Below are 49361 nucleotides of genomic sequence, written 5' to 3' on the forward strand. Positions count from 1 at the left end.
GACGGGACTCCCCGTTCGCTCCATGACCTCGTGACCTGACGACCGGGCCCTGGGGCCCGGGCCGACGACAGTGGGGGGCGCCGGCCCCCCGCGGCCCCCCCCCGGGCCGGCCGCACGCAGCCGCGACGACCGGGACGGGCCGGGACACGGGGGCTCCCGTCCGCCCCGGCCGCCCCCGAGGGCCGGGAGGAGGCACGGGGGACCACGGTTCCGGTCCGGCACGAACACTCTCGCCACCACCGCCCCGGATCGGTCGGGCCACAGGTCGCGAACCGGCCCGCGCCCCCGATCGCCACCCGACTCCTATTTGGGGCGTCCCCGAAACGCGGATCGCCGGAGGCTCCCCGCCCACCGGCGGAACCGGACCTCGGCGCACCGCGTTCGTAGGGCGTACCAGCTGTTCCGCGCCCGCCCTCGCGGGAGCCCCCCGTGCGCGGCGCCCCGAAAGGAACCCCATGGTCTTCAAACGTCTGCTCGCGGTCTTCGGTGTCGGAGGACTCAGCATCGACACCGTCGTCGAGACCCCCCACACCCGCCCCGGGTCCGTCCTGGAGGGACGCGTCGAGCTGAGCGGCGGGGACGGGGAGGCCGAGATCGCGGAGATCCTCCTGGCCCTGGTCGTCAGTGTCGAGGACGGTGACGAACACGAGGGCGTGGAGTTCGCCCGCGTCCCGGTGGCCTCCGGAATCCGGTTGGCGGCCGGGGAGACCCTGTCCGTCCCCTTCACCTTCGGCGTCCCCTGGCAGACTCCGGTCACCGAGGCCGGCGGCGGGTCGCTGCCGGGCGTGCTGGTGGGCCTGCGCACCGAGGTGGTCGTCGACGGCGCGTCCGACAAGGGCGACCTGGACCGGCTGCACGTCCACCCGGTGCCCGTCCAGGAGCGCGTCCTGGAGGCACTGTCCCAGCTGGGGTTCGGGTTCAGGACCACCGGCCTGGAGGCCGGGTACCTGGCGGGGACCGCGCAGGAGTACCCGTTCTTCCAGGAGTTCGAGTTCCACCCCTCCGACCGGTACGCCCACGAGATCGGTGAGGTCGAGGTCGCCCTCGTCCCCGACCCCGAGGGCGTGTCCGCGGTGGTGGAGTTCGACCGCCGCGGCGGGATGTTCTCGGAGGGCGAGGAGGTGTACAGCGGGTTCCGCGTCGGGCACGCCGAAGCCGACCGCCTGGACTGGGCGGGGACGCTGAACTCCTGGATCGAGGAGTCGCTCCGGCGCCACCGCGAGCGGTTCGGCGGCCAGTACCACGGTGACGGCGAGCGGTACCACGGGGAAGAGGAGGAGCACGGCGGCGGCATGCTCGGCGCCGTCGGCGGAGCCGCCGTGGGTGTGGTGGGCGGTCTGGCCGCGGGTTACGTGGTGTCCGAGATCGTGGAGGGGGTCGGCGAGGACTCCGACGCGGACGAGGAGGAAGAGGAGTTCGACGAGGAGTGACCTCCCCTCGGCCGGCTCGGCCGCGCGGGCGGGGATCCCCGCCCGCGCGTCGCCGCGGACCTGCCCCCGCCAGGACCCGTGTGGCGCCCTGCTCCGTGAGGCGACCGCGCACCGGCCCGCCCACGTCGACGGCCCCGTCGAGCTCCGGCTCGGCGGGGCCGCCTTCTCGCGCCCGGTCGTGGTCCCCCGTGTCCCGGGGCCGGGGTCGGCGGAGGCCGGGGGCCGCCCGTCAGGGTCCGGGCGGTCCGCCCGCCGGGGTCGAATCCCCCGGCGACCGGCCGGGCCCGGCTACTCCTCCCCGTCCGTCGTGTCCGGGGCGAGGTAGTTCCCCACGTATCCGAGGACCCCGAACACCGCGGCGGCGGTGACCGTCGGCACGAACAGCCACGAGGAGCTGGCGGTGATCCAGTCCGGCCGCTGGGCCACCACACCGGCCAGCTGGCCGAGGACGAGCAGGCTGCCCAGGGTGAAGCAGGCGAGGAGCCCGAGCTTGAAGAGCGTGCGGACGACGGTGAACGCCCGAGACTTGACGGTGGTCATGTTCAGCCCCCCAGGACCGGTAGGAAGCCCCAACCGATGAGGCAGCCGATGAGGAAGATCGGGATCATGTAGTAGGCGATCAGCGGCAGGAACGTGCTCTCGGGCCGCGCGCCGGTCAGGCCGGCCGCCACGAAGATCGACCCGGAGGCCGGCGGGGACGCCCCCTCGGTGGAGGCGAACACGAGGATGGCCACGATCGCGAGGAGCGGGTCCACGCCCACGCCCACCAGGGTCAGGAAGGAGATCTGACCGACCGCGGTGAGCGTCGCCGTGGAGGAGAGCGGTCCGGCGACCAGGGTCACCACCAGGCCCACGACGACCACGAGCAGGAAGCGGTTGACCGGGAGTTCGGCGAGCAGGCCGTTGACGTCCTCGGCCAGCCCCAGGCGGCCGAGGATCTCACTGGCCGCGATCGCGAAGAACAGCAGCGCACCGATGGTGGCGAACTTGGGCATGGCGCCGTCGAGCAGGCCGGACCAGCCCCGCAGCGTCCTGGGCAGGCGGTCGCGTCCGGCGACGAGCGAGAAGCCGATGATCAGGATCGGGATCCAGGTCAGCAGGGAGATCTCGCCCAGTGCGTCACCGATCGGCGTGGACTCGATCAGGTAGTCGGCGACGGGGCCGATGGTGACGACGATGGGGATGAGGGCGCCGAGGAAGATCGCCAGGGCTCCCGCGCCCTCCCTCAGCGACCGGCGCAGGGGGACGAGGTCGTGTTCGTCCGCCTTGGGGACGCCGTCCCTGCGGACGAAGTACATGACCAGGACGATCCGCAGCAGGATCTGGTAGCCGCCGGCCGCGAGCAGCGCCATGTAGACCTGGCCCGTGGAGACCAGGCCGCCAGCGAACCCGACCATGATGACCATGGAGGCGCTGGGCGGCAGGGCCGCGCCCATACCCCCGTTGCCCGCCAGGACCGTCGCCGCGCGGGTGGGCGTCCATCCGGTGCGCACCATCCACGGGCCGGTGAAGGACCCGCTGGACGCGGTGTTGGCGGAATTGGACCCCGACAGGGAGCCGAAGACCGCCGACCCCGCCGTGTCGATGAACGCGGGACCGCCGCGGATGCGGCCGAACACCGAGTTGAGGATGGCGAGGATCTTCTGGATCAGCCCGGTGACGTCGATCAGGTGGGCCATGAACACGAAGGCCAGGGCCGCGTAGAGCACGTCGTGGGTGAGCGCGTCGGAGAGCCCGCCCAGCAGGTAGGCCGGGGCCTCCGCTCCGGCGAAAAGCGCCGTGGTGATCAGTCCGAGGAGCATCGCCTCGCCCATGTTCCTCTTGAACACGACGTTCCAGACGATGATCACGGTGATGAAGGCCGCGAGGGCTAGGAGTGCGGTGGGCATGGGGCGACCTTCAGGGGCGGTGCGGGCGGGTGCTGGTGGCGGCCGACGCCCGCGGGCTCCGCACCGGCGCGGGCCGGAGGGATCGCGGGGACGGCGGGGGCCGTGCGGGCCGAGGAGGCCGTGGTGGCTGCGGTGACCGTCGGAACCCCGGGGGCTCCGGGAGCGGTGGGGACCGGGTGAACCGCGGGGCGGGCGAGGGAGGCGGGCGGTCTGCCGGGGCGGCGTCTCACGCGCGTTCCCGGCGGATGGCGGCACGGCGGCGCGCCTCGTCCTCGACGACGCCCTGCGCGGCGAGCAGGGCCGCCTCGGCCTCCAGCCGCGGGACGACGAACACCCCGTCGCCGTCGGCGACGACGATGTCCCCGGTGGCGCAGACGGCGCCGCCCACCGCGATCGGCACGCCGACGTGCCCGGGACCGTCCTTGTAGGGTCCCGCCGGGGTGACGCCGGCCGCCCAGACGGGGAACCCGAGGTCGCGGAGTTCGTCGGCGTCGCGGACCGCGCCGTCGATGACCATGCCGCGGATACCCCGGTTGAGGGCGCGCTCGGCGATGAGCTCGCCCAGCAGGGCGCGCGAGGCGTCCCCACCGCCGTTGACCACCAGGACGTCGCCGGGCAGCGCCTGGGCGAGTGCCTGGTGCAGGGCCCAGTTGTCGCCCGGCCGGGTCAGGACGGTGAGGGCGCGCCCGGCGGCGCGGGCTCCGGCCCAGACCGGGCGGATGTGGGGGGCGACGAAGCCCAGGCGGTCGCGGCCGTCGCCGATGGCGGCGGTGGGGATGTCGGCGAACGCGTCGGCCAGGCGCCGCGTGTCGTCCTGGGCCCGGCGGGCCAGGGCGAGGTGGCGGTCGGCCGCACCGGTGCCGACCGGGGCGTCGACGCCCAGCTCCGCGAGGAGCCGGATGCTGTCCCGGAGTTCGGCGGCCCTGCGCCGCGCGTGCAGGCGGGTGCCCTTGTTGAGGCGGTCCAGGGAGGCCGTGCCGCCGGCGAGGGCGTCGGCGATCTGTTCGCGCATCCAGGCCTCCTCCCCCGCCGCGGCGCCGGCGTCCACGGCTTCGGTGATCAGGGCGCCGAGCCCCTTCATGAAGACGCTGCGCAGGAGCTTGCGCCGCGTGGCGTCACCGACCTCACCGCCGATGGGCTCGGCTTCGGAGTCCACGGCGGCCAGCAGGCGGACGGCGTCCGCGGAGGCGGCGCCGGACAGCAGCACCGTGACCCGGGCGCCGAACGCCATCACCGAACCGATGATCGCACCATCGACGACCTGCGCGGACGCCCCGATCACCTCCGCGACGCGGCGCTTGGTCTCCGGCGAGGAGGCGTTCAGGTCCACGTAGACGGCGTCGGCGCGCAGCGCCGGAAGGGCGGCCTCGGCGGCGGTGACCGCGTGCGCGGCGGTGGTGAGTCCGAGCACCAGGTCGGCGCCGGACACCGCTTCGGCGGTGGACGCGGCGCGCCCGGTTCCGGCAGGGGTGGGCGTAGCGCCCGGGTCGTAGCCCGAGACCTCCCACCCCGCGGCCGCGAAGGCCGTGGCGTAGGTGGCTCCGGCTTCGCCCAGCCCGAGGACGGCGACCTTCATCGTCACACCTTCTATCATTCAGTGATAGTTACTATTGCCAACTGAGAGGAAGTGTGACCTGCGACGCTTCGCGCTGTCAACCCGCCGGAAACCCGTCCGCTACCTTGGGTGCGCGGGACCAGCGGCCGAACCGCCGTGCTGGTGGGAACAACGGCCCTTCGCGAGGGCGCGGAAACACATTCGGAATCGCCATGGAAGGGCTGGGGACAGCGAGTATGGGAGCCCCCACCGGGAGCGGGAACCAGGGACGTACGCTCGACCGGGCCCTGGACGTCCTGGAGTGCCTGGAGCGTGCGCGCGGGCCGCTCCGGCTCAGCGAGATCGCCAGGGAGAGCGCGCTCCACCTGGCCACCACCCAGCGGACCGTCAACCAGCTCGTGCGGCGCGGCTACATCCAGCAGGACGGCCTGGGCTACTCGCTCGGGCCCGTGATCCTGTCCCTGGCCCACGCGTTCGTCGTCAACGACCGGCTCAGCACGGTCGCGTCACCGATCCTGACCGAGCTGTCGGCCTCGACCGGGCTGACCTCGTCGCTCTTCGTCCGCTCCGGCCGTGAGCGCATCCTCGTCGCACGCGTGGACGGCGTGAACCCCTTGCGCTACCAGTTCCCCATCGGCCGACGGGTCCCGCTCGACCTGGGCGGCGGCAAGGTGCTGCTCGCCTACGGGGAGGACCCGGAACTCGACGACTACCTCGCGGAGCGCCCCGACGTCCACCTCGCCGACGGCCGCGCGCAGACCGTGGAGGACCTCCGCGCGGAGCTCGCACGCATCAGGGAATCCGGCTACCACCTCGCGGAGTCCGAGCGCGAACTCGGGGCGCTCAGCCTGACCCGTCCGGTACCCGGCCACGACGGCGGTGCGGCGGCGGCCATCAACCTGGTGACGACCACGGAGAAGACCACCCCCGAGGAGCTCCTGGCGCTCCTGCCGGAGATCTCGCGTGCCGCGGGGGCCATCGGCGCCAGGATCTAAGTCGTGTTTTTTGCATCCTTCCGGGCTCGCGTCCGCCAGGCTTCCTCCCGCCGCGCCTCTGCGCTCGTGAAGCACGACCAGGCTGAACGTCGCACATCGTCTTGCGAGAGATCGCCCGGACGACCGCTCGCCGACCCGGAAGCCTCCTGAAAAACACTCCCCAGTACCGCTCGCCGGGGGCCGCCGTGCCGGCGCGGCGCGTCCTCACGGACAGGCGCGGAGGACACCGCGTGGCCTCCGTGACGGTGGCGGGGCGCGGTCCGCTCCTCCACGCGCGGAAGGGCCCCGGTCGCGATCGCGACCGGGGCCCGCCCCCGCACTTCGGACTGCCTACGGCACGTCTAACCGACCAGGGCCATCAGGGCCGGGACGGTCAGCACCGCGACGTAGAAGCCCATGAACTGCACACCCGTGTGCATGTTGAGGAACTTGTTCAGCAGCCCGCCCACGAGTCCCACCGTGAGCGTCACACCGACGGCCAGCAGACCGCCCTCGTACAGGCAGATCACCATGATCAGACCCGCGAAGGCGCCGATGATCGCCTCGTGGGAGACCTTGCGCATCACGAACGACGCGGCGCGGTGCGCGTAGGTCATCGCGAAGGGGTACGCCACGACCGACGCCAGCGCCACGCCCAGCAGCCCGTAGACCAGGAACTCGCTGCCCGAAAGCAGGTTGTGCAGGTTGTTCGTGGCCCCGGTCTCGGTGTCCACCGTGTACACCGGCGGCGCGTTGAACAGCGGCGCGGCCGGACCGGCGGCCATCGGCGAGAGGGGCAGGCCCAGCGCGATCAGCGGGATCAGCGTCTCCGCGATGTAGGTGGACTCGGTCGTGCCGTTGCGGACCGACATCACCGAGGTCAGCCGGTGGTAGCCGTTCTTGATGCGCGCACCGACGATCTCACCCATCAGCACGGTCATGGCCACCGGGGAGAAGACGAACGTCGCGCTGGAGACGCCGGCCGCCGCGGTGGTGTACCCCAGCTGCTTGCGGTCCAGCACCGCCAGCGGGTTGGGCACCCGGCCCTTCCAGGTCCGGGTGTCCGGGGCCAGGTCGAAGGTGCGCGGCGCCTCGCGGCGCAGCGACGCCCGCCCCGCCGGCGACAGCGACATGAACAGGTCCGCGATCAGCGGGCCGGTCGCGATGCCCAGGAAGAAGCTGATCGACAGCGAGGTCCCGCTGGTGTTCATGACGAACGCCTGGAGGCCCACGACCAGCAGCACGAACGGCACCAGCGCCAGCACCGAGGCCAGGCGGCCCTTGGAGGTGTAGGCGATGAGCACGGCCGCGGCCACGAAGATCCACGGTGCCGCTCTGCCGATGGAGTCGGCGAAGGGGCTCAGCAGCCAGGCGAACAGCACCGCGAGCGGCACCGACACGAACGCGGCGACCACACCGCCCGAGATGGCCTTGCGCAGGGCGATGTGCGGGACGCCGAGTTCGCGCAGCATCTGCGCGTCCCGGAGCATCGGTACCGCCATGGTGTCGCCGGGGATGCCCAAGAGGGTGGTGGGGATGGCGTGCGTGATGTGCTTGGCGACGATCCCCGCCATGAAGAAGGTGAACACCCCGGGCGCGGGGACGCCCAGGAGCACCACGAGCAGGGTCAGCGGGGCCACCGTGGCGGTCTCGTCCGTACCCGAGACCAGCCCGATCAGGGCGAAGACCATGGCGCCGACCAGGCCCATGCCCAGCGCCCAGGCGGCGTCGGTGAGCAGTTCGGGACTCATTCGGACACCGCCCCTCCGCGCCGCTCGTGCTGCGCACGCAGGTCCTCGTACAGCCCGAGCGCCCGGATCTCGTCCTGGACGGGCCGGGGCAGCTCGTCGGGGTCGCCCAGGGGCCCGTACTCGGCCTCGATGGCGTCCATCGCCGCGGCGCGTCCCTCGTGGGAGGTCTGCTGCTCGGTGACGACACGCTTGGGCGCGAAGAGGCGGGCGCCGACGAACCCGGCGATCAGACAGCCCGCCAGGCCCACGAGCAGGGCGTAGGAGCCGGAGAGGGCGTCGTCTGAGCCGCGGGAGAAGAAGTGGTCGGCGACCAGGTAGAGGGGCGTCGCGATGCCCACGCCCAGCGCGATCGCGCCGATCGTGTGCCTGGAGTCGACGGTGTCGCCCCAGATCTCCATGAGATTGGACATGGTCAGTTCCGTTCGATGAGGGTGGCGGACGCGCGCGGGGGGCACGACGGCCACGGGCGCTGCGCCGGGAGGGCGCGTGCGGGGGCGCCTGTGGCACGCCCGCACGGGGTCGGGTGCATCACCGGCTCCGGAGTTCGGCCAGGACGGCCTCGGCGCGGTCGTGCCGGAACGCCTTCTCCGCGATCAGGACCGCCACGACCCGGTCCACCTCGTCGGGGCCCGCACCGACGGCGATGGCGAGGTTCTTCGCGTGCAGGGACATGTGCCCCCTCTGGATGCCCTCGCCCGCCAGGGCGCGCACGGCGGCGATGTTCTGGGCGAGGCCGACGGCGGTGACGAGCTCGCCCAGTTCCTGGGCCGTGGTCACCTCGGTGACGGCGATGGCGGCGCGCGCGGCCGGGTGGGAGCGGGTCGCACCGCCGACCAGGCCGACCGGCATCGGCAGCTCCAGGGTCGCGACGACGTCCCCGTCCGCGTTCTTCTCGAACACGGACAGCGAGGAGTAGAGGCCGTCCGCGTTCACCGCGTGGGAGTGGGCTCCCGCCTCGACCGCGCGGGTGTCGTTGCCGGTGGCCAGGACCACGGCGGACACGCCGTTCATGATGCCCTTGTTGTGGGTGGCGGCCCGGTAGGGGTCGGCGGCGGCGAGCCGGTAGGCGTGGATCATGTCGTCCACGATCGCGGCCCCGCCGAGGGCCTCGGCGTCCAGGACGGCGCGGGCCCGGCTCAGCCGCAGGTCGGCCTTGTTGGTGAGGATGCGCAGCACGGCCCGGCCGCCGGCGATCTCGGCCAGGCGCGGGGCCACGGCCTCGGCCATGGTGTTGACCGCGTTGGCGCCCATGGCGTCGCGTACGTCCACGACCAGGTGCGCCACGACGTAGGTGGCGCCGGGCGCCTCCACGACGCGCACGGTCAGGTCCAGGACGCCTCCGCCCACCTCGGCGAGCTTGGGGTCCTGCGCGGCGGCGAGGGCGATCAGCTCGTCGCGGGCCTCCAGCACCCGCAGCCGGGCCCCGGCCGGGTCGACGACGTCCACGACCTGCACCTGGGCCTGCATCACGGGCCCTGTGCTGCTGGTGGTGAAGCCGCCGCGCACCCGCGCGATCCGGGCCGCGTTGCTCGCCGCCGCGACCACGGACGGCTCCTCGGTGGCCATCGGCACCAGGACGTCCCGGCCGTTGACGGTCACGTTGGTGGCGATGCCGACGGGGATGCCCATGACGCCCACGACGTTCTCGATCATGTGCTCGGCGGCCTCGACGCCCAGCCCGCCCGGCTCCAGGGCCTCGAACACGGCGGGCTCCACGCCGCTCTCCCTGGCCACGGCCTCCCGGCGCTCCTGGACGGTGAGCGTGCGGAAACCGGTCAACCTGCTGTTCTGAGCCACTGCGTACTTCCCCCGTGGAACGGGCACCGATGTGCGGTGCGTCACTGCTGTTCGGTCCATGTAAGCAGCGAACGTCACACGGAGGACATGTCCGGTTCAGACAACAGGGTCCGCGTTAACATGTCCGTTTCTCGCAGAACGCAGACGGTGCAGGCGCGCCGCGACCGCCACCCGGAACATCGGGTCGGGCGACCTCCAGTCCGGTCCGAGCAGCGCGGTCACGCGCTCCAGGCGCTGCTTGACGGTGTTGGGGTGCACGAACAGGCTGCGGGCGGCGCGCGAGACGCTGCCTCCGCCGTCGGCGTAGGCCGCGATCGTCGCCGCGAGCTCGGTGCGGTGGTGGAGGTCCCAGTCGACCACCGGGCCGATCATCCGGTCGACGAAGGCCAGCGCCCGCGCTCCGTCGGTACCGAACATCGCCAGGTAGGGCGCGTAGTCGTCGGCTTCGTAGGCCCCGTCGGCCACACCCAGCGCGGGCAGGAGGCCCGCGCACTCCCACGCCTCGGCCAGGGCCGCGCCGATGTCGGCCGGACCGGTGACCCGCGACGCCACCGCGAGCAGCGGCCCCTCCTCCCGCGTGCCCCGGCTGCGGTGCACCTGGCGGGCGGCGGCGCCCGGGTCGCCGCCCGGGACCAGCACGGCCACTCCCTCGCCCTGCGCCGCGACCAGCCACCTGCCGCTGGCGGAGGACAGCGCGCGCAGCAGCGGATGGCGCGCCTGGTCGGGGACGGGCACCACCACACCGGACCAGGGCTGGTCGAGGACGATGCCGCGCGCGGCGGCCCGGCGTTCCAGGGCGCCCATGTCGGTGGAGCCCGAGACCAGGTCCAGGGCCAGCTCGCCCCGGACGCGCTCCTCCGCGTCGGTCAGCGCCTCGCGCTGCATGGTCAGCAGGGCCACGATCTGGCCCGAGCGCTCGATGGTGCGCCGCTCCACGTCGGTGAGCGCGGCCGGGCCGACGCCCACGAGCAGCAGGCCCAGCAGTTCCGAACCGGCGATCGCGGCGGCGACGACGTCCAGGCCCTCGGCGCCGACCGGGGCGCAGTGGCCCGAGGCGCGGCTCCGCTCGGCGGCCCGGACGGCCGGCGCGACCAGCCGCCCCTGCCTCCACCACCGGCCGCCCCCGTCCGCGGTCGCGGCGACCGGACGCAGCTCCCGGTCGGCGATGGCCACGGGGCGCCCCAGCGACTCGGCCAGCGTGGCCGCCACCTCGCGGGGCCCGTGGCCGGACAGCACCAGGGCGGTCAGGCGCTCGTGCACGCGCGCGGAGGCGTTCATGGCCTCCAGGTGGCGCTCGGCGCGGGACTGGGCGTCCTCGGCCCGGTCCGCGGCGTCGGTCACCGCCGAGAACAGCCGCGCGGTGTGCAGGATGACCGCGGCGTGGTCGGCGAACGCCGAGAGCAGCGCGATCTCGTCGCTGGCGAAGGAGCGGGTGGACCGGTCCGCGGCGAAGAGGACGCCGAGGATCTCGCCGTTGGCGGCCATCGGCACGCCGAGGAGGGACCGCAGGCGCTCCTCCCCGACCGCGGCGTCGATCTCGGGGTCGTGGTCGAGGTCGTCCTCCGCGCCGTAGTCCGCCGTCCACTGGGGCGACCTGGTGTGCACGACCCTGCTGGCGATGCCCATCCCGGCGGGGACGCGCAACCTCTGGAAGCGCGGGGAGACCGTGCCCCGGCTCGCTCGGACGAACAGCTCGTCGGTGGTCTCGTCGTAGACGGAGAGGTAGGTGACGTCGGTGCTGACCAGGTCGTGGGCGCGGTCCACGAGTTTGCGGAGCAGGGCCTGCACGTCGCGGACGTCGACCAGGTCGCGCGTGCTGGCGATCAGCGCGGACAGCTCGCCGTCGCGGCGCCGCAGCCTGCCGAAACCGGCGGCCGCCCGCTGGGCGCGGACGACCACCCCGTCGTCCACGGGACCGAGGAGCGAACGCACGTCCTCGGCGGAGATCTGGTCGCCGGACTCCACTCGGGCCAGCAGGTCGACGACCGCGCGCTGGCCCCGGGAATCGAGTCGCGCGGGAGTGTCGTGCATCACGGAAGTATCGCATCTCCTCTGGTGGGAGGGCATACCGACCGCCTCCGCGCCGCGTTCCGCGCTGCCGGCGCGGAGGTGTCGCGCGCACGGGGCGCCGCCCCGCGACGAGGACGGGGCAGCCACCGTGAACGGACGCGGTCCGAAGGACCGGCGAACGGACCCGTCCCGGTCACCGGCGCGGGCACGCCTTCCGGGAGCAGCCGAGGAAGACGCGCCACTCGTCGGCCGGGAAGGACAGGAACCCCGCTTCCCGGTTCCGGGCGTCGCGCACGTCCGCCCCCCTCTCGTGCTCGCGGGCCTCCACGCAGTGGGACCCGCTCTCGGAGTAGGTGGACTTGTGCCAGGTGCTCACAGCATCTCCCGCAGGAACTCAACCGTGTGGTTCACAGGAAGTGCCATACTCAGCGCATCGCGGACCTTCCTCTCCAAGGTGGCCATTTCCGAGGGCGCCTGATGCACAAAGTTGCCGCCTCCGTGGTCCGAGGACGCAATACTTGATCCGTCACGCAACCGGTACACCTGGACCGGAGCAACCGATGCAAGGTACAGGGAGCCGTTCGGGAACACCTGAACCGCGGTCCGGCCGCGTGCCACCATGTGCAGGAGCGACTCGGCCTGCTCCTTCCTGACCGCTTCCGGCATCCATTCCAGCGCGAACTGGGGGAACACCGCGGTGATCAGCGGATTGTTCCTCCCGACCAATGCCTCGTACCGCCGAACCCGCAATTCGGACAAACGCTCGATCTCCTCCTCCGGCGCGGTCGGCCGCCCCGCCCGAAACACCTCACGCGCGTACGAATGGCACTGCACCAGGCCGGGAACCACGGACACCGTGACGGTGTCGATCGACACCGCCTCGTTCTCCAGGTCTCCCAGCGAACGCATGAACGACGGAATCTCGGACCCCGACATTTCCAGACGCCACTCCCGGAGCAGCACGCCATTGCCCCCGAGAAGCTCGCTCAACTCCCTCACCCGATCCTGCCGGGGACGCGCCTTGCCGCTCTCCCACCTGGACAGGGTCGAGGCGGCCACACCGGGCCCGAGCCTCTGAGCCAACTGCCGCTGCGTGTAGCCATTCAATTCACGCGCTTTGCGCAGAGATGTCCCGAAAATATTTGCACCCATGGAGAAAATTGAAGCACCGAAGTGCACATTCAACCATAGGGATACAGAGAAATTCCTATCACTGGTGCAACAGCCGTGCTTTCCACGATGCTGGGAACATGAACCGAACGAACCTGAACACGGACGTGTTCGCGAAGGCGGCCGAGGCCTTCAGGGAACAACGGGGGCTCGTCTTCACCATCGAGTGGCGGCGCTTCCCCTGGACGCGCCGGCCCGACGTCGACCGGGCCCTGGTCGGCCCCGCCTACCTGGGCAACGTCTCCATCGGCCTCAAGAACGGCTACAGCTGGGGATACCAGGACCGTGAGGGCACCTGGCGCTACGTCCTCCGCGACCGGCTCGACCTGCTGGTGGACTCCGTCGTCGAGGACCGTGCGGGCCACTCCCCGCCCCTCCCCCGCCGCAGTGGTCGCGGTCCGGTCGGGGAGCACCGGGGTTGACGCGGGCGACGGCGGCCGGCGGGGACCCCCGGGGGCGGTGACGGGGACGGGCGCCGCGATCTCTCACGGCGCCCGTCCCGAGGGTGTCGGAGGATCAGTCGGTCGACCGCGCCCAGTCCGACGGGGCGGGGGCGTCGGGGTTCCTCCAGCCGGGATTGCCGAAGTACCTCCGTGTCTCCGCGACGACGACGGGCGAGAGCAGGAGCACACCGATGAGGTTGGGCAGCACCATCAGCCCGTTCGCGATGTCGGAGAACCTCCACACGGCGGTCGCCTCCAGGGTCGCGCCGACGAAGACCACCAGGATGAACACCACCCGGTAGGGCACCACGGCGCGGCGCCCGGCGAGGTAGTCCATGCACCGTTCGCCGTAGTAGCTCCAGCCCAGGATCGTGCAGAAGGCGAAGAAGCACACGCCGATCGCGATGAGGTAGCCGCCGAAGGGTGCGAGCGCGGGCGAGATCTGGCCGTATCCGGCGGAGATCGCCTGCGCGGTGATCGGGGCGCCCTCCCCGGCCGCACCGCTGGCCACCGCCTCGTCCGTCCGCCACACACCGCTCGCGACGATCATGACGCCGGTGAGGGTCAGCATGACGACCGTGTCGATGAAGGTCTGGGTCATCGACACCAGGGCCTGGCGCACCGGCTGGTCGGTCCTGGCCGACGCCGCGGCGATGGCGCCGGTGCCGAGGCCCGACTCGTTGGAGAAGATGCCGCGCGCGAAGCCGTACTGGATGGCCAGGATGACACTCGAACCGACGAAGCCGCCGGCGGCGGCGGTGCCCGTGAACGCGTCGGTGACGATGGTGGCGATCGCGGCGGGGATCGCCTCGACGAAGACGATCAGCACCACGATGTTGGAGATGACGAACGCGATGCACATGAAGGGCACCACGACCGAGACGAAGCGGCCGATGGACCTGATGCCGCCGAGCGCGACCGCTCCGAGCAGCACCACCATGACGGCGCCGGTCGCCCACAACGGGACGTCCCACACCGAGCGGAGCTGGGTCGACACGGTGTTGGCCTGCGACATGTTGCCGATGCCGAAGGCCGCGACCGCCCCGAAGACGGCGAAGAGGAAGCCCAGCACGAGGCCCAGTCTCCCTCCGAGGCCGTGACGGAGGTAGAACATCGGGCCGCCGCTCATCTCTCCCTTGCCGTCGGGGCGGCGGTACTTCACCCCCAGCAGTGCCTCGCTGTACTTCGTGGCCATGCCCAGGACGCCGGTCACGAACATCCAGAACACGGCGCCGGGGCCGCCGAGCTGGATGCCGGTCGCCACGCCGGCGATGTTGCCGACGCCCACCGTCGCGGCGAGCGCCGTGTTCAGGGCCTGGAAGTGGGAGATGTCCCCGGCCCCTCCGCTCTCGCTTCTCCGGACGTAGGCCAGCCACAGGGCGTGGAACAGCGTGTGGAACTGGATGCCGGACAGGCGCACCGTCAGGTAGACCCCGCTGACCAGGAGCAGGGGGATGAGGACCCAGGGCCCCCAGATGATGTCGTTGACCAGGGTCAGCGTCTCTACCAGCGCTGAATCGTCCGCCATGCGAGGGCTCCTTCGTGAGGTCGGTCGCTGCGTGCGGGAGGAAGAGCGATGCACTGACCGATCGCCCGCGACCGGCCGTGGAGCCCACCACATCATTGCGTGACAGGGGCGTCACCACCGTTCAACGGGCGAATGTCCTCCCACATGGCCGCACCAAAGGCACACCACGATGCGGAGGCGCCCCGTTCCCGGGGTGGTAGGGAAGCTCGATCGCGGTGCCCCGGAGGATCCTCCCGCCGTCGGCCGGCGCACCTCCCGGGCCCGTCGGGTCCGCGCAGCCCGGAACCCGGCTCCCCCGCGCCGCCCGGGGCCGGAACGGCAAGGAGCCCCCGGGGCCGCGACCGGCGAAGACGGGTCTACGATCGATCCACACGCCCGGCTCCCCCGCACCCGGCAGGGCGCGAAACGGTACTGCGGGAACTCACCTGAGGAAGCACACATGGGTATCGGAGCACGCGAGATCCTGGTACTGCTTGTCATCGCGCTTCTGCTGTTCGGCGCGAAGCGGCTGCCCGACCTGGCCCGCTCGCTGGGGCGCAGCGCACGCATCCTGAAGGCCGAGATCAGGACCACCGCCGACACCGGCGAACAGCCCGGCGCGGGCACGGGGCCGGCCCGGGCCGCCGAGGACGCCGCCGCGTCCCGCCCCCGGCAGTCGCCGCCGGAGCAGCCCCGGCCGCAGGCGGTGGCGCACGCCGCCGCGTCGGCCGAGCCCCCGCTGGAGGGCACGGTCGTCAGCCACCGCCACGCGGACAGGTAGGGACCGCACCCCTCGGCTCGTCCAGGGAGTGTTTTTCAGGAGGCTTCCGGGTCGGCGAGCGGCCGTCCGGGCAATCTCTCGCAAGACGATGTGCGAGGTTCAGCCTGGTTGTGCTTCACGAGCGCAGAGGCGCAGCGAGAGGAAGCCCGGCGGACGCGAGCCCGGAAGGATGCAAAAAACACGACCGAACCTCCGGGCGGCGTGCGCGGGCGAAGGGTGCGCACACCGCCCGGAGGGGTCGGTGGGGGCAGGGCCGTGAGCCCTGCCGGTGTCGCGTCCCGCGCGACGTCACCCGAGGGGTTCCACCGGCGGGACGCGCGGGGTCAGCCGGGCGGCAGCCCCAGGTTCTCGCGGAGTGTGGCGCCGGTGTACTCCGCGCGCAGCGCGCCCCGCTCCTGGAGCAGGGGCACGACGCGGTCGACGAAGTCGTCCAGCCCGCCCGGGGTGATGTGCGGGACCAGCACGAAACCGTCGCTGGCGCGTTCGCGCACGTGCGTGACGATGTCCGCGGCCACCGACTCCGGGGTGCCCACGAAGGTCTGCCGCGCGGACACCTCCACGACCAGGTCGCGGATGCTCAGACGCTTGGCCTCGGCCAGCTCCCTCCACTCGCGCACCGTGGCCACCGGGTCGCGGACCAGCCTGGTGCGGCCCCTGGTGATGCCGGTGTCCTCGACCACCGGATCGAGGTCCGGCAGCGGCCCCTCGGGGTCGTGGTCGGACAGGTCCCGGCCCCAGACCGATTCCGCGAACCGGATGGCGGTCTGTCCGCTGACCTGCTGGTAGCGCACGTGCAGGGCCTTCTCGTCCGCCTCGGCCGCGGTGTCGCCGACCGTGTAGGTGACCCCGGGCATGATCAGCAGCGACTCCGGGTCGCGCCCGTGGGCCCGCACCCTGCGCTTCACGTCGGCGTAGAACGCCTTCCCCTCCTCGAACCCGCCGTGGCGGGAGAAGATGACGTCGGCGGAGGCCGCCGCGAAGTCGCGCCCCTGCGGGGAGTCCCCGGCCTGGATGACCACCGGCCGGCCCTGCGGCGCGCGCGGGAGGGTGGGCCGGGCCTCGATGTCGAAGAACCTGTCGTGGTACCGGGCTGTGCGGGCCCCGCCGTCCCCCTCCCCCGCCGCGTCCCAGAACCCGCGGACGGCGCGCACGAACGACGCGGCCCGCTCGTAGCGGTCGGCGTGGTCGAGGTAGCCGCCGCGCCGGAAGTTCTCCCCGGTGAACGCGTCGGAGGAGGTCACCGCGTTCCACGCGGCGCGTCCTCCGCTCAGGTGGTCCAGGCTCGCGAGCTGGCGGGCGAGCTCGTAGGGCTCGTTGTAGGTGGCGCTGAGGGTGCCCGCCAGCCCCAGGTGCTCGGTCACCGACGCCAGGGCGGCGAGGACCGTGAGCGTGTCCGGGCGCCCCACCACGTCGAGGTCGTGGATCTGCCCCTGGTGCTCGCGCAGGCGCAGCCCCTCGGCGAGGAAGAAGTAGTCGAACCGGCCCCGTTCGGCGGTGCGCGCCAGCTGCTCGAACGACGAGAAGTCGATCTGGCTCAGCGACGCGGGGTCGCTCCACACCGTCGTGTTGTTGACACCCGGGAAGTGCGCGACCAACCGCACCTGCCGGACCTCGGAGTCACTGCCGCCCATCGCGCTCTCCCTCGTCTGTCTCTGTCGTTACCGCCGCGGCGGGCTCCCCCGCAGGGGTTCCGTGCGCCCTCCCCCTGCACGGGTCCGCCTCGTCACGGGGGACCGGGATCGGGCTCACCCCGAGTTCCAGTCCCATCCCGTACCGGTGCACGACCGCCTCCTCGCACACACCCCCTCCCCCGCTCACGCGGGCGCGTAGCGGTTGGCGGGGCGGGGCAGGCCGAAGCGGGCCCTCAGGGTGTCCTCGGCGTACTCCTCGCGGAACGCCCCCGACTCGCGCAGCAGCGGGAGCACCCGCTCCGTGAACACGGGCAGGTCCGCGGTCACCGAGGCGGGCCTGACCGTGAACCCGTCCACGACCCGGCCCCACTCGAGGATCGTCTCGGCCAGCGCCCCCGGTGAACCCGTGTGGGTCAGCCCCGGCAGCACACGCGAGGGGCCGGGCCGGTCGGTGGCCAGGAAGAGGTTCACGTCGGCCAGCACCGCCACCCGGTCCGGGTCGCGCCCCGCCGCCGCCACCGCCTCGCGCACGCGGTCCCGGCTCGCGCGTGCCCCGCCCAGGGTGGACGGCGCGACGAGCACGACGTCGGCCACCGTCGCCGCCGCGTGCAGTGCCGGTTCGCCGTCGGCGCGCACCACGACCAGCGGATGCCCCTGGGGCGGGCGCGGGGTGATCGACGGTCCGCGCACGCTCCAGCCGGGCCCCTCGAAGTCCACGTAGTGCAGCCGTTCCCGGTCGACGAACCGCCCGGTGGCGGTGTCGCGGATCTCCGCGTCGTCCTGCCAGCTGTCCCACAGCCGGGAGGCCACGTCGGCGACCGCCTCGGCCTCCGCCCACAGCGCGGCGTCGTCGGCGACACCCCTGCGGCCGAAGGCCCTCGCGTCGGACTCCGTGCGCGAGACCTCCACCCGCCAGCCGGCCCGGCCCAGGCTGGCGTGGTCCAGGGAGGCCACCGCCTTGGACACGTGGAAGGGCTCGGTGTGGGTGGTGGTGACCGTGGGAACCAGGCCGATCCTGCTGGTCAGCGGGGCGACGGCGGCCAGGGTCAGTAGCGCGTCGGGCCGGTCCGCCCCGGTGAGGGAGTCGTCCAGCGTCACGAAGTCGAGGGCGGCCTCCTCCGCCAGTCGAGCGGCCGCGGCGTAGGCCGGGGCGGAGAACGGGTTCCCGACGCCGTCGACGGCGGCGCCGATGTGCAGGGGATAGGGCATGGTTCAGCTCCTGGGAAGACCGGTCGGGTTGATCTCGGACTCGGGGACAGCCTCGCCGTCAACGGCCCAGCGCTCCAGCGCCTGCTGGTACTCGCCGCCCTCGATGACCTCGTTGAGCGCGGCGTTCAGCGCCTCGACGAGGCCGTTGTCCTTGAGGGTCATCGCGGCGATCTCGGCCTTGATCTCGCCGCCGCCGGAGATGGTGCCGACGATCTCGGTCTCCCCGGCGACCTCCACGTGGTACGCGGCGCTGGGTGTGGGGCCCAGGTAGAGGTCGATGCGCCCGGACCGGAGCGCGAGGTAGTAGTCGCTGGTGTTCTCGTAGTACTGGAGGTCGAGCGGCTCCAGCCCCGCCTCCTGGTTCTGCTCGTCCCAGCGCAGGAGGATCTCCTCCTGGTTGGTCCCGGAGCCGACCGCGACCGACAGCCCCGCGACGTCCGCGGGCTCGGTGACCTCCTCGATGCCGCTGTCGACGCTGCTCTCGAAGGAAACGGTGTCCACCCGGTAGGTGGCGAAGTCGTAGAGGTCCTTGCGCTCCTCGGTGACGGTGACGTTGGAGACCGCCACGTCGAACCGGCCGCTCTCCACGGAGAGGAAGAGGTTCTCCCAGCCGGTCGCCTCGGGGACGTACTCCAGGTCCAGCACGTCGGCGATGAGCTGGGCGACGTCGGTCTCGACGCCGATGACGGTCTCGTCGTCGTCGGCGTAGAACGTCAGGGGCGGCGCTCCGCCGCTGGAATGGCCCACGTTCAGCTCCCCGGACGCGCGGACCTCCTCGGGGACGAGGTCGGCGATCTCGGGAACCGCCTCCGCGCGGATCCGGTCCTGCTCGGGGGTGAGGTTGAAGGGGCTGTCGCCGACGGCCTCCTCGGCCGACGCGCCCTCCTCGGGGTCGGCGCACGCGCTGAGGGCCAGGGCGAGAACGGCGCCGGCTGCGGCCAGGGCGACGGGGCCGCGCGTGGAGGGGGCGGTGGTCGGGGTCGGCATGGTGCTCCTCGGGGGAAGGGTCCCGTGTTCGGCGGGACCGGATGGGGGACGGGCGGCGGGGTGGGCGGGGCGCGAGGCCCCGTCCGGTCAGAGGACCTTGTCGAGGAAGGCCCGGGTGCGTTCGTGCCGGGGGGCGTCCAGGACCTGCGCGGGCGGCCCCGACTCCACGACCAGTCCCTCGTCCATGAACACGACGGTGTCGGCGACCTCGCGGGCGAACCCGATCTCGTGGGTGACGATGACCATCGTGGTCCCGCCCGCCGCGAGGTCCCGGATGACGTCGAGGACCTCTCCGACGAGCTCGGGGTCGAGGGCGCTGGTGGGTTCGTCGAAGAGCAGGACCTTGGGGCGCAGGGCCAGCGCGCGGGCGATCGCGACCCTCTGCTGCTGGCCGCCGGAGAGCCGCCGCGGGTGGACGTCCGCCTTGTCGGCCAGCCCCACCCGGTCCAGCAGGGCGCGTGCCTCCGCCTCCACCTCCGCGGCGGGGCGGCGGAACGCGAACCGGGGTGCCTCCACGACGTTCTCCAGCACGGTCAGGTGGGGGAACAGGTGGAAGTTCTGGAACACGAAGCCGATGGCCCGGCGCTGGCGCAGGATCTGCCGTTCCTTGAGTTCGTGGAGGACGCCGCGGCCCCGGCGGTAGCCGATCAGCTCGCCGTCGACCGCGACGTGGCCGCGGTCCGCGCGTTCGAGGTGGTTGACGCAGCGCAGCAGGGTGCTCTTGCCGGAGCCGGAGGGGCCGAGGACGGCGGTGACGTGCCCGGCCTCGACGGTCAGGTCGACCCCGCGCAGCACCTCCAGGGCGCCGAAGCTCTTGTGCACCCCCCGCACCTCCACCATGGGCGTGCTCACGTGGTTCCTCCTCGCGGCGAGCGGCGCTGCGCCCGGGACAGAACCGTGCCCGCCGTGGAGCGGAGCCGTTGCAGGGGTGTGGGCGGCAGCACCCGCACGGCCCCCTTGGAGTAGTGGCGCTCGACGTAGAACTGGACGACGGACAGCAGGGTGGTCAGGATGATGTACCAGAGCGTCGCGACCATGAGCATGGGCACCACGTCACCGGTCCGGTTGTAGATGACCTGGACCCGGTAGAAGAGTTCGCCCAGCGCCATGACGTACACGACGGAGGTGCCCTTGAAGAGGCCGATCACCTCGTTGCCCGCGGTCGGCATGATGGTGCGCATGGCCTGGGGGAGGACGATCCGGCGGACCTGGCGCCACCAGGGGAGGCCGAGCGCGGCGGCGGCCTCGCGCTGGCCCTGGTCGACGGAGAGCACGCCCGAGCGGACGATCTCCGCCGCGTAGGCGGCCTGGTGCAGGGCCAGCCCCAGGACCGCGGCGGTCATGGGGCTGATGAGCTCCATGGTGGGGTAGCTGACGAACGCCGGCCCGAACGGGATCCCGAAGGACAGCCGGTCGTAGAGGATCGCCAGGTTGTACCAGAACAGCAACTGGACGATGAGGGGGATCGACCGGAACGCCCACACGTACACCCAGGCCGCACCGGCCAGCAGCGGGCTCTGGGAGAGGCGCATGAGGGCGAGGACGACGCCGAGCGCGAAGCCGATGACGGTGCCGTAGAGCGTGAGCCGGACGGTGAGCCAGAGGGCGTTGATGATCGACTCGGCGAACATGTACTCGGCGACGACACCCCACTTCCACGCCGGGTTGGTGATCAGCATGTTGAGGAACATCGCGACCAGGACCGCGACGACGGCCCCGGCCGCCCAGCGCAGGGGGTGGAGGGCCGGCCGGACGGGGAGTCCCGCCAGGTCGGCGAGGTCGTCGCCGCTGTCCGTGGGCGGCGCCGCCTCGGTGGTGGCCGGGGCTCTCACCGCGTCCACCCCGCCCCGCCCCGGAGGAGGCCCGTGCAGGGGTCGAGGGGGTTGCCGGCGGGTGTGCCGGGGTGGCGCGGCGCCGTGCCGGGGAGGGCGGTCCCTGCCGTACCCTCCGGTGCCCGGTCCGTCCGCGCGGCCTCGGCGAGCGCGGTCCGCTGCGCGGCCGTGCCCGCGGTCCCGGGAGTCGGGTGCCGGGTCCCGCGCCCGGCCGGGGCCCGGTGGGCGGGGGCGTCCGTGGCCGGGCCCCAGGGGCGCTCCGGGAACGGGGGCAGGTCCTTGTCGAAGGCCAGGGGCCCGATGGTCTCGGGGTCGGCGGTGACGTCGAAGCCGGGCGTGTACCCGGCCGCGAGGTAGAGGCCGCGGGCCTCGGGCTGGCGCGGCCCGGTGGTGAGGTGGACGCGCCCGTACCCGGCGGTGACGGCGGCCCGTTCCAGGGCATCCAGGACCAGGCGCGCGTAGCCGCGGCGCCTGTGGGCCGATCCGGTCCACATGCGCTTGATCTCGGCGGTCCGCTCGTCGTAGCGCCGGAAGGCGCCCCCGGCGACGGGTCGCCCTCCCAGGAGCAGCAGCAGGAGCAACCCGTGCGGCGGTGCGAAGTCGGAGGCGGGGAAACGGGTCATCTCGTCCCCGGCCGAGGACCCGTAGCGTGCGGTGTACTCGCGGCGCAGTTCGTCGACCAGGGGCGCGGCAAGGGGGTCGTCGATGCGCGCGGCCCGGATGACGGGAGTCTCCGGTGGCGCGGGCTGGCGTGGACCCATGGGCGACCTCGCTCTCGCTGTCGTGCGGCCCGTGGGGGACGGGTCCGGGCCGCCCCCGAATTCTCTTTCCCACAAAACCCATATGTCAAGTAGGAAAAGTAGGCATCACGCGGACGGGCGGGCGGGACCGAGCCTCGGGGACGACGCCGTCGCCCCGGCCGCAGCCACCGCCCGCGACGACGGGGGCGGGCGGTGACGCCGGCGGGAGGACTACCTCCCGGCGGCGCCGGCCGAGATCCGGTCGAGCCATTCGCGCAGGAGAGCGGACTCCGCGCCGGTGAGCACGCCCGGGGCCTCGGGCAGCAGGGCGGCCAGGCGCAGGGCGGCGGCGCCCGCGTCCGGCCCGCCCGGTTCGGCCGCCGCCGCACCGGGGTCCTCGGTGAGCAGGTCGCGGAAGAGGGCGTCGCGCACGCGGTGGGACAGACCGGGATCGGTGTAGACGTCGGGCTGGCTGACCAGGTTCAGGGCGACGCCGACGTTGGCCGACATGACGGCCTGGGCGGCGCGGCGCGGCTCGACCCTCAGGCGCCCGACCGCCGCACAGCGGGCGAGGGCCTGCTCCAGCAGGGAGAACGCCTCCTTCGACGCGCTCGGCATCTCCGCCAGGTGAGGGGAGAACATCAGCCGGTAGACGGCCGGATGGGCGAGCGCGAATCCGGTGTGCGTGTCCCACCCGCTGCGCAGGTCGGCGACGGGGTCCTCCGAGCGCCCCGCGGAGCGCTTGGCGCCGAGGTAGCGCTCGAACCCGTAGTCCACGAGGGCGCTGAGCAGCCCGTTCTTGTCCCCGAAGAGCCGGTAGAGGACGGGGGCGCCCACGCCTGCGGCCTCGCACACCGCCCGGGTCGCGATGTCCCGGTCGGGTGACTCGTCGAGCAGGCGTTCGGCCGCCTCCAGCATCTTCGTGCGCGTGTCCACGTGCCGAGGATAGCCACTGCTCCCACCGAGACGGCGCCCACAGATAGCAAAGTTACGTTTGTCACGTATCGTCGATACGATCTTGCCGTTATCGTCGATAACAGATCTACCGGAACATCGATACGCACCAGGAGCGCCATGGACACCCGGAACACCCCCAGGATCGCCGTCGTCACCGGGGCCTCCGGCGGCATCGGACGCGCCGTCGCCGAACGCCTCGCCCGCGACGGGATGTCCGTCGTCGTGCACTACGCGGGCAACGCCGCCCGCGCCGAGGAGACCGTCGCCTCCATCGCCGCCGGGGGCGGGCGGGCCGTCGCGGCCCGGGCCGACGTCGCCGACGCCGCACAGGTGGAGGCGCTCTTCGACACGGCCGAGGAGGCCTTCGGCGGAGTGGACGTGGTCGTGCACACCGCCGGGGTTCTCCGGCTCGCCCGGGTCGCCGACCAGGACCTGGACGCCCTCGACGACCTGCTGCGCACCAACGTGCGGGGCACGTTCGCGGTCGCCCAGCAGGCCGCGCGCCGGGTCCGCGACGGAGGCGCGGTCATCACCTTCTCCACCTCGGTCGTCAAGCTCGCCTTCCCCGGCTACGCGGGGTACGCGGCGAGCAAGGCCGCCGTGGACGCGCTCACCCCGATCCTCGCCCGCGAGCTGCGCGGTCGCGACGTCACGGTCAACTCCGTCGCGCCCGGCCCCACCGCCACGCCGCTGTTCCTGGAGGGCAAGGACCAGGAGACCGTCGACCGGCTCGCCGCCCAGCCCCCGCTGGAGCGCCTGGGCCTCCCGGAGGACATCGCCGAGTCGGTCGCCTTCCTCGCCGGCCCCGGGCGCTGGATCAACGGCCAGACCGTCTACGCCAACGGCGGCATCGCCTGACCCCGCCGCGCAGGCCCCGTCGGCCCCTCCGTCGCACGGGGCCCCGGCGGGTCCCGCGGTGTGGCGGCGGCGCCGGACCGGCAGCCTCCGACGGAACAGCGCACACCACCATGCTTCCCCCAGAAGACCCGGATTTGGTGAAATCGCCTTAAACGTGCGCCAATTCGCCCGTGGGTCATTCCTCGTCGCACCCCCGGGTGTTTCGCTGACGGTGACACTTCAGCACCGTGAGCGACGAAGGGGGCTCCATGGCGGAGGCAACCGAGGACGGCCCGCGCACGGAACCGCGTGAACACCTGAGCAACTGGGTTCCGCTGGGCGTGGCCGCCGCCGCGGTCGCCGTCCTCGTCGGGGGCTGGCCGCTGGTCAACACGCTCGTGCCCGGCTCCGAGTCCGTGCCCTCCGGCGAGCCCGTACCCGTCGGAGCCGGAGGGGACTACCGGGCGTCGCTGACCTTCCCCCAGGACGGCTGGCTCCTGGACACCGGCTCCAGCCAGGCCGGACAGACCTACCGCTTCGACCGCGGCCCCGTACAGCTGACGCTCAACTCCGTCACCCCCGTGACCGAACCGCCCCCCACCCCGGAGGAGCTGTGGGAGGGCATGAGGAGGATCGCCCGCGCGGGCGAGTCGTCGGCACGGCTGAGCGACCCGGAGTCGATCTCGACCGAGGAGGGGGCCGAGGGCCTGACCGGCACCCTCAAGAGCGACTCGCAGCAGGGCGCGGCGGTGGTCTACCCCTCCCCCGACGGCCGCTTCGCCGTGGAGATGACGCTCGCCGGGCAGGACGCGACGACGGCCGACCTCGCCGCGGTCGCCGACGTCGTCCGGTCGGTCACGTTCACCAAGGAGGGAGCCGCATGAGCCCGGAATCCGACGACCCGCGCATCCCGGCCACGACCGACCGGGGAGCGGTGCCCTCCCCGCGCCCCTCCCCCCAGGACCCGCCGGGGCCGCGGCGCGTCCCCCCGCCACGGCGCGGCGGAGGACTGCGCACACGCGAACAGCGGCTTCCCGCGCTGGTCTCGCTCGTCCTCATCACGGTGCTGTGCCTGGCGGGGCTGCTGCACCTGGTGCTGCAGCTCGCGCTCCCGGCCCGGGTGTTCTTCCCCGAGGCGCTCCTGAGCGTGATCCTCGGCGCGGCGACCCTGGTCCTCGGGTTCTGGGTGCTGCGCCGCATCCGCCCCGTGCGGGAGCCCGACGCGGACGCGTCCCTGGTCGCGGTGGCCTGGGGCCTGTTCGTGGCGACCAGCGCCGGTGTCATCGCCAACGCCGGCCTGGGCTCGGTCTGGGCCAAGGGCCTGGGGCTGGACCTCGCGGGCGTCTGGGGCGCCGCCCTGACCGCCCCGCTCAACGAGGAGCTGCTCAAGCTGGCGGGGATCGTGCTCGTCGCGGTGGCCTTCCCGTCCGCCGTGCGCGGCCCCGTGGACGGGTTCGCGATCGGTTCCCTGGTCGGCCTGGGGTTCGAGGTGACGGAGAACTTCATCTACTCGATCAACATGGTGCTCATGGCCGGCGGTACCGGCGGCCTCGTGCCGGTGGTGCAGACGACCGTCCTCCGCGTGGGGCTGACCGGGCTGGGCTCGCACTGGGCCCTGTCGGCCGTCGCGGGCACCGCCGTGGGCCTGCTGGCCGCCGTGGCCTGGAGGCCCCGGGCCCGCAGGGCGGTCGGCGCCGCCCTGCTGGTGGCGCTCTCGATGGTGCTCCACTGGTTCCTGGACGCCCCCGTGTTCTCCGACCTCCTCGGCATCCTGTTCAAGGTCGCCGTGATCTTCGCGACGACGATGGCCGTGTACTTCACCGCGCGCCACGCCTACCGGCGCCGGGTGCGCAAAGCGCTGGCGGCCGAGGCGGAGGGGCTCGGCGTGCGCAGGTCGGCGGCCTCGGCCCTGGCCACGAGGCACGGTCGGCGCCGCGAACTGCGCAGGGTCGCCCTGCCGGAGCGGCCCGCCGTGGCGGCCAGGCAGGACCAGATGGTGGAGATCGCCGAGGACCGGGCGGTACGGTACGCCCTCTGACACGCGGGCGCGACGACCGCCGGACGCCCCGGCCACGGGTACCCCGCCCGCGGCCGGGACGTCCGCGCGTGCGCCGTCGCGAGGAGGGACCGGCCGCGGCCGGCGGGTTCCGGGACGCGAACCGCGTCCCGGGACTCACTCGGGCCGGGTCCGGGTGCTCCCCCTTGGAACACCCGGACCTGACTTGAACAGACTATAGCCAGACGGGGCTGTGCACGCCAGGTACGCCACCCGTCGGGCAGGCGCGTCGCGGGCGGCGGGACCGTCCCGACGGCGGCGGAAGGAGGGGCGGTCAGGCCCCCGGCCGGGTCCAGCGCTGGAGCAGGGTGCCCCCGGACTCGATCAGCACCCGGGGCACGAGCGGTCGGTCCGCCACCGCGCCCACGGCGACGCGCCGCTCCACCCCGCCGGCCAGCAGCGGCACGACCGTCAGGCACAGCTCGTCCAGGAGACCCGCGGCGGCCACGTCGGCGAGCAGGCTCGGACCCCCCTCGCACAGCACACGCGGCAGCCCGCGCCCGGCCAGGGCCCCGACTGCGGCGGGCAGGTCCACGGAGTCACCGCCCACGACCAGCACGCGGTCGGCGCCCAGGGCGTCCCGGGCCCGGTCCAGCGCCTCCTCGCCCGCCGCCGCGCAGGTCACCATCAGCACACCGCCACGGCCGCCGTCGGCGGCCCCGTCCTCCGGGGCCGCGGCGAGCAGCGGCGGCACCGCGGCCGTCCGGCTGACCACGGCCAGTTCCGGGTGGGCGGCACGACCCTCCGCGACCGCGAGCGCAGCCCGGTTCCCTGTACGCGGGCCCGGGCGCCCGTAGCCCTCGGCGCGCGCGGTTCCCGCGCCGACCAGCACGACGTCGGCCAGATCGCGCAACAGCGTGTAGACCACCAGGTCGGCAGGGGTGTTGATGGTCCCCGTCCGCCCGTCGTTCCCTGCCGCCGCCCCGTCGAGGGTCGCGACCATGTTCGCGCGCACCCAGGGACGGCCCGCCGCGTCGGGATAGGCGTAGAGCCCCTCCAGTGCGGCCTCGTCCAGGAGTTCACCGGGAGAGGCGCCCCCGGGGAGGACGTCGTTCAACAGCAGGCGCACGGCCGCACCCCCTCAGGAGCGGACCCCGCGGGCCCCCTCCTCCGCCACGTGTTCCGGGGGGCCGCCCCCGGGACGGCACAGCTCAGTCGCACGACCACACCGCCACGAAGTACATGACGCCGAACGGGTCGTCGGCGTAGAGCACCTCGGATCGCACCCGCGCCCCGCCGCGGGCGACCGCGTCGCCCATGACCCGGAACGCGGCCCGGCCCGCCACCATCAGCTCCTCCGCCAGGCCGGGGTCCAGCCGCACCAGCCCGGCCCCGTCCCCCGAGGCCAGCGACCGGCGGATCTCCTCGTCGAAACCGAAGGCGCGCTCGTCCAGGTGTCCGGGCGCCCTGAGCCCGCGCCTGGCGCTGCCGTCGCCCATGACGAGCAGGCCGACCCGCCCGGACCGCTCCGCGATCCGCGCACCCAGGGCCTCCGTCTCGGCGGCGGAGGCGTCCCAGGCCACGGTCGCCATCTCCACCGGCCCCGCGTACCCGACCGTGTCGAGCAGCCGCCGGGCCACGCCCAGGCTCAACGGGAGCGCCCGCTCCCGCAACACCGGCTCGCCGGTTCCGCCGAACTCACGGACCGGGACCGCTCCCCCGGCGCGGTCGCCAGACACGTCGTGCCCGCCGACCACCACGACCACGTCCGGCGCGAGCGCGGTCAGCGCCTCCAGCGCCTCCGTGCACGCCTTGCGCAGTTCGGCGGCCACGTCCTGGACCCCGGTGAGCTCCCGCAGCAGCAGCGGCGGGTGCGGGCAGACCACTGTTCCCACGATCACGGACGCCTCCTCACGCCAGCCCCCGCACGGTCCGCGCGGGAGGTCGGACCCCGCGGATGGCGGCGACCATGTCGAGCACCTGCCGCGTCTCCACCACCTCGTGCACCCGGTAGACCTGGGCGCCCAGCCAGGCGCACACGGCGGTCGCCGCGAGCGTCCCGGTGAGGCGCTCGCCCACCGGCAGGTCGAGGGTCTCGCCCACGAAGTCCTTGTTGGACAGCGAGACCAGCACCGGCCACCCGGTCTCCGTCATCTCGCCCAGGCGACGGGTCAGCTCCAGGGAGTGCCAGGTGTTCTTGCCGAAGTCGTGCGCCGGGTCGATGATCGCGGACGCCGGGTCCACCCCGAGGGCCACCGCGCGCTCGGCCAGGCCGACGGTGTGGTCGACCGCGTCGCGCACCACGTCCTCGAAGTGCGCCCGGTGCGGCCGGGTGCGCGGGGTGACGCCGCCCGTGTGGGTGCAGACCAGGGCCGCTCCGAACTCGGCCGCGACCTCGGCCAGCCCCGGGTCGTAGCCGCCCCAGGCGTCGTTGAGCAGGTCCGCCCCGGCCTCGCACACCGCCCGGCCCACGGACGCCCGCCAGGTGTCCACGCTGATGACCAGGTCGGGGAACTCCGCCCGGACGTCGGCCACGAAGTCCACGATCCGGCGCTTCTCCTCGTCGGCGCCGATCTCCTCACCCGGAGCCGCCTTGATGCCGCCGATGTCGACGATGTCGGCCCCCTCGGCGACGACCCTGCGCACGCGCTCGAACGCGGGCGCGTCGTCCCAGGTGGCGCCCTTGTCGTAGAAGGAGTCGGGGGTGCGGTTGACGATCGCCATGACCAGCGACGTGTCCGCGCCGTACTCCCGTCCGCGCAGCCTCAGCACCGGTTCGCCACCCCCTCCAGGCCGCCCCGGAGGCCGGCGTCTCCGGCCACGCCGCCGTGCGGGGCCGCGCCGGCGCCCGCCTCGGCCGCGGGCGGGCGTTCCACGACGCTGACAGCGGTCGCGCGGGGCCGGCCCCGCCCCTCTCCCGAACCGAACTGCTGGATCTCGACCCGGTCGGAGCCGCGGTCGAGGCCGGACCGGCGGTCGGCGACCGCGAGGAGTTCGGTGGCCATGGCCCCCAGGTCGCGCAGCGACTGGTGGCGGTGGGCCCGGCGGCCCAGGTCCACCTGGGCGACGGCGTCCACACCGCGGCGCAGGTGCGTGTCGACCAGGACGGCGAGTTCGACGCCGTAGCCGGTCGGCACCGACAGCTGGGAGAACAGGTCGCGGCGGACGGCCCACTCGCCCGACAGCGGTTGGACGACACCCGACAGCGCGGGCCAGCGCAGGGCGATGGTGGGGCGGGCGACGAGTTCGGTGACCCGGCCGCCCTCGTAGGAGGCGGCGTGCCCGGACGCGTCCCCCTCCGGCGCCCCGGGGCTCCCTGGCAGGTCCAGGACGCGGTCGTAAAAACCCTTGACCAGGGACACGCGCGGTTCGGTGAGCAGGGGGCCGAGCAGCCCCGACACGAAGTGGGTGCCCCACTCGACGAGGTCGGCGTCCAGGAAGGCGACGATGTCGCCGGAGGTCACGAACTGCGACTTCCACATCGCCTCGCCCTTGCCCCGGTGGTGGCCCAGGTCGGGCCGGACGTCGGCGACGCGGTGCACGGTCGCCCCGGCGGCGCGGGCGACGGCGGCGGTGTCGTCGACGGAGTCGGAGTCCATGACGACGATCTCGTCCAGGAGCGGCGCGTCCTCCGCCAGCTCCTCCCGGACGCGGGCGACGATGCCGCCGACGGTCGCGGACTCGTCGCGCGCCGGTATCACCAGGCTGACCGTAGTGCGCCGCCGACGTTTGAGTTCGACCAGCCGCTCGACCGTCCAGTCCGAGGACCGGTAGGTGCGACGTGCGAACCACGCGTTCTCCACAGAAGCCTCCCCAGCGGCCAACCCTAGGGCACGCTGCGTGCGGGGGGCCGGTCAGTCCGTGTTTCGGGTGTGAATTCCCGGTGCCGTGTGGCGGTCACCTCACGCGCCCCGGGGCCGGGCCGCACACTCCCCGGTCCCGGTGACCGGTGACGGCGCCCCGACCGCGACGGTCCCGGGCCCCGGCACGGGCGGCCCGCCCGCAGGGGTCAGGGGCGCGCGGCGGCGACCAGCCGGTCCAGGCCGACCCGGTCGACGAAATCGCTGTGGGTCCCCTCGCTCTGGCAGGTGAACGCCCCGGCCACGGCTCCCGCCAGCACGCACTCCTCCACCGGCGCGCCGCCGAGGTGGGCGTACAGGAACCCCGACACGAAGGCGTCGCCCGCCCCGTTGGTGTCCACGACGGGGAGCTCGGGCCGCACCGCCGGGAAGTGCCGGGGCTCCGTCTCGCCGCGCACGAGCACGTGGCAGCCCTCGGCGCCGTCGGTGGCCACGGCCAGGCGGGCGCGCCCCTTCTCCAGGATGCCGCGCAGCACCGCGCCGACCCGGTCTCGGACCGTCGCCGCGCTCATGAAGACCACGTCCGAGCGCAGGGCGTAGTGGAGGTGGTGGGGGTTCTCGCCGTCCCAGTCGTGCAGGTCGGTGGAGCTGGTGACGCCCAGCGCGTCCAGGTCCTCGTACACGTCCCGGTTGTGGTTGACGATGGACAGGTGCACGTGCGCGGCGCGCTCCACGTGGGGCAGGTAGAACTCCCGGGGCAGGCGCAGGTCGGCGGGGTGGCGGCCGTCGTAGAAGGAGAAGCGCCGCCCCTGGGGGTCCACCAGGTTGATGCCCCGCGGCGTGCCGTGCGGGGACACCACGTGGTCGAAGTCCAGGCCGAGTTCCGCGTAGCGCTCCAGGACCATCCGCCCCTGGGGGTCGTCGCCGAGGAAGTCCACGAACTTCACGGCCAGCCCCAGCGCGTGGCATCCGAGCGCCACCCCGTTCCCGGTGTGCCCCACGTAGTCGCGTGCCGGAGGGACGAACACGGAGTCTCCCCCGGGCACCTCCAGGGCGTCGACGCGGACGATCGTGTCCACGCCCGTGCCGCCCACCACCAGGATGTCGTAGCCGGGTTCGGTGGTCGTGGTCGCCATGCTGCCTCCAGGCCGTGCGGGTCGGGTGTCCGGGGTGTCGGCCGCCGAGACCGTCGGGGGGCCGGGAACACTCTGGCACAGGGGGCCGTCACCGCCCCCCGGTGGTCGCCCCCCGCGGGACGGCCACCGCCCCGGGGGCGGGCCGGCGGCGCGGGCTCAGGGGACCAGCCCCTCCACCCGGTCGGCGCCCCCCGCGTGGACGATCACCGCTCCGGGGACGGTGACCAGGTCCAGGCTCGTGTAGTCGTACTCGCGACCGTGACCGTCGCGCACGCCCACGGGGACGCTCTCCGCCCCGGCCTCGGTGACGCTGTCCCCGAGGGGCACCACCATGAGGTCGGGGACCGTTCCGCTGGAGAGGTCGGTCCAGGCGATGCGCGGGAACAGGACGGCGTCGGCCAGCGGAACCACGATCTCCTTCCCTCCGGAGCCGACGAAGTGGTCCGTGACCTCGGTCGTGACGGGACCGAGCACCGCCGCCCTGGCGACGCCCCGGTCCGTCCAGTCGTCCGCGAGGACGAGGGCGCCCCGGGTGCCCGCGCTCAGGACCTCGTCCTCCGAGGCCGTCGGCCGCTCGGTGTCGCGCGCCTGGTCGGGCAGGACGGCGACCTCCTCCCCCGTGTCCAGGTCGAGGAACTCCGGGAGGGGGTCCACGCCGGAGCCGCCGCGGTCCACCTGGACGACGGGCCCGCCGTCACCCTCCGGCGGAACCCGGAGGCCCGGGACCCGCTCGGACGGCTCGGCCTCCCACTCGTGCCGCCAGACCTCGGCGCCGTCCGCGGCGTCCAGGCCCACCACCGCGTACGTTCCCTCGACGTCTCCCGAGTCGAGGAGCTCGCGGAAGGCCACGGCGTCCAGCGGCTCCTCCGAGGCGAGGCACGCGTGGACGTGGACGGCCCGGTCCCCGCTGAGCAGTGTCCGGTCCCCGAAGCAGGTCCGACCGGGAACGGTGCCCGGGGTGTGGGTCCACAGCTCCTCGCCGCCGTCGACCGACCAACCGGACAGGGCTCCCCCGTCCCAGCGCAGCCGCAGGTCGGCGTTCCAGGTCTCGTACGAGTCCCGTTCCTCCTCCGAGAGCGCGAAACGGCCGGTGACCTCCCCGGTCCCCTCGTCCAGCAGCACGGTGACCGGGTCCGCGGGCTCGGAGCGGCCGTCCCCGGGCTCGTCCGTGTACGTGACGTACGCGGTGCCGTCGACGGCGCCGCTCACCACGTCATCCGCGTAGGGGAGCCGGTAGCTCCACAGTTCGCCGCCCGTCGCCCCGTCCAGGGCGACCATTCCGTCGTCCAGCCCAACGAGTGCACCGCGGGCGCCCCGGAACACGTCCTGGATCCGCGTCGCCGGGGGCGGGTCCCAGGTCCACCCCACCCGTGTGACCGTCGCCGGTTCCGGCGGGGAGTCGCCCGCCCCGGCCACCGTGTGCAGCACGGGCGGGAGCACGACGGTCGGGACCCATGCGCCTGCGACCACCACGGCCAGGACGCCGGCGGGGAACCCGAGCAGCAGACGGCCCCACTGCCGGTGCGAGGGCCACCCGGGGCCGGCCGCCAGCAGGAGGCCGCCCAGCGAGGTGGAACAGAGGGCGAGCCACAGGACCGTCGCGCGCTGCGAGGGTGCGTGGAGCTCGGGGGCGGCGGCGGTGGCGGGGAAGGAGTCCCGGGGGAAGGCGGCGAAGGCGAGGCACGCCAGGCCCACCGAGACGACCGCGATCGCCGCGAGGGACCACCGGCGCACGGCCAGGTCGTCCTCGCGGGGGGCACGCACCGCCATGTGGGCCGCCCAGGCCAGGACCGCGACGGCGAGGAGCGGCACCAGGAGCCAGGCGTCGGCGGGATCCTCCCGGGAGGCGGTCCTGAGCCCACCCGCGAGGCCCCACACCGCCACGCCGGCCGCGCCCGCCAGCAGCCCGAGGCCGACCCACGCGAGGACGCTCCTGACCCGCTGTCCGGGAGTCTCCGGCACCCCCGGTGTCCCCGGTCCGTCCTGTTCGGCGGACCCCATGCGCTCCCCGAGGGGTGCCGTCGACGCCCCGGCCCCCTCCGTGGCCTCCACGGGTTCCCGGGAGCCCTCGGACTCCCCCGTCCGCTCGTCGCTGTTCACGTGTGTCTCCGCCCGGTTCCCTCACGCGAGCGCGTCCGCGCTCCGCGCCATGCCGGTCGCCAACCTAACGGAACGCCCCGACGGAAGGGATTCCGGCCCCGTACGGTCAGGCCGTGGCGGCTCGGCCCCCGCCGGCCTGAGCCCGCCCCGGGGCCGAGGCCCGCGCGGTGAGCCAGTCGAACAGGCTGGGGTCGTCCCCCATCTCCGGGTGCCACTGCACGCCCAGGACGTCCTCGGTGTCGGCGTACTCGACCGCCTCCACCGTGCCGTCGTCCGCCCACGCCGTGGCGACCACGCGTTCGCCGAGGCCGGCGACGGCCTGGTGGTGGTAGGTGGGCACGTCGAGCCGGGTGCGGCCGAGGATGCGGGCCGTGCGGGAGTCAGCGGCGACGGTGACCGGGTGCGGGTCGAACACCCCCGCCCGCGGCCGGTGCCCCTCGTGACCGACCACGTCGGGCAGGTGCTGGTGGAGGGTGCCGCCGCGGGCGACGTTGAGGAGCTGCATCCCCCGGCAGACCCCCAGCACGGGCACTGCCCCGGCGAGGGCAGCCGCGAGCAGGGCGCTCTCCGCCGCGTCGCGCCGGTCCTGGACGCCCGCGGTGTCCGGCGCGGCTGGTGCGCCGTAGCGGTCCGGGGCGATGTCGCCCCCTCCCGCGAGGATCAGGCCGTCCAGGCGCCCCACCGCTCCCGCCACCCCGCTGACCGGGGGGAGCAGCACGGGGACGGCGCCGGACGCGACGACCGCGTCCGTGTAGGCCTGCGCGAGCAGGTGCACGTCCAGGTCCCAGGTCCGGCCCCACCGGGCTCGTTCGGCGTAGGCGGAGATTCCGATGACGGGCGGCACCGCGCCCCCTTTCCTCGACGCACCGGGCGGATCGGGGCACGGCGGGGGTGCCCGCACAGGCGCACCCCGGTCACCCGTGGTGAACACGGAGTCACTCTAGCGGGCGGCGGGCGGCCTCCACCCGTGGGGGGCGCGCCGGGCTGCGGCCCGCCGTGCCCGTGCGGACCACGGCGAACCGTGACCGCGCCCCCCGGCCCGGTCCGGGTGCGGCGGCCCGGCACGGGAGACGCGTGCCGGGCCGCACCGCACGTCACCCCGCCGCGGCCGGAGCAGCGTGCCAGCTCCGCAGCGTGTCCAGGCACAGTTCGTTGGCGTAGGTGAGCGGGATACGCGGCACGAACATCACCGTCGAGGGCACACGGCCCGGGTCGAGCAGGCGGCCCAGCATCTCCAGCAGGTCGCCCTCCCCCACCTGCGCCCCCGGAGCGGTGACCACGGCCGAGTGCAGGGACGTGCCGTCGTCCCCGTGCACGCCGAACGTGGCCGACTCGCGCACCCCGGGGTGCTCCTGGAGGACGGTGTCGACCTCACTGGCGAAGACGGCCCCTCCGGCGACCTCCACGGCCTCCCCCGAACGGCCCAGCAGCGTGAGGTAGCCCCGCGCGTCCAGGAACCCCACGTCTCCCGTGTCCAGCCACCCGTCCCGCAGGACGCGGGCTGTGTCGTCCGGGCGCTTCCAGTACTCGTCCATCCGGAGCGGGGTGCGCACCCAGACCCGGCCGCGCTCCCCCGGGCCCAGGACCCCGCCCCCGCCGCCGCGGACCTCGACGTCCACCCCCGGCAGGGGACGGCCGCAGCTCCGCAGGACCTCCGGGCGCGGGGACGCGTAGTCCTCCGGAAGCAGCCAGGCGATGTGCCCGGCCTCGGTCTGGCCGTAACCGGGGTACACGATCGGCCCGAAGCGCTCCACGGCGCGTTCGAGCAGCGCCGGCGCCGTGGCGGCGGTGACGGTGGTGATGCCGCGCAGGCCCGACAGGTCGGCTCCCTCCGACGCCGGATCGTCCAGGAGGAGGCGCAGTTCGTGGGGTGAGAGGAAGGCGTGGGTGATCCCCTGGCCCGTCACGACCGACACGACCTCGGCCGGATCGAACTCGGGCAGGGTGACGAACGTGCCTCCGGTGACCACCGTGGCGCTTCCCAGGGCGCGGCCCAGCCCGGTGAGGCGGCCCGTCTTGAGCACACGGGCCGCTTCCTCGGAGCGCCCCAGGAAGCGCACGAACCACGAGCTGCCGGACAGGTGTGACGGGCGGTACCGGCGCAGCACGGGTTTGGCCCGGCCCGTGGTCCCCCCGGTGAGGACGATCCTGTGCGGTTCGCCGTCCCGGGCCAGGGACGCGAAGGGTTCCGGGGACCGGTCCGCGGCGTCGCGCAGCAGGTCCTCCCCCCCGGAGCAGGGACCGAGCGTGAGCAGCCGGACTCCGGGGAGTCCGGCGACCTCCCGGACCACCGACGCGTCCACCGCGTCCGGGTCCGCCACCACGACCGCCACGTCGCACTCACGGAGCAGGGGTGCCCGGTACTCGGCGGGCAGGGAGACCGGGATCTCCGCCTGGATGCCGCCGGTGAGCTCGGCCGCCTGGGAGAGCAGGTACATCCAGGTGCTCACGGGGCCCAGCAGGGCGACCGACCGGCCGGGACCGTGTCCGTGCGCGGCCAGGGCCCGTGCGAACCGGTACACCGCGTCCAGGGCCTCTCCCGCGGTGACCTCCCCCCGCCGGTCCCGGAACACGACGCGGTCGCGGTCCGCCGCGAGGGCTTTCAGCACCGGCGTCATCGACATGTGATCTCCTCTCGTCGGGTGTGGGCGGTCCGGGTCATGGTCGGACCGTGTCCGGACCGGGAGCGCGCTCCGCGCCCTCGGCACCGGTGGGCGGCGCGGTACCCGCGTACATCGGTCCGCCCGCGCCCGTGGCGCCCGCCGGGGCGAGGTACCGGGGCTTGGCGGTGAACGACCGCCGGGTCAGTTCCTCCAGAGGCACCAGGGTCCCGACGGGCACCACCTCGACCTCGGGGCGGACCCCCACGGCCTCCTCGACCTCCCGGACCAGCGCGGTGGAGACCTCGCCGGCGGCCGCGTCCACGGCCTCCACGCGCACGCGGAGCACCCCCTCGTCCTCGACAGCCCTCCAGAAGAGCACGCCCAGTTCGGACGGGAGGGAGAACACGGCGTTCTCCACCTCGGAGGCGAACACCCGGTCCCGGCGTCCGCGCAGGGAGACGCCGTGGTCCCAGCGGCCGACCACCCGCACGCGCGGCAGCGGCCAGCCGCAGGGGCAGCCGCCGTAGGTCACCTCCGCGTAGTCGCCGGTGTCGTAGCGCACCAGGGGCATCGCCTCGCGGTGGAGCGTGGTGAGGACCAGCCGCCCTCGTCCCTCGAACGAGACCAGGCCGGTCTCCGGGTCGAGGACCTCGGGGAGGTAGCGGTCGGCCCACAGGTGGAGGTTGCGCTCCGGGCACTCCCCTCCCAGGTTGGCTCCGCACTCGGAGTTGCCGTAGCTGAGGTGGACCTCGCAGCCCCACAGCTCCTCGATCCGGCGGCGGCGGGCCGGGCTGAGGGGCTCCCCCGCGCTCAACAGGGCACGCAGGTCGGGGGCGTGCGAGCGGGGCGACTCCCCCGCCAACCGCGCGCACGCGGCCCACAGGAGGGGTTCGGTGGGCAGGGCGGCGGCCACGGTCACGCGCAGGTCGCGCATCAGCCGCAGGACGCGCGGCAGGGGCATGGCCGTGGAGCGCGCGTCGGCCGGGACGACCAGGGATCCGGCCGCCCTGGCCGCCGCGTGCACCTGGTGGGCGATGGTGACCATCGCGTACGGCACGCGGACGAGCACCGTGTCGGTGTCGGCCAGCCCCACCCTGTTCCGGCCGAAGCGGTCGAGCATCTCGGCCCAGTCCGCCTCGGTGTGGAAGGAGGCGGTGGGCGCCCCCTCGGACGTCCCGCTCGACTCGTGGTAGGAGACCAGCTCGCGGCGCGGGACCGCGACCATGCCGAAGGGGTAGCTCGCGCGCAGGTCGTCCTTGGTCGTGAGCGGCAGGCCCTCCAGGTCGGCCAGCCCCCCGGGGAGGTCGTCCCCGAGGCGCCCCCGGTAGAAGTCGCTCCGCCCGGCCCTGCGGAGGACCTCGGGCAGCCGTTTCTCCCACATTCCTTTCAAGCCGTCAAAATCGGACCATTCTCCGATACTCGGAAAATCACCAGTGTTCATGCGTTTTCTTTCCCTAAACGAAGGACGGGGACCCGACCAATACCAGCGGACACCAGAAAATTTCCGAAGTCATGATTCCCGCGGGTGATTACAGGGAAACTAGCACCCTGCCCCCTCCGGACACTCCCCCGAAGGAAGACAAGTGCTCATTTCCCGCAACCTACGCCAAATCTGACCTGCGCCTGGACCCACCGGCCCTTCGCTGGCCGCCCGCTTTGTCCGCGCACCGTCAAGGCGTTCTCGAAATGTCCTTTTGCACCACCGCCGGAAGGTTTCCATGGGGTTCACCCTGCACTACGAAGCACTGATGAGAGATTCGTCCTCGATCCGCCGGGGATGCGGATTCTCACTGGCGTGCGTGGTCTGCGGACGCTGGAAGGAGGACGGCCCGGCGAACCGCTGCCACGAATGCGGCGGCGCGATCGACGCCATTCACGACCTCGGTTCCGTAGCCCTGGAAACCGGACGCGACCCGCTCCGGTCCTACTTCGACCTGCTCCCCCTGCGTTCGCGGAGCAGCCTCTCCTGGGTCGGCGAGGGGAACACCCCCTGCCTGCCCGCCGAGGAGTTCGGCCGCCGCGTCGGGCTCTCCCGCCTCGTCCTGAAGGACGAGAGCGCCAACCCCACGCGCAGCACGAAGGACCGCATCGCCTCCGTGGGCCTGTCCCGCCTCACCGAGCTCGGCGTGAAGCGGTTCGTGATGGCCTCCACCGGCAACAGCTCGACCTCCTACGCCCGCGCGGTCCAGCTCCTCGGCGGGATCGAGCTGGCGCTGTTCTGCGGACGGCGCTTCCACCACCGCCTCAACTACCCGGACCACGACGCGGTCTCGACGTACCTGGTCGAGGGCGACTTCGTCTCCGCCGGCGCCGCCGCCCGGCGCTTCGCCGAGCGCACCGGGGCCTTCTTCGAGGGCGGGTTCTTCAACCTCGCGCGCCGGGAGGGCCTGAAGCTGGCCTACCTGGAGGCCTTCGACCAGATGTCCGAGCCACCCGAGTACGTGTTCCAGGCGGTCAGCAGCGGCATGGGCCTCCTGGGCGCCTACAAGGGCGCGCTGGAGTACCGGTACCTGGGCAGGCTTCCCGCACTCCCCAGGTTCGTGGCGGTGCAGCAGGAGACCTGCGCACCCATGGCCCACGCCTACCGGGAGGGGGCGTCCTCCATCTCCGAGCGGCACGTCGTCAGCGAGCCGCACGGCATCGCGGAGGCCATCCTGCGCGGCGACCCCACCCAGACCTACCCCTACATCCGGCACGTCTGCGGGACCACCGGTGGCCGGATCCTCGCGGTGGACGACACCGAGATCCGCGCGGTCCGCGACCTGCTGGAGGAGACCGAGGGGGTGAGCGTCTGCTACGCCAGCGCGACCGCCCTGGCCGGGGTGGTGCGGATGCGGCGCGAGGGCGCACTCCCCCCGGACGCGTCGGTCCTGGTCAACCTCACCGGCGGCGACCGCACCGGGTGGGCGTCGCCCTCCCGGTACCGCGTCGTGGACGCACGCTGGCCCGAGGGGCCCGTGGGCTGGGACGGGGACCTGCCGGCCGCCGACGTCGCCCGCACGACACCGGAGGAGAGCGACGCATGCGTGAGGTGACCGTCATCGGCGGGGGGATCATCGGCGCCGCCACCGCGTGGAGGCTCACCCTCGCGGGAGCACGCGTGACCGTCCTGGAGCGGGAGCCCGCCCCGGCCAGGGGCACCAGCGCCGCCTCGTTCTCCCGCGCCACCGCGTTCGGCAAGGCGCCGCGGACCTACTTCGAGCTCAACCGCGCCGGGGTGCGGGAGCTCCACCGGCTGCACGACGAGGGCGTTCCCGGGTTCCGGCCGTGCCCGAGCCTGGTCTGGGGAGACGGCTCCCCGAAGCTGGCGGAGGCCGTCGCCGCGGCGGCGCGCACCGGCTACGAGGCCCACTGCGCGGCCCCGGAGGACGCGGGGCTCCCCGAGGGGGCCGACCGGGCCGCGCTGCCGGCCCTGGTCGGCCGCCTCCCCGCAGAGGGGTGGGTCGACCTTCCGGCCATGGCGGTCTGGATGCTCGACCGGGCCCGCGACCACGGCGCCGAGGTCCGCTTCGGCGCGGAGGCCGCCGGGGTGCGCACCGGGGCGGACGGCGCCGTGCTCGGCGTCGGCCTCTCCGACGGCGGCCTGGTGGAGGCCGACGTGGTGGTCAACGCCGCCGGAGCACGCGGCCAGGAGGTCGCCGCCCTCGTCGGCGGACCACTCGCCCTGGACCCCACCCTCGGCCTCCTGGCCGACCTCCCGCTGCCCGGCGGAGCGGACACCATGCTGCTCGGCCCGGACGTCAGTATCCGCCCGGCGGGCCCGGACTCCGTGCTGGTGCGCTCGGACACCGTCGACGCCCGCCTCGGCGCCGACCACCCCTCCGACGCCCGACTCGACGACCTCGTCACGGAGCTGGTCGGGTGCGCCGCAGCCGTCCTTCCCCGCCTCTCCGGCGCCCGCCCGGAGGCGGTGCGCCTGGGGACGCGCGCCTACCCGGCCGACGGGCACGCCAGCGTCGGGTTCCTGAGCACCGCGCCCGGCTACTACGAGGCCGTGACCCACAGCGGGGCGACGCTCGGTCCGCTCCTCGGCAGGCTCGCCGCCGCGGAGATCCTGTCGGGCCGCCGCGACCCGCTGCTCACCCCCTTCACACCAGACCGGTTCCTCCGGAAACGCCCGGCCGAGGCCGGGGCCCACCACGCGACCGCGACCCAGTAGGAGAAAGACACCGATGACGGACACCATCACGAACGTGACGGCACCGCCCTCCAACAAGGCGGCCTACGACCATATCCACGAGGTCGTCGCCGGCGGGGTCAGCAGCAACATGCGGGCCAGGGGCGTCGTGAGGCCCCTCGTCGTCGAGTCGGCGTCCGGATGCCGCATCCGCGACGTCGAGGGCAACGAGCTGATCGACGTCAACATGGGGTACGGCCCCCACATCTTCGGCTACGCGGACCGCGAGGTCACCGACCAGATCGCCGACCAGTTCGGCCGGGGTCACCTCACGGGGCTGCCGCACCGCCTGGACCGCGCCGCGGCGGGCCTGGTGGCCGAACTGGTCCCCGGCATCGAGCAGCTCCGGTTCGCCAACTCCGGCACCGAGGCGCTGATGTCGGCGGTGAGGCTGGCTCGCGCGACCTCGGGACGGCCCCTGCTCCTCACCTTCGAGGGGCACTACCACGGCTGGAGCGAGACCCTCCTGCGCCGCCCGGCGCCCGAGGGGGACCGCCCGCTGCCGGGCGCGGCGGGGATGATCCCCGAGGCGGCGCACCACACGATCCAGGTGCCCTGGAACGACACGGCCGCGGTGGAGCGGGTGTTCGCCGAGCACGGCGCGGAGCTGGGCGCGGTCATCTGCGAGCCGGTCCTCGGCAACGTCGGGGTGGTGCCCCCGGCACCCGGCTTCCTGGAGCTGCTGCGGCTCCGCACCCGGGAGAGGGGCGCGGTGCTGATCTTCGACGAGGTGATCACCGGGTTCCGCGTGGCACGCGGAGGCGCCCAGGAACGGTACGGGGTCGTCCCCGACCTGACCGTGCTGTCCAAGGTGATGGGCGGGGGCTTCCCCGTCGCGGCCTTCGGCGGCTCCCGCGAGGTCATGGAACCGCTCACCACCTACGAGGCGTTCCACGCGGGCGTCTACGCGGGCAACCACGCCGCGCTGCGCGCCGTCACCGCCACGCTGACCAAGATCCGGTCCGCGCCGGACCTGTACGGCGACCTGGAGGCGCTCGGGGCGTACGCCGAGGCCCGCGTCCGCGAGGCCGCCACCGCCGCCGGGCGGAACGTGCTGGTCGAGCGGGTCGGATCCGTCCTGTCGATGGCCCTGCTGGACGACGCGTCGGCGGTGGACAGGGCGGGGCACCGCGCCGTCCAGACGGCCTGCCAGCAGCGGGGGGTGTACTTCCACCCCGTCCCGGACGAGCCCTGGTTCCTGAGCACGGCGCACACCACGCAGGACATCGACACGGTCGCCGGCGTGCTGAAGGAGTCGTTGGCACAGGCCCCGGCCGCGGAGGGCGTCCGTTGACCGCGGCCCCGGGGGTGAACGCCACCGTGTACGACAGGTGCGCGCACGGCTACGACCCCCACATCGCGTTCTTCCGGACGTTCGGCAGGCGCCTGGTGGACCTCGCCGGTCCGGCTCCCGGCGAGCGCGTGCTCGACGTCGCCACCGGGCGGGGAGCGTGCCTGTTCCCGGCCGCGGAACGCGTCGGTCCCGCGGGCAGGGTCGACGGGGTGGACCTCTCCGTGACGATGGTCGAACTGCTCACCTCCGACATCGGGGCGTGCGGCACCGCCAACGCCTCCGTGACGAGGATGGACGCCCAGGCACTGACCGTGCCCGAGGCCTCCTACGACGTGGTGCTGTGCGCCTTCGCCCTGTTCGTCATGCCTGATCCGCGGGCCGCGGTGGCCGGTTTCCGCCGGGCGCTCAGGCCGGGCGGGCGCTGCGCGGTGTCGGTCCCGACCGCCACACTGGTGCCGGGCGACGTCGAGGAGGTCAGGGAGGTCTTCCACTCCTACGCCGCACGCGCGGGCCATGCGGCCGGGCAGCGCGGAATCTACTCCACGGACCCTGCGGCACTGCTGGAGGAGGCGGGTTTCACCGACGTCCGCGCCTCCGAGGAGGTCGCGCGGTTCGTCTTCCGCGACGTCACCGCGTGGTGGGAGTGGACCTGGACGACCGGGATCCGGTCCTTCTACGAGAGCCTCCCGGCGGACCTGCTGGAGGGGCTGCGGCGGGAGGTCTTCGCCCTGCTCGAACCGACGGCGACCCCTGACGGGCTCCCGCCGGGGACGGACCGCCCGCGCTTCGCGACGGCGCGGCGGCCGGAGTCGGACGGCTGACTCCCCGCCGGTGCCGCGGACGGCGCCACCGGCGGGGCCACGGGGTGGGAACGCGGTGCGTCCGCGTGCCCACCCCCTTGTCTGGAACTCGGTTACGGGTTACCTTGGCATTGATGTCAGAACCACTACACACCACCGTCCCGGACGATCTCGTGAACGCCGCGGTCCGCGCCTCCGAGACCCTGGGGAAGGACGTGGCCGACGTGCCCCTGGTAGCGATCGCGGAAGAGGCGGGCGTCTCCCGCAGCACCCTGCTGCGGCGCGTCGGGGGCTCCCGCAGGACGCTGGACGAGGCGGTACGGGCCTCCGGCGTCGACCCGGGCGGGAGGCCGCCGGTCCGGGAGCGCGCGATCGGGGCCGCGGCGCGGCTGATCAGCGACCAGGGCCTCGCCTCCGCCACCCTGGACGCGGTCGCCTCCTCCGCCGGGTGCTCGGTACACAGTCTCTACGCGGCCTTCGGCGGCCGGGACGAACTCCTCCTCGCCGTGTTCGAGCGGTACAGCCCCATCCTCGACCTGGAGGCCGCGCTCGCCCGGACAGGAGAGGACCTCGGCGCACGCGTCCACGGGATCTACCGCCTCATCGGCGCCGGGCTCAGCCGGGAGCCGCGCGTGGCGCCCGCCATGCTGGCCGACGTGTTCGCCCGTCCCGACGGGCCCGCCGCGGGGATCCTCGCCCGCCACGTCTTCCCCCGCATGCTCGCGGGGTTGGGAGGCTGGCTCGCCGAGGAGGTCTCCGCCGGACGCATCCGCGACCTGCCGGTACCGCTGCTCATGCAGCAGCTGATCGGCCCGATCGCCGTCCACGCGATGCTGCGCCCCGCCCTGCGCAGCGTGCCGGGTGCGGCGTTCCCCGACCCGGAGGAGACGTGCGCGGTGTTCGCGGACGCGTTCCTCAGGGCCGCCGCGACCCCGCCGGAGTCGCGCGTACAGGAGTGAGTGATCCGAGGAGCCGACCATGGACAGCCCGCCCACCGCCGCAGCCGCCGACACGACCGCCGCCCCGCCGGGGACCCGCTCGCCGGCCCGCGAGCACGGCGCGCGGCGTCGCCGTCCGGACGCACCGACGACACCCCGGGAGTCCCGATGACAGACCGTACGACGTGCGCGATCATCGGCGGCGGCCCCGCCGGGATGGTCCTGGGCCTGCTGCTGGCCCGTGCCGGTGTCGAGGTGACGGTGCTGGAGAAGCACGCCGACTTCCTGCGGGACTTCCGCGGGGACACCGTGCACCCCTCCACGCTGGACCTGTTGGACGAACTCGGCCTGGGCGAGCGGTTCGCGGCGCTCCCCCAGAGCAGGGTGAGCGAGATCGGGTTCCCCGTCGGCGGCGGACGCCTGGTCACCATCGCGGACTTCCGCCTCCTGAGGGCGCGCCACCCCTACGTGGCGATGGTCCCGCAGTGGGACCTGTTGAACCTGCTCGCCGAGGCCGGGCGGGAGGAACCCCGCTTCACGCTCCGCATGAACACCGAGGTCACCGGCCTGGTGCGCGAGTCCGGACGGGTCGTCGGCGTGAGCTGCCGGGCCCGCGCCGGGGCCGGGGAGGACGGAGGCGCGGAGGGGACCGGGGAGCTCAGGGCCGACCTGACGGTGGCCTGCGACGGCCGTTGGTCGCTCGCGCGCCGCGAGGCGGGCCTGCCCACCCGGGAGTTCCCGGTGGGGATCGACGCCTGGTGGTTCCGACTGCCCGGCGGACCCCGGGACAGCGTCGCCCTGACCCCCCGCGCGGGCCGGGGGCGGTTCGTCGTGGTCATCCCGCGCGAGGGCTACCTCCAACTCGCGTACATCGGGCGCAAGGGCTCCGACGCGGAGCTTCGCGCGCGGGGCATCGGGGCCTTCCGCGAGAACCTGGACGAGCTGATGCCGGAACTGGCCGGCCGCATAGGGTCCCTGACGTCCATGGACGAGATCAAGCACCTGGACGTGCGGGTCGACCGGCTACGGCGCTGGCACGTCGACGGGCTGCTGTGCATCGGCGACGCGGCGCACGCGATGTCCCCGATCGGGGGCGTGGGGATCAACCTCGCCGTGCAGGACGCCGTGGCCGCCGCCACCCTGCTGGCCCGGCCCCTGCTCGACCGCACGGTCACCGTCCGTGCCCTGGCCGCGGTCCGCAGGCGCCGCCTCCTGCCGACCGTGGGCGTCCAGCTCCTGCAACGGCTGATGCACCGCGGGATGGTCGAGCCGATCATCCGGGGCAGGAGGCAGGGTCCGCCGGCTCCCCTGATCGCGCTCCTGACCCGCGTGCCCCGGATGGCGTACGTGCCCGCGCGCCTCATCGGGGTGGGTCTGCGCCCCGAGCACGCACCGGACTTCGCCCGGCGGCCCGCCCGCACGACCTGACCCGGGGGGCTCGCCCGGGGTCGAGGATCCGGGTGAGCCGGGGCCGGGTCAGGCCCCCGGGACGGGAGCCGGGTGGCCCCCGCCCTGTTCGCGCTCCGGCTCCGCCGTTCCGGAGGCGGGTGCGTCCTCCCCGGGCGCCGACACCGTCACCGGGTCGGGGACCGGTGCCGCACCGCGCCCCGCGGCGCGCCCCCCGAGCGACGCCAGAGCGACACCGCCGACCAGGAGCACGGCAGCCACCAGGCTCAGCGGGGTGATCCGCTCACCGAGCAGCAGGGCCGCCGAGGACATGCCGAACACCGGCACCAGCAGCGAGAAGGGGGCGACGGTGGACGCGTCGTAGTGGCGGAGCAGGAACCCCCACACCCCGAAGGCGAAGATCGTGGAGATCCAGGCGACGTAGACGATCGCGCCCACCCCGGTCCAGTCCAGCCCCCTCAGCGCGGCCATGCCCGCGTCGGGCCCCTCCACCAGCAGTGACAGGGCGAACAGCGGCAGCGGCGGCACCAGACTGACCCAGACCATCCAGCTCAGGGCGTCGGGGGGCGCGGCCTTGCGGGTCAGCACGTTGGACAGCCCCCAGAACGCCGCGGCGGCCACGACCAGCACGAAACCGAGCACCGGCCCCGTGGCGCCCTGGTCGTAGGCGGCGACGCCGATCCCTCCCAGGGCGACCGCCATCCCCGCGTACCGGACCGGTCCCGGCCGCTCTCCGAGGAAGACCGCGGCGAGGACCGCCGTGAACACCGCCTGGACCTGGAGGACGAGGGACGACAGGCCCGCGGGCATGCCCAAATCCATGCCGAGGAAGACCAGGCCGAACTTGGCCACGCCCAGGACCAGGCCCACCAGCAGGACCCAGCCCAGGGCCACGCGGGGGCGGCGGACCAGGAAGACCGCGGGCACGGCCGCCACCAGGAAGCGCAGGGCGGAGAACAGGAGCGGCGGGAAGTGGTCGAGGCCCACCTCGATGACGACGAAGTTGACTCCCCACACCAGGGCGACGAGGACGGCGAGGAACGTGTGAACGGGACGCATGGATCCGATGATGGGGGGACCCTGGATTAAGCACCAGCGAAAGGTCCTACATACTTCAATTCAGCAACGCTGAACAGTCGCCGGGGATCCTCCCGCCCGGCCCGACGAAGGACAGGCCCGTGCTCGACCTCTCCCGGCTCCGCGCCCTGCACGCGGTACACGTCCACGGTTCCGTCAGCTCCGCCGCCAAGGCGCTCGGCTACACGCCGTCGGCCGTCTCGCAACAGGTCGCCAAGCTCGAACGTGAGACCCGGACCACACTCCTGGAACGGCGGGGGCGCGGGGTCGTGCTCACCGACGCCGCCGGAAAACTCGTCGACACCGCGTCCCGGGTGCTCTCCCTCGTGGAGGAGGCCGAGGTGACCCTGGAGGAGCAGCGCGGCAGGCCCAGCGGGCGCCTGACCGTGGCCGCCTTCTCAACCGCAGCGCGGGGCCTGCTCCCCGGGGTGCTGGCCGAACTGGTGGCGACCCACCCCTCCCTCGACCTGCGCCTGTTCGAGGAGGACCCCCACGCCACCCCGCACATGGTCGCCCAGGGCACGGTCGACCTGGCCGTGGTCCACGACTGGGACATCGCGCCGATGACCGTCCCCGAGGGCGTGTCCCGGGCGGTCGTCGGAGAGGACCGGTGCGACGTCCTCCTGCCCCGCGACCACCCCCTCGCCGGAAGGGCCGTCCTCTACCGGGAGGACGTGGCGGACGCGCACTGGATCTGCCAGCCGCCCGGGACCGTCTGCCACGACTGGCTGACGCGCACGCTGCGCTCCGTGGGGGCCGAGCCCGACTTCGCCCACCACGTGGCCGAGTACCAGACCCAGATCGCCCTGGTCGGGGCCGGCCTGGGGATCGCCATGGTCCCCCGCCTGGGCCGGGGGGACATCCCCGACACGGTCGTGGTCAAGCCGCTGGACCCCGCCCCGGTGCGCGGGGTGTCCGTGCTCTGGCGCGAGGGGACCTCGCGCCGCCCCGCCGTCGCCGAGGCCGTCCGGATCCTGCGCGAGCACGCACGCGCCCTGTGACGTCCGCCCCTCCCACGGCGCTCCACGAACACGCCGGCGCCCACCGGCGCCCGGTGGCCGGCGGCTCCGCGGCCCGTCTCCCGGCGACGGGCCGCGCCGCCGAGAGCGGCCACGTGTGGGCACGCGTGGCCGCCGCCGGCCCGGGCACGGCTGCGGCCCACCCGGACGGCGCTAGGACCAGTGGGCGCGGACCCGGAAGCCCAGACCCGCCAGGCGCTCCGTCAGCGCGTCCCCCATGGCTTCGGCCGTGGTCACCTGTCCCGCCACGGGCGGGAGGTCGTCGAAGGCCAGGCACAGCGCGGACTCCGCGAGCATCCTCGCGGTCTCCCCGTAGCCCGGATCCCCGCCGGACACCTCCGTGACCACGCGCTCCCCGCCACCCTCGCCGAGGAACACCACCCTGAACCACGACCGCTCCCGCCGTTCCCGGGACGGCCCGTCCCCCGGGCCCCTGCGCCCCAGCAACCACTCGCGCGCGGGCGGCACCTGGGAGAGAGCCACCAGGGCCAGCGCACCCCCGGCGATCCCGAGCGCGCTCGGCAACCTCTCGACGGCGGCGTAGTGGCCGTAGGAGAAGTCGGGCCCGTAGCGTTCCAGCGCACGGGCGGACCGCAGGACGACCTGGGGGTCGACGGTCGGCAGGGGCAGGGCCCAGACGCCGAGCCTGCCCTCCCTGCGCGGAACGGCGGGCAGCCCCCGCACCCTGCGTCCGCCGTCACCGCTCCCGGCCCCGTGTCCCTCCCGGCGTTCCCGCTCCCGGCGCCGCCTCGCGGTCATCGCGCTGGGCCCCAGGCGCGAGAACGCCGTCACCGCCGAGTGGAACGTGCCCCCGGAGACGGTGGCCGAGGCGCTGACGAACCCCTCCACCCGGAGGGGCACCCCCTCGGGGAGCAGGCCGACCGTGAAGTGCACGCCGAGGTCGTGCGGGACGGAGTCGAAACCGCAGCTGTGCACGATCCGCGCCCCGGCAGCCTTGGCGACGGCGTGCCAGCGCAGGTAGGTCCGGTCGACGAACTCGGGTTCGCCGCACAGGTCGACGTAGTCCGTTCCGGCCCGCGCGCACGCGGCCACGAGTCCGTCGCCGTGGCGGAGGTAGGGCCCGACCGTCGTCGCGACCACCCGCGACGCCTCGGCCACCGCCCGCAGGGAGCCCGGGTCGTTCGCGTCCGCGGTGAGCAGGTCCAGCCCGGCCAGCGCGGGGTCGATCCGCACCAGTTCCGCACGAACGGCGGCGAGCCGGTCCGGGTCGCGTCCCGCGAGCGCCCACCGGGTTCCGGCGGGCGCGTTCCGGGCCAGGTACTCGGCGGTGAGCCCGCCGGTGAACCCCGTCGCCCCGAACAGGACCAGGTCGTAGCCGCGCCGGCGGGGACCGCTCGCGGACCCGGCCGCTGGTGTCCGGGCGCCGGTCATGCGGGCTCCCCCGCGAGGACCGGGCGCGGCGCGGTCGCCGCGCCGCAGGGGCTCCCGCCGAGCACCCCGCGGCGGCGGTCGGCGACCCGCACCCTGTGCACGCCCCCTACGGCGACCCTCTCCGGACCCGTGTGCGGCCGCGTGACGACGCCCCTGCGCACCGCCGGGCGGCCCCCGCCGACGACCGGCCGGGGGCGCCCGGGTGCGGCCGTGCCGCCGCGACGGCCGTCCGCGGTGCCCCGGCCGGCTGACGCCGACGGTTCCCGCTCGATCCCCTCGGTGGGAATCCGGTTCGCCCTCATCCCCGCCTCCCTCCTGACGCGCTGTCCAGATCGGAGCCGCATCGTATCCGCCCGCGCCGCGGGGAACACACCTGTGTCCGGCCCGGGCGGGCGCGCCCCCGCGCACCTCCCGCGCCCGCGTCGTTCGGGGCTCGGAGGCCACCACTTATGCCTTGACAGGCATATAACCAGTAAGGCATATTAACTGCATGCCCGACCTCTTCTCCGTTCTGGCCGAGCCCAGCCGTCGCCTCATCCTGGACGCGCTGCGCGAGAGCGAGGGGTTGTTGGTCAAGGACCTGGTCGCCCTGCTCGGCCTGTCCCAGCCGAACGTCTCCAAGCACCTGCGCGTCCTGCGCACCGCCGGGCTCGTCACCGAGAGCCCCGAGCGCCAGGGGCGCCGCTACCGCCTGCGGGCGGAGGGACTGCGCGACGTGGACGCGTGGCTGGACCCGTACCGCACGTTCTGGACGGCCAGGCTCCACGACCTGGGCGACCACCTCGACTCCACCCGTCCACAGGAAGGTCCACGGCAATGACCACGCACGTCCGCGTCGACGCGAGCACTCCGGGCGCACACGTCCTGCACTTCACGCACCGCTACCCGCACCCCAGGACGGCCGTCTGGACCGCCCTGACGACGGGCGAGGCGCTCAGCCGCTGGTTCCCCTGCGCCGTGGAGATCGACGCGCGCGAGGGCGGGGCACTCACGCTGACCTTCCCCGGGGAGGCGCCGGAGACGGCCGCCATCACCGAGTTCGACCCGCCGAGCACCCTTGCGTTCCACTGGGCCGGCGAGGACCTGCGCTGGACCCTGGAAGAGGACGGGGACGGATGTGTGCTGCGCCTGTCCAACACCGTCGTCGACCCGGAGTGGACCGCGAACACGGCCGCCGGTTGGGACGTGTGCCTCGAAGGCCTCTCGGCGGCCCTCGACGGGCGCCCGCCCCCCCAGGGGGCAGGCCCGAACGAGGCACTGATCGCGCACTACAGGAACCTGCTCGGCACCGGATGAGCCGGGGCGGCCCCACCACTCGCAGGGCGCCGACCGGGCAGGGGCCCAGCACCGCCTCCGGCGACGGGCGGCCCCCCGCGGCTAGGCTCCGGTCATGACAGCAACAACGTTCGACCCCCGCGCCCTGCTCGCGGAGAGCCGGCTCGGCGTCCTCGCGACCATCAAGGCGGACGGGCGCCCCCAACTCTCACCCGTGATGCCCTTCTACGACCGGGAGGCCGGAGTCATCCACGTCTCGATCACGGAGGGGCGCGCCAAGACGGCGAACCTCCGGCGGGACCCCCGGGCCACGCTGGAGGTCACCAGCGCCGACGGCCGCGCGTGGGCCACGGCCGAGGGCATCGCGTCCCTGACCGGACCGGGCACGTCCCCCGACGGCCCCGAGGTCGAGGCACTGGTCGGCTACTACCGCCTCGCCGCCGGCGAGCACCCGGACTGGGACGAGTACCGGGCGGTGATGGTCTCCGACCGCCGGGTCCTCATGACGATGACGGTGGACCACGTGTACGGCGCCAGCCTGCGCTGAAGGCGCCCGGACGCCGTCCCGCCGCGGACACGGGCGGAGGGAGGGGCCGCCGGACGGTGGACCCCTCCCCGCCTCCACGGCGTCCGGCCGGGCCCCCGCGCACCCGCTGCGCACCCTCGGACAGCGGGGCTCCGGGGCCCGCCCACCCCCTGCGTGCCGTCCCCTGCTCTCCCGGCCGCAAGCTCCGCGCACCCCGAGCCCCGCAGCACCCCGAGCCCCGCGCACCACCGCATTCCCCTGCACTCCTGGGGACGTTCCACGCCCCTCCCATCCCTTGCGTCTCTTGACCCCCCGAGCCCC

46 protein-coding genes are annotated in these 49361 nt (G+C 73.9%); 17 read left to right on the forward strand and 29 right to left on the reverse strand.

What is annotated here, in order from left to right:
• The first annotated feature begins 455 nt into the window (after positions 1-455).
• Positions 456-1430: a sporulation protein gene (locus tag Q8791_RS28085; protein ID WP_330094849.1), complete on the forward strand. Its 975-nt coding sequence runs from the start codon at positions 456-458 to the stop codon at positions 1428-1430.
• Positions 1431-1718: 288 nt separating this feature from the next.
• On the opposite strand, the gene Q8791_RS28090 is transcribed toward Q8791_RS28085, so the two are convergent.
• The 3 genes from Q8791_RS28090 to Q8791_RS28100 form a co-directional block, all read right to left on the reverse strand.
• On the reverse strand, positions 1719-1970 hold the full coding sequence (locus Q8791_RS28090) for a hypothetical protein (protein WP_330094850.1): 252 nt from the start codon (positions 1968-1970) through the stop codon (positions 1719-1721).
• Between the two features lie 2 nt (positions 1971-1972).
• The gene (locus Q8791_RS28095; protein WP_330094851.1) at positions 1973-3319 is read right to left on the reverse strand and encodes a TRAP transporter large permease subunit; all 1347 of its coding nucleotides are present in this window, start codon (positions 3317-3319) and stop codon (positions 1973-1975) included.
• Positions 3320-3545: 226 nt separating this feature from the next.
• Entirely contained in the window at positions 3546-4913 is a 1368-nt protein-coding gene (locus tag Q8791_RS28100) for an RraA family protein (RefSeq protein ID WP_330094852.1), read from the reverse strand.
• 197 nt (positions 4914-5110) lie between these two features.
• On the opposite strand from Q8791_RS28100, the gene Q8791_RS28105 reads away from it, so the two are divergent.
• Complete coding sequence (locus Q8791_RS28105) at positions 5111-5869, forward strand: IclR family transcriptional regulator (protein ID WP_330094853.1); 759 nt, start codon at positions 5111-5113, stop codon at positions 5867-5869.
• A gap of 341 nt (positions 5870-6210) precedes the next feature.
• On the opposite strand, the gene Q8791_RS28110 is transcribed toward Q8791_RS28105, so the two are convergent.
• The 6 genes from Q8791_RS28110 to Q8791_RS28135 all read right to left on the reverse strand — a co-directional run bounded on the left by Q8791_RS28110 (position 6211) and on the right by Q8791_RS28135 (position 12585).
• Positions 6211-7599, reverse strand: a complete 1389-nt coding sequence (locus Q8791_RS28110; RefSeq protein ID WP_330094854.1) for a tripartite tricarboxylate transporter permease — start codon at positions 7597-7599, stop codon at positions 6211-6213.
• Positions 7596-8009, reverse strand: a complete 414-nt coding sequence (locus Q8791_RS28115; protein WP_330094855.1) for a hypothetical protein — start codon at positions 8007-8009, stop codon at positions 7596-7598. Before Q8791_RS28115 ends, Q8791_RS28110 begins: the two co-directional genes overlap by 4 nt.
• Before the next feature lie 118 nt (positions 8010-8127).
• Positions 8128-9396: a hydroxymethylglutaryl-CoA reductase, degradative gene (locus tag Q8791_RS28120; RefSeq protein WP_330094856.1), complete on the reverse strand. Its 1269-nt coding sequence runs from the start codon at positions 9394-9396 to the stop codon at positions 8128-8130.
• A 96-nt stretch (positions 9397-9492) separates the two neighbouring features.
• Positions 9493-11427 carry a helix-turn-helix domain-containing protein gene (locus tag Q8791_RS28125; protein WP_330094857.1) on the reverse strand — a complete coding sequence of 645 codons (1935 nt, stop codon included), beginning with the start codon at positions 11425-11427 and terminating at the stop codon, positions 9493-9495.
• 172 nt (positions 11428-11599) lie between these two features.
• Complete coding sequence (locus Q8791_RS28130; RefSeq protein ID WP_330094858.1) at positions 11600-11782, reverse strand: DUF397 domain-containing protein; 183 nt, start codon at positions 11780-11782, stop codon at positions 11600-11602.
• Complete coding sequence (locus Q8791_RS28135) at positions 11779-12585, reverse strand: helix-turn-helix domain-containing protein (RefSeq protein WP_330094892.1); 807 nt, start codon at positions 12583-12585, stop codon at positions 11779-11781. The genes Q8791_RS28130 and Q8791_RS28135 overlap by 4 nt, the downstream gene beginning before the upstream one ends.
• A 71-nt stretch (positions 12586-12656) precedes the next feature.
• On the opposite strand from Q8791_RS28135, the gene Q8791_RS28140 reads away from it, so the two are divergent.
• A complete protein-coding gene (locus Q8791_RS28140) occupies positions 12657-12998 on the forward strand; it encodes a hypothetical protein (RefSeq protein ID WP_330094859.1) in 342 nt (113 codons plus the stop codon).
• Between the two features lie 94 nt (positions 12999-13092).
• On the opposite strand, the gene Q8791_RS28145 is transcribed toward Q8791_RS28140, so the two are convergent.
• A complete protein-coding gene (locus Q8791_RS28145; RefSeq protein ID WP_330094860.1) occupies positions 13093-14547 on the reverse strand; it encodes an alanine/glycine:cation symporter family protein in 1455 nt (484 codons plus the stop codon).
• 439 nt (positions 14548-14986) lie between these two features.
• Between Q8791_RS28145 and Q8791_RS28150 the strand changes: the two genes are divergently transcribed.
• Positions 14987-15307 carry a twin-arginine translocase TatA/TatE family subunit gene (locus tag Q8791_RS28150; protein WP_330094861.1) on the forward strand — a complete coding sequence of 107 codons (321 nt, stop codon included), beginning with the start codon at positions 14987-14989 and terminating at the stop codon, positions 15305-15307.
• 323 nt (positions 15308-15630) lie between these two features.
• Here the strand turns inward: Q8791_RS28150 and Q8791_RS28155 are convergent, their stop codons facing one another.
• From Q8791_RS28155 to Q8791_RS28185, 7 genes are all read right to left on the reverse strand, one after another.
• The gene (locus tag Q8791_RS28155) at positions 15631-16938 is read right to left on the reverse strand and encodes an NtaA/DmoA family FMN-dependent monooxygenase (protein ID WP_330094862.1); all 1308 of its coding nucleotides are present in this window, start codon (positions 16936-16938) and stop codon (positions 15631-15633) included.
• Between the two features lie 183 nt (positions 16939-17121).
• Positions 17122-18147: an LLM class flavin-dependent oxidoreductase gene (locus tag Q8791_RS28160; protein ID WP_330094863.1), complete on the reverse strand. Its 1026-nt coding sequence runs from the start codon at positions 18145-18147 to the stop codon at positions 17122-17124.
• Positions 18148-18150: 3 nt separating this feature from the next.
• The gene (locus Q8791_RS28165) at positions 18151-19134 is read right to left on the reverse strand and encodes an ABC transporter substrate-binding protein (protein ID WP_330094864.1); all 984 of its coding nucleotides are present in this window, start codon (positions 19132-19134) and stop codon (positions 18151-18153) included.
• An 87-nt stretch (positions 19135-19221) separates the two neighbouring features.
• Positions 19222-19974: an amino acid ABC transporter ATP-binding protein gene (locus tag Q8791_RS28170; protein WP_330094893.1), complete on the reverse strand. Its 753-nt coding sequence runs from the start codon at positions 19972-19974 to the stop codon at positions 19222-19224.
• An 8-nt stretch (positions 19975-19982) separates the two neighbouring features.
• A complete protein-coding gene (locus tag Q8791_RS28175) occupies positions 19983-20966 on the reverse strand; it encodes an amino acid ABC transporter permease (RefSeq protein ID WP_330094865.1) in 984 nt (327 codons plus the stop codon).
• Complete coding sequence (locus Q8791_RS28180; RefSeq protein ID WP_330094866.1) at positions 20963-21727, reverse strand: GNAT family N-acetyltransferase; 765 nt, start codon at positions 21725-21727, stop codon at positions 20963-20965. The genes Q8791_RS28175 and Q8791_RS28180 overlap by 4 nt, the downstream gene beginning before the upstream one ends.
• Before the next feature lie 210 nt (positions 21728-21937).
• Positions 21938-22642: a TetR/AcrR family transcriptional regulator gene (locus tag Q8791_RS28185; protein WP_330094867.1), complete on the reverse strand. Its 705-nt coding sequence runs from the start codon at positions 22640-22642 to the stop codon at positions 21938-21940.
• A 138-nt stretch (positions 22643-22780) separates the two neighbouring features.
• Here Q8791_RS28185 and Q8791_RS28190 point away from each other — a divergent pair, with 138 nt between their 5' ends.
• The 3 genes from Q8791_RS28190 (at position 22781) to Q8791_RS28200 (ending at position 25538) form a co-directional block, all read left to right on the forward strand.
• Complete coding sequence (locus Q8791_RS28190; RefSeq protein ID WP_330094868.1) at positions 22781-23521, forward strand: SDR family oxidoreductase; 741 nt, start codon at positions 22781-22783, stop codon at positions 23519-23521.
• A 248-nt stretch (positions 23522-23769) separates the two neighbouring features.
• Positions 23770-24384, forward strand: a complete 615-nt coding sequence (locus Q8791_RS28195) for a hypothetical protein (protein ID WP_330094869.1) — start codon at positions 23770-23772, stop codon at positions 24382-24384.
• Positions 24381-25538: a PrsW family intramembrane metalloprotease gene (locus Q8791_RS28200; protein WP_330094870.1), complete on the forward strand. Its 1158-nt coding sequence runs from the start codon at positions 24381-24383 to the stop codon at positions 25536-25538. The genes Q8791_RS28195 and Q8791_RS28200 overlap by 4 nt, the downstream gene beginning before the upstream one ends.
• A gap of 292 nt (positions 25539-25830) precedes the next feature.
• Here the strand turns inward: Q8791_RS28200 and Q8791_RS28205 are convergent, their stop codons facing one another.
• From Q8791_RS28205 to Q8791_RS28245, 9 genes are all read right to left on the reverse strand, one after another.
• Positions 25831-26625 carry a dihydrofolate reductase family protein gene (locus tag Q8791_RS28205; protein ID WP_330094871.1) on the reverse strand — a complete coding sequence of 265 codons (795 nt, stop codon included), beginning with the start codon at positions 26623-26625 and terminating at the stop codon, positions 25831-25833.
• An 82-nt stretch (positions 26626-26707) separates the two neighbouring features.
• Positions 26708-27397, reverse strand: coding sequence for a class III extradiol ring-cleavage dioxygenase family protein (locus Q8791_RS28210; RefSeq protein WP_330094872.1), 690 nt, complete (start codon positions 27395-27397; stop codon positions 26708-26710).
• A 10-nt stretch (positions 27398-27407) separates the two neighbouring features.
• Positions 27408-28268: a dihydropteroate synthase gene (folP, locus tag Q8791_RS28215; protein WP_330094873.1), complete on the reverse strand. Its 861-nt coding sequence runs from the start codon at positions 28266-28268 to the stop codon at positions 27408-27410.
• Positions 28262-29299: a glucosyl-3-phosphoglycerate synthase gene (locus Q8791_RS28220; RefSeq protein ID WP_330094874.1), complete on the reverse strand. Its 1038-nt coding sequence runs from the start codon at positions 29297-29299 to the stop codon at positions 28262-28264. The genes folP and Q8791_RS28220 overlap by 7 nt, the downstream gene beginning before the upstream one ends.
• A gap of 206 nt (positions 29300-29505) precedes the next feature.
• The gene (locus tag Q8791_RS28225; RefSeq protein WP_330094875.1) at positions 29506-30432 is read right to left on the reverse strand and encodes a carbohydrate kinase family protein; all 927 of its coding nucleotides are present in this window, start codon (positions 30430-30432) and stop codon (positions 29506-29508) included.
• 156 nt (positions 30433-30588) lie between these two features.
• Positions 30589-32532 carry a hypothetical protein gene (locus Q8791_RS28230; RefSeq protein ID WP_330094876.1) on the reverse strand — a complete coding sequence of 648 codons (1944 nt, stop codon included), beginning with the start codon at positions 32530-32532 and terminating at the stop codon, positions 30589-30591.
• 106 nt (positions 32533-32638) lie between these two features.
• Positions 32639-33376, reverse strand: coding sequence for a gamma-glutamyl-gamma-aminobutyrate hydrolase family protein (locus Q8791_RS28235; protein WP_330094877.1), 738 nt, complete (start codon positions 33374-33376; stop codon positions 32639-32641).
• 250 nt (positions 33377-33626) lie between these two features.
• On the reverse strand, positions 33627-35156 hold the full coding sequence (locus tag Q8791_RS28240; RefSeq protein ID WP_330094878.1) for an AMP-binding protein: 1530 nt from the start codon (positions 35154-35156) through the stop codon (positions 33627-33629).
• Positions 35157-35190: 34 nt separating this feature from the next.
• A complete protein-coding gene (locus Q8791_RS28245; RefSeq protein ID WP_330094894.1) occupies positions 35191-36516 on the reverse strand; it encodes a phenylacetate--CoA ligase family protein in 1326 nt (441 codons plus the stop codon).
• 367 nt (positions 36517-36883) lie between these two features.
• Here Q8791_RS28245 and Q8791_RS28250 point away from each other — a divergent pair, with 367 nt between their 5' ends.
• The 6 genes from Q8791_RS28250 (at position 36884) to Q8791_RS28275 (ending at position 43772) form a co-directional block, all read left to right on the forward strand.
• A complete protein-coding gene (locus tag Q8791_RS28250; protein ID WP_330094879.1) occupies positions 36884-38170 on the forward strand; it encodes a threonine synthase in 1287 nt (428 codons plus the stop codon).
• Complete coding sequence (locus Q8791_RS28255) at positions 38158-39294, forward strand: NAD(P)/FAD-dependent oxidoreductase (protein ID WP_330094880.1); 1137 nt, start codon at positions 38158-38160, stop codon at positions 39292-39294. The genes Q8791_RS28250 and Q8791_RS28255 overlap by 13 nt, the downstream gene beginning before the upstream one ends.
• 13 nt (positions 39295-39307) lie before the next feature.
• The gene (locus Q8791_RS28260; protein ID WP_330094881.1) at positions 39308-40606 is read left to right on the forward strand and encodes an aspartate aminotransferase family protein; all 1299 of its coding nucleotides are present in this window, start codon (positions 39308-39310) and stop codon (positions 40604-40606) included.
• Complete coding sequence (locus Q8791_RS28265) at positions 40603-41427, forward strand: class I SAM-dependent methyltransferase (RefSeq protein WP_330094882.1); 825 nt, start codon at positions 40603-40605, stop codon at positions 41425-41427. The genes Q8791_RS28260 and Q8791_RS28265 overlap by 4 nt, the downstream gene beginning before the upstream one ends.
• Positions 41428-41540: 113 nt before the next feature.
• Positions 41541-42365: a TetR/AcrR family transcriptional regulator gene (locus Q8791_RS28270; protein WP_330094883.1), complete on the forward strand. Its 825-nt coding sequence runs from the start codon at positions 41541-41543 to the stop codon at positions 42363-42365.
• Positions 42366-42512: 147 nt separating this feature from the next.
• The gene (locus Q8791_RS28275) at positions 42513-43772 is read left to right on the forward strand and encodes an FAD-dependent oxidoreductase (RefSeq protein WP_330094884.1); all 1260 of its coding nucleotides are present in this window, start codon (positions 42513-42515) and stop codon (positions 43770-43772) included.
• A gap of 48 nt (positions 43773-43820) precedes the next feature.
• Here the strand turns inward: Q8791_RS28275 and Q8791_RS28280 are convergent, their stop codons facing one another.
• Positions 43821-44810: an EamA family transporter gene (locus Q8791_RS28280; RefSeq protein WP_330094885.1), complete on the reverse strand. Its 990-nt coding sequence runs from the start codon at positions 44808-44810 to the stop codon at positions 43821-43823.
• Between the two features lie 119 nt (positions 44811-44929).
• On the opposite strand from Q8791_RS28280, the gene Q8791_RS28285 reads away from it, so the two are divergent.
• Positions 44930-45829, forward strand: a complete 900-nt coding sequence (locus Q8791_RS28285; protein ID WP_330094886.1) for a LysR family transcriptional regulator — start codon at positions 44930-44932, stop codon at positions 45827-45829.
• A 171-nt stretch (positions 45830-46000) separates the two neighbouring features.
• On the opposite strand, the gene Q8791_RS28290 is transcribed toward Q8791_RS28285, so the two are convergent.
• Together Q8791_RS28290 and Q8791_RS28295 are read right to left on the reverse strand one after the other, a co-directional pair.
• Complete coding sequence (locus tag Q8791_RS28290; RefSeq protein ID WP_330094887.1) at positions 46001-47239, reverse strand: saccharopine dehydrogenase family protein; 1239 nt, start codon at positions 47237-47239, stop codon at positions 46001-46003.
• Positions 47236-47541 (reverse strand): hypothetical protein, encoded by a 306-nt coding sequence (locus Q8791_RS28295; protein WP_330094888.1) that lies wholly within the window; start codon positions 47539-47541, stop codon positions 47236-47238. Before Q8791_RS28295 ends, Q8791_RS28290 begins: the two co-directional genes overlap by 4 nt.
• A gap of 188 nt (positions 47542-47729) precedes the next feature.
• On the opposite strand from Q8791_RS28295, the gene Q8791_RS28300 reads away from it, so the two are divergent.
• The 3 genes from Q8791_RS28300 (at position 47730) to Q8791_RS28310 (ending at position 49061) form a co-directional block, all read left to right on the forward strand.
• Entirely contained in the window at positions 47730-48059 is a 330-nt protein-coding gene (locus Q8791_RS28300; protein WP_330094889.1) for an ArsR/SmtB family transcription factor, read from the forward strand.
• Positions 48056-48535, forward strand: coding sequence for an SRPBCC family protein (locus Q8791_RS28305; RefSeq protein WP_330094890.1), 480 nt, complete (start codon positions 48056-48058; stop codon positions 48533-48535). The genes Q8791_RS28300 and Q8791_RS28305 overlap by 4 nt, the downstream gene beginning before the upstream one ends.
• A 94-nt stretch (positions 48536-48629) precedes the next feature.
• Positions 48630-49061 carry a PPOX class F420-dependent oxidoreductase gene (locus Q8791_RS28310; protein ID WP_330094891.1) on the forward strand — a complete coding sequence of 144 codons (432 nt, stop codon included), beginning with the start codon at positions 48630-48632 and terminating at the stop codon, positions 49059-49061.
• Positions 49062-49361: the final 300 nt, after the last annotated feature.

This window comes from Nocardiopsis codii (assembly GCF_036327455.1).
Lineage (GTDB): Bacteria > Actinomycetota > Actinomycetes > Streptosporangiales > Streptosporangiaceae > Nocardiopsis > Nocardiopsis codii.

Bases quoted from the DNA above. Each gene is read 5' to 3' on its own strand.
- Q8791_RS28085 (WP_330094849.1), top strand. From the start codon at position 456: ATGGTCTTCAAACGTCTGCTCGCGGTCTTCGGTGTCGGAGGACTCAGC.
- Q8791_RS28090 (WP_330094850.1), bottom strand. From the start codon at position 1,970: ATGACCACCGTCAAGTCTCGGGCGTTCACCGTCGTCCGCACGCTCTTC.
- Q8791_RS28095 (WP_330094851.1), bottom strand. From the start codon at position 3,319: ATGCCCACCGCACTCCTAGCCCTCGCGGCCTTCATCACCGTGATCATC.
- Q8791_RS28100 (WP_330094852.1), bottom strand. From the start codon at position 4,913: ATGATAGAAGGTGTGACGATGAAGGTCGCCGTCCTCGGGCTGGGCGAA.
- Q8791_RS28105 (WP_330094853.1), top strand. From the start codon at position 5,111: ATGGGAGCCCCCACCGGGAGCGGGAACCAGGGACGTACGCTCGACCGG.
- Q8791_RS28110 (WP_330094854.1), bottom strand. From the start codon at position 7,599: ATGAGTCCCGAACTGCTCACCGACGCCGCCTGGGCGCTGGGCATGGGC.
- Q8791_RS28115 (WP_330094855.1), bottom strand. From the start codon at position 8,009: ATGTCCAATCTCATGGAGATCTGGGGCGACACCGTCGACTCCAGGCAC.
- Q8791_RS28125 (WP_330094857.1), bottom strand. From the start codon at position 11,427: ATGCACGACACTCCCGCGCGACTCGATTCCCGGGGCCAGCGCGCGGTC.
- Q8791_RS28140 (WP_330094859.1), top strand. From the start codon at position 12,657: ATGAACCGAACGAACCTGAACACGGACGTGTTCGCGAAGGCGGCCGAG.
- Q8791_RS28145 (WP_330094860.1), bottom strand. From the start codon at position 14,547: ATGGCGGACGATTCAGCGCTGGTAGAGACGCTGACCCTGGTCAACGAC.
- Q8791_RS28150 (WP_330094861.1), top strand. From the start codon at position 14,987: ATGGGTATCGGAGCACGCGAGATCCTGGTACTGCTTGTCATCGCGCTT.
- Q8791_RS28155 (WP_330094862.1), bottom strand. From the start codon at position 16,938: ATGGGCGGCAGTGACTCCGAGGTCCGGCAGGTGCGGTTGGTCGCGCAC.
- Q8791_RS28160 (WP_330094863.1), bottom strand. From the start codon at position 18,147: ATGCCCTATCCCCTGCACATCGGCGCCGCCGTCGACGGCGTCGGGAAC.
- Q8791_RS28165 (WP_330094864.1), bottom strand. From the start codon at position 19,134: ATGCCGACCCCGACCACCGCCCCCTCCACGCGCGGCCCCGTCGCCCTG.
- Q8791_RS28170 (WP_330094893.1), bottom strand. From the start codon at position 19,974: ATGGTGGAGGTGCGGGGGGTGCACAAGAGCTTCGGCGCCCTGGAGGTG.
- Q8791_RS28180 (WP_330094866.1), bottom strand. From the start codon at position 21,727: ATGGGTCCACGCCAGCCCGCGCCACCGGAGACTCCCGTCATCCGGGCC.
- Q8791_RS28190 (WP_330094868.1), top strand. From the start codon at position 22,781: ATGGACACCCGGAACACCCCCAGGATCGCCGTCGTCACCGGGGCCTCC.
- Q8791_RS28195 (WP_330094869.1), top strand. From the start codon at position 23,770: ATGGCGGAGGCAACCGAGGACGGCCCGCGCACGGAACCGCGTGAACAC.
- Q8791_RS28200 (WP_330094870.1), top strand. From the start codon at position 24,381: ATGAGCCCGGAATCCGACGACCCGCGCATCCCGGCCACGACCGACCGG.
- Q8791_RS28225 (WP_330094875.1), bottom strand. From the start codon at position 30,432: ATGGCGACCACGACCACCGAACCCGGCTACGACATCCTGGTGGTGGGC.
- Q8791_RS28240 (WP_330094878.1), bottom strand. From the start codon at position 35,156: ATGTCGATGACGCCGGTGCTGAAAGCCCTCGCGGCGGACCGCGACCGC.
- Q8791_RS28245 (WP_330094894.1), bottom strand. From the start codon at position 36,516: ATGTGGGAGAAACGGCTGCCCGAGGTCCTCCGCAGGGCCGGGCGGAGC.
- Q8791_RS28250 (WP_330094879.1), top strand. From the start codon at position 36,884: ATGAGAGATTCGTCCTCGATCCGCCGGGGATGCGGATTCTCACTGGCG.
- Q8791_RS28255 (WP_330094880.1), top strand. From the start codon at position 38,158: ATGCGTGAGGTGACCGTCATCGGCGGGGGGATCATCGGCGCCGCCACC.
- Q8791_RS28260 (WP_330094881.1), top strand. From the start codon at position 39,308: ATGACGGACACCATCACGAACGTGACGGCACCGCCCTCCAACAAGGCG.
- Q8791_RS28270 (WP_330094883.1), top strand. From the start codon at position 41,541: ATGTCAGAACCACTACACACCACCGTCCCGGACGATCTCGTGAACGCC.
- Q8791_RS28275 (WP_330094884.1), top strand. From the start codon at position 42,513: ATGACAGACCGTACGACGTGCGCGATCATCGGCGGCGGCCCCGCCGGG.
- Q8791_RS28280 (WP_330094885.1), bottom strand. From the start codon at position 44,810: ATGCGTCCCGTTCACACGTTCCTCGCCGTCCTCGTCGCCCTGGTGTGG.
- Q8791_RS28290 (WP_330094887.1), bottom strand. From the start codon at position 47,239: ATGACCGGCGCCCGGACACCAGCGGCCGGGTCCGCGAGCGGTCCCCGC.
- Q8791_RS28295 (WP_330094888.1), bottom strand. From the start codon at position 47,541: ATGAGGGCGAACCGGATTCCCACCGAGGGGATCGAGCGGGAACCGTCG.
- Q8791_RS28300 (WP_330094889.1), top strand. From the start codon at position 47,730: ATGCCCGACCTCTTCTCCGTTCTGGCCGAGCCCAGCCGTCGCCTCATC.
- Q8791_RS28305 (WP_330094890.1), top strand. From the start codon at position 48,056: ATGACCACGCACGTCCGCGTCGACGCGAGCACTCCGGGCGCACACGTC.
- Q8791_RS28310 (WP_330094891.1), top strand. From the start codon at position 48,630: ATGACAGCAACAACGTTCGACCCCCGCGCCCTGCTCGCGGAGAGCCGG.